Here is a 41694-nt window from a genome sequence, read left to right as displayed (position 1 = left end):
ACACGGCATTTCATACTTTCCGACGGTAAGTCGCCCTTCCGAAACTTCCTGTCGCTTTGTCGTCAGAAGCTGTCGCCCCACTGTAAATTTATCCGTAACGTCGTTAGAATCGATCCCTTTCCGTACAACCCCGTGGAGTGATGGCATGGCGGACGTAAAAAAGGTCGTACTGGCGTATTCCGGCGGCCTTGATACTTCGGTGATTCTCAAGTGGCTGCAGGATACCTACAACTGCGAAGTGGTGACCTTCACCGCTGACCTGGGGCAGGGCGAAGAGGTCGAGCCTGCTCGTGCCAAGGCCCAGGCAATGGGCGTTAAAGAGATCTACATCGATGACCTGCGCGAAGAGTTCGTGCGTGATTTCGTGTTCCCGATGTTCCGCGCCAACACCGTCTACGAGGGCGAGTACCTGCTGGGTACTTCCATCGCCCGTCCGCTGATCGCCAAGCGCCTGATCGAGATCGCCAACGAAACCGGCGCCGACGCCATTTCCCACGGCGCCACCGGCAAAGGCAACGACCAGGTGCGCTTCGAGCTGGGTGCCTATGCCCTGAAGCCAGGCGTCAAGGTCATCGCCCCATGGCGCGAGTGGGACCTGCTGTCCCGCGAGAAGCTGATGGACTACGCCGAGAAGCACGGCATCCCGATCGAGCGCCACGGCAAGAAGAAGTCGCCGTACTCGATGGACGCCAACCTGCTGCACATTTCCTACGAAGGCGGTGTCCTGGAAGATACCTGGACCGAGCACGAAGAAGACATGTGGCGCTGGAGCGTCTCGCCCGAGAACGCCCCGGACCAGGCTACCTACATCGAGTTGACCTACCGCAACGGTGACATCGTTGCCATCGACGGCGTCGAGAAGACCCCGGCCACCGTACTGGCCGACCTGAACCGTATCGGTGGTGCCAATGGCATCGGCCGTCTGGACATCGTCGAGAACCGTTACGTTGGCATGAAGTCGCGTGGCTGCTACGAGACCCCTGGCGGTACCATCATGCTCAAGGCCCACCGTGCCATCGAGTCGATCACCCTGGACCGCGAAGTCGCTCACCTGAAGGATGAGCTGATGCCGAAGTACGCCAGCCTGATCTACACCGGCTACTGGTGGAGCCCGGAGCGTCTGATGCTGCAGCAGATGATCGACGCTTCGCAGGTTAACGTGAACGGTGTGGTTCGCCTGAAACTGTACAAGGGCAACGTCACCGTTGTCGGCCGCAAGTCGGACGACTCGCTGTTCGATGCCAACATCGCTACCTTCGAGGAAGATGGCGGCGCCTACAACCAGGCGGACGCAGCGGGCTTCATCAAGCTCAACGCGCTGCGTATGCGCATTGCTGCCAACAAGGGCCGCTCGCTGCTCTGATAGCGGCCACGTGCATCAAGGACCCCGGCCCAGGCCGGGGTTTTTTTGGCCTGTGGAAAACCTGAGGCATTCAACGGCCGTCGTTCGCCACCTGTCCATCAAGCGTGCTGATCGATAGTTGTGCACACTGACGCCTATCCAGATTGCAAAAACGCCAGGTGCGCGCTTGCTGAGGCGGTTGGGCAAGGGCGGATAGCAATTGCTGCTCCATCATGCGATAGGCATCGGGGCCGGAAAACATGAATGTGACAGGCTCGCCCTGCAGCGCTTCGCTGGTGTTGCCGGGCATTGCATGTTTCGCCACATCGCTCTGTGTCGACTTGTTGTCATTTGCCGTCCTGTTTGACGAGGGATCATAGAACGACTTGTAATTGAAGTTGAGCGTGAGGAAGAACAGTGCCGTCAGGAAGAATGGGAAGCCCACCAGGAACCAAGTATAGAGCTTCTGGCTGGACTCGCTGAGAAACGGCAATGTGGCAAGGGCGGAGGCTTCGATAATCCCTGCGAAGATGGCAATGATCGTCAGCGGGGCGACAGGTTGTACTTGGTGCATATGGGTCGTCTCCAGCGATTTTGCACATCTTTACCTTACGGCGTTGCTCAACTAAAGACTGGACTGTTTCCCGGGTGAGAATAATCGCTCGAAATCCTGATGGCCGCGTCTGTTCAGCGTATTTGAATCGAATATTTCCCGAAGTGTCGGCCGGTTTTCAACTGGTGCACTTTTACAGGCCGGTGATACCGTTTATTTGGTAACAAGGAATTTGATTGTTACAAGCACATCGGTTGAGTGTAGGAAATTTCTGTAAGTGTTGTAGGTTCCATCTGTTCATATATTTCGCCGGTAAATCACCGCGCCAGCCAAGCGTTGTGTAGGTTATCTTGGCGGGCCAAAGCAAAAGCAATGAATGGATATCGCATGAATAAAGTGCTTATCGTGGATGATCATCCGGTCATACGCCTGGCCGTACGCATGCTGATGGAGCGGCATGGGTATGACGTCGTGGCGGAAACCGACAACGGGGTGGCTGCGCTGCAACTGACACGGCAACACCTGCCGGATATCGTGGTGCTTGATATCGGTATCCCCAAGCTGGATGGCCTGGAGGTGATCGGCCGCATGACAACCTTCAGTCCGGGTAGCAAGGTACTGGTGCTGACATCGCAGGCACCCGGCAACTTCTCGATGCGCTGCATGCAGGCGGGGGCGGCGGGGTATGTGTGCAAGCAGCAGGAACTCACCGAACTGCTGAGCGCCATCAAGGCCGTACTGTCGGGCTACAGCTACTTCCCCAACCAGGCGTTGCATGTGTCACGTGGGAGGGGAGGAAGCGAGGCGGATATGGTCAACCGCCTCTCGGCGCGCGAGATGACCGTCTTGCAACAGCTGGCGCGAGGGCGTTCCAACAAGGAGATTGCCGACAGCATGTTCCTCAGCAACAAGACGGTCAGTACCTACAAGTCGCGCCTGCTGCTCAAGCTCAATGCGCGGTCGCTGGTGGACCTGATCGAGCTGGCGCAGCGGCAAGGGTTGAACTGACCGCCAGGGCCGTAAAGCCTCCAGTCAGGAGGCTTTGCCAAGGTTACAGATCGTAGTCGAAGTCGGCCAGCTGCTTCTGCAGGCGCCTTTCTTCCAGCATATTGTCGATGGTGCGGCGCTTGCTCAGGTTGGTCTTTGCGGTTTCCACCTGGGGTTCCGCTTCGTCGTCCGCGGCAACAAAATCATCTTCGATCGACAGGTCGTCTTTATCGCTACTCATGAGTCGCTCCAAGCCAAGGGGCCATTGGCCGTCCTTATAACCAGAAAGCAGACGCCGGTAAAAAAGATTTTTTCAATCGAAACAGGTGGTTTCCAACTATCGACTCAATCGTCGGAGGTCTTGTGCTTGTACTCGCACAAGTCTTCGATCCTGCAACTGCCGCAGCGTGGCTTGCGTGCCTGGCACACATAGCGCCCATGCAGGATCAGCCAGTGGTGGGCGTCCAGCAGGTAATCCTTTGGTACGAACTTGATCAGCTTTTTCTCCACTTCCAGCACTGTCTTGCCTGGTGCAATCCCGGTACGGTTGCTGACCCGGAAGATATGGGTATCCACAGCCATGGTCGGCTGGCGGAACGCCGTATTGAGCACTACGTTGGCGGTCTTGCGGCCCACGCCTGGTAGCGCCTCCAAGGCTTCGCGGGTTTGCGGTACCTGGCTGCCATGGCGCTCGATCAGCAGCCGGCAGGCTTCGATGACGTTCTTGGCCTTGCTGTTGTACAAGCCAATGGTCTTGATGTACTCGCTCAGGCCTTCGACGCCCAGCGCATAGATGGCCTCGGGGGTGTTGGCGACCGGGAACAGGCGTGCGGTGGCCTTGTTGACGCCGACATCGGTGGACTGCGCAGACAGGGTTACGGCGACCAGCAGTTCGAACGGGGTGGTGTAGGCCAGTTCGGTCTTCGGGTCGGGGTTGTCTTCGTGCAGCCTGCGAAAGATCTCCAGGCGTTTGGCGGCATTCATGAAATCAGAGCTTTCCTTGACGACGTGGTTGGGCGGTGCCCGGACGCAGGCGATTGTACAAGGCCAACAGCAGTCCGAGCAGTAGCAAGGCGCCCGGGGCCAGGCTGGCCAGGTGCAGGCCGGTACCGTCGGCCAACCATTGGCGGCTGGCGCCGAGCAGCAGGCATGTGGCAAGCAGTGCGCAAAGGTGGCCGGCGAGCAGGCGCCAGCGCCCTTGATCGGGCAGCAGGTGGTCAGTGGCCAGGCATTGCAGGCACAGCAGTGCGGGATAGTGGCCGAGGGCAAGTGCCACTGGCAGCAGCCAGGCACGCAGTGCCAGTTGCAGGCAACTGGCCAGGGCCGCCAACAGCAGCAGGCTGGCCAGCACATAGGTCCAGGTGGCAAGCCGCTGGCGCAGGGGCGCCAGCAACAGCTGGTGAAGGCTGCTCATCAGCACTGCACACACGCCGATGGTGGCCCCTTCGCTCAGTGTTCGGGTGGCGCCCAGCAGGGGCACCAGGCTTGCGCCGAGCAAGTAGAACCTATTCATGCATGGCGCCCTCCAGCAACGCGCTGCGCTGCTCATCGAAGTATCTCAGCGCCTCTTGCAGCGCGCCGATTACTGCTCGTGAGGTCACGGTTGCGCCAGCCAACTGGTCAAAGTCGCCCTGGTCGCGCTTCAGCGCCCAGCGATCGCCCAACTGGCGGTTGGCAAATTGCTCCAGCCAGTTCAGTTGCGGATCTCCCAGGCGTGCACCTAATCCGGGGCTTTCCTGTTGTTCGACCACCTGGCTGCCGATCAGCCGGCCGTCCGCGCTAATGGCCACGCTGAGCACGATCGGCCCGGCATAGCCCTGGGTCTGGGTGACCAGGATGATGGCGGCCGGCTTGCCCGCCAGCGTCGCCCGGTAAGCTGCCAGGATCCGGCTGTTTGGCCGCTGGGCGGCGGGCCTGGGCAGCGGGTTGTCCAGGGGGTGGTTGTCGTAACTGCCTTCTGGCAGCACCGCCAGCCGCTGGCGGCTATTCAGTTGTTTCTCTGCGTCGGCGATGGCCGCGCTGGTCCAGTGACGCCAGGCCAGGGTTGCCGACAGTGCCAGTGCCCCGGTCAGTACCAGCAGGCCGACATCACGTACCAGACGCTTCATCGTGCAACCTGCTTGCGCTGCACAGCCAGGCGTTCGAGGCTCGGCGCCATGAGGTTCATCAGCAGGATGGCGAACGCCGTGCCGTCCGGGTAGCTGCCCCAAGTGCGGATCAAGTAGATCAGCAGGCCCGCCCCCAGGCCGAACCCCAGCTTCGCCCACTCCTGCCGCGGGCCGGACACCGGCTCGGTGGCAATGAAGAACGCCGCCATCATGGTCGAGCCGGAGAACAGGTGCAGCAGGGGGGAGCCGTTGGAGTCCGAACCCGAGCCATTCCAGCCCAGCAGGCTGAACAGAAGCAACCCTGCCAGCAGGCCAACCGGCGCATGCCAGCTGATCACCTTGCGTTGCAGCAAAAACAGGCCGCCCAGCAGGAACGCAAGGTTGACCCATTCGCTGCCCCACCCTCCGATGCTGCCGAATCCCGGGTGGCTGGCGAACAGTTCATCGATGGTCAGGCTGCGATTGTGGCGCAGGCCGTCGAGCAGTGTCGGCCGGGCCCAGGCATCGATCTGCTCGCCGCCGGCGAACACCAGCTGCAGGCTATCGAGCAGGCCAGGTGCCGGCCCCGGCCAATGGTTCATCTGCAACGGGAAGCTCAGCAGCACGAAGGCATAGCCGACCATGGCCGGGTTGAACAGGTTGCGCCCGACCCCGCCAAAGGCCTGCTTGCCGATGCCTATTGCAACGCTGGCTGCGACTACCGGCAACCACCACGGCGTCAGGGTCGGCAGGGCGGCGGCCAGCAGCACGGCAGTCACCAGCGCGCTGCCGTCGTTCAGCGCCGTGCTCAGCGGTTGTGCTCGCAACTTGAGCGACAACATCTCGCACAGCAGCGCGGCACTGGCGCATAGCAACAGGTTGATTAGCATGCTCCAGCCATGCAGCCAGAACAGCGCCAACAGGCCAGGTACGCAAGCCAGCAACACCAGCCCCATGCTGGTGCTTAGCCGCGGGTCGGGCTTGGCAGTCATTGGGTGAGCAGCCCGTTGAAGCCGGAAAACGCCATCGCCATTACACTGGCACCGAGCAATTCGATGGGCAGGCCGCGCATTGCCCCGGGGACGTCGGCATGATTGCTACGCTGGCGCAGGTCGGCGAACAACACCAACGCCAGCCAGAAGCCGCCGCCGGCCAGCAGGCCTTGCAGCACGGTAGCGAGCCATGTGCTGTCGTCGCTTGTCTGTTGCAGGGCCAACCCCAGTACTACCGCGTTGCTCAACAGCAGCGCGGGCAGTTGCGTCACCGGCCAGCTCGGGCGCCACCTTGTCAGCAGCAATGGCGCGCCCCAGGCAAGCACGGCCAGCCAAGGCAACAACAGGAACAGGGCAAGGTCCTGGGCTTGCAGCGGGGCAAGCACCCCGCGCACCAGTATTCGTGCGCCGATCATGCCCAAGGCAATGCACAGTGCGCAGGCGAGGCCGTGCACGTGGAGGTGCAGCCTGGGAAATGGCTGTTGTTGCAGGCACAGGTGATTGACCAGCGCAGCGCTGATCAGGACCAGGATGTAGTCGCTCATGAGATGACGATAGCCGGGAATCGGGGCGATTGTCCGGGTTGGCGTCAAGGTGCCGGAATCATTGTGGGAGCGGGCAGGCCCGCTCCCACAAGTTCAAGCAGTTTTGTTACTTGATGCGCTGGCCCGGCTTGGCACCGCTGTCCGGGCTAAGCAGGTAGATCTCTTCGCCGCCAGGCCCGGCCGCCATGACCATGCCTTCGGACACGCCAAAGCGCATCTTGCGTGGCTTGAGGTTGGCCACCATCATGGTCAGGCGACCTTCCAGCTGGGACGGGTCGGGGTAGGCCGACTTGATGCCGGAGAACACGTTGCGGCGCTCATCACCAATGTCCAAGGTCAGTTGCAGCAGCTTGTCGGCACCCGGTACGGCCTCGGCCTTGACGATCAGCGCCACGCGCAGGTCGACGGCAGCAAAGGTGTCGAACTCGATTTCCGCCGACAGCGGGTCCTTGGCCAGCTCGCCGTTGCCGGCTGGGGCCTTGGCTTCGGAGGCCAGCAGGTCTTCCTTGCTGGCGGCGACCATGGCTTCGACCTTGGCCGGTTCGATGCGGCTCATCAGCGCCTTGAACGGGTTCAGCTGGTGGTTTTCCAGGCGTGACAGGTGGTCGTTCCAGGTCAGCGGTGCCACGTTGAGGAAGGCCTCTGCGTCGGCGGCCAGCACCGGCAGCACCGGCTTGAGGAAGATCACCAGTTGGCGGAACAGGTTGATGCCTTGGGCGCAGATGGCCTGCACTTCATCCTGTTTGCCTTCCTGTTTGGCCAGCGACCATGGGGCCTTGTCGGCGATCCAGGCGTTGGCGCGGTCGGCCAGCGCCATGATTTCGCGCATGGCACGGCCGAAATCGCGGCCTTCGTAAGCGTCGGCGATCGACGGAGCTGCCGCCAGGAAGGCTTCGGTCAGCTCCGGTGCGGCATCGCCAGCCACCATCACGCCTTCGTTGCCCTTGTGGATGAAACCGGCGCAGCGGCTGGCGATGTTTACCACCTTGCCGACCAGGTCGGAGTTGACCTTCTGCACGAAGTCTTCCAGGTTCAGGTCCAGGTCATCGACGCCACGGCCCAGCTTGGCGGCGTAGTAGTAGCGCAGGTATTCCGGCTGCAGGTGGTCGAGGTAGGTGCGGGCCTTGATGAAGGTACCGCGCGACTTGGACATCTTGGCGCCGTTCACCGTCAGATAGCCGTGCACGTTGACCGCGCTTGGCTTGCGGAAGCCTGCACCTTCGAGCATGGCTGGCCAGAACAGGGCGTGGAAGTTGACGATGTCCTTGCCGATGAAATGGTACAGCTCGGCCTTGGAGCCCTCGTTCCAGAACGCGTCGAAATCCAGCTCCGGGCGGCGTGCACAGAGGTTCTTGAAGCTGGCCATGTAGCCGATCGGTGCATCCAGCCACACATAGAAGTACTTGCCTGGCTCGCCCGGGATCTCGAAGCCGAAATACGGCGCGTCGCGAGAGATGTCCCATTCCTGCAGGCCCGAGTCCAACCATTCGGCCAGTTTGTTGGCTACAGCGTCCTGCAGCGTGCCGCTGCGGGTCCACTGCTGCAGCATGGCCTGGAAGTCCGGCAGCTTGAAGAAGAAGTGCTGGGAATCGCGCAGTACCGGAGTGGCACCAGAAATGGCCGACTTGGGGTTCTTCAGCTCGGTGGGCGCGTAGGTGGCGCCGCATTTCTCGCAGTTGTCGCCGTACTGGTCTTCGGCCGCGCACTTGGGGCAGGTGCCCTTGATGAAGCGGTCGGCGAGGAACATGCCCTTTTCCGGGTCGAAGTACTGGGTCACCGAACGGGTGGCGATGTGCCCGGCGTCACGCAGGCGTGCGTAGATCAGGCCCGAGAGCTCGCGGTTCTCTTCGCTGTGGGTGGAGTGGAAGTTGTCGAAGTCCACGAGGAAGTCGGCAAAGTCGCTGCTGTGTTCGGCCTGGACGTTGGCGATCAGTTGCTCCGGGGTGATGCCTTCCTTCTCGGCGCGCAGCATGATGGCCGAACCGTGGGCGTCGTCGGCGCAGACGTAGATGCACTGGTTGCCGCGCAGCTTCTGGAAGCGGACCCACATGTCTGTCTGGATGTACTCGAGCATATGGCCCAGGTGGATCGAACCGTTGGCATAGGGCAAGGCGCTGGTGACGAGAATCTGACGTGGCTCGGACATGGTGGCTTGGCTACTTATCTGGCGACGGGGTAAAAATGAGGTTGATCGGCCACTATAAAGGGCTGGCGAAGATATTTCACCCCGCATGCGCATCTGCTGACGATTGACGGGTTAGGATAGGCGTCTGTTTTACATTCAGTTTGCCATTGGGAGTCTCCATGAGTGCCGTCACCCGTGCCGCCGTCGAGGGCGTGCTTCGCCAGTACACCGACCCCTATCTGAACCAGGACCCGGTCAGCGCCGGCTGCGTGCGCGCCATCGATATCCAGGGCGGGCAGGTCAGCGTGCAGTTGCAGCTGGGTTATGCCGCAGGGCTGTTCAAGAACGGCTGGGCCCAGGTGCTGCAGACCGCCATCGGCAACCTCGAGGGTGTCAGCAGTGCCCAGGTGTCGATCGACTGCGTGGTGGCCGCGCACAAGGCCCAGGCTCAGGTGCCGGCCATGGCCAACGTCAAGAACATCATCGCAGTGGCCTCGGGCAAGGGCGGTGTGGGCAAGTCGACCACCGCGGCCAACCTGGCCTTGGCGCTGGCCCGCGAGGGTGCGCGGGTGGGTATTCTCGATGCCGATATCTATGGCCCCAGCCAAGGCGTGATGTTCGGCATCGCCGAAGGCACCCGCCCACAGATTCGCGAGCAGAAGTGGTTCGTGCCGATCAAGGCCCATGGCGTGGAAGTCATGTCCATGGCGTTTCTTACCGACGACAACACGCCGATGGTATGGCGTGGCCCGATGGTTTCCGGCGCGCTGCTGCAGCTGGTGACCCAGACCGCCTGGGACGACCTGGATTACCTGGTGATCGACATGCCGCCGGGCACCGGTGACATCCAGCTTACCCTGGCACAGAAGGTGCCGGTGGCCGGTTCGGTGATCGTCACCACCCCGCAGGACCTGGCCCTGCTGGATGCCAAGAAGGGCGTGGAAATGTTCCGCAAGGTCAACATCCCGGTGCTGGGCGTGGTGGAGAACATGGCCGTGCACATTTGCTCGAACTGCGGCCATGCCGAGCACCTGTTCGGCGAAGGCGGTGGCGAGAAGCTGGCGAGCCAGTACGGCGTCGACCTGCTGGCGTCGTTGCCTTTGTCGATGCTGATTCGCGAGCAGGCCGATAGCGGCAAGCCGACGGCTATCGCCGAGCCGGAAAGCCAGATTGCCATGGTCTATCAGGAACTGGCCCGCCAGGTGGGCGCACGGATCGTGCTACAGGAAGCTGCGGCGCCGGCGATGCCGAGCATTACCATCAGCGAAGATTGACTGGCAGACCGAGTCGCCTGCTTCGCGGGGACAGCGCAGCCTTCAAGCACCGCGCTGTCCCTGTGGGAGCGGGTTTACCCGCGAAGCAAGCGACTCGGTCTTTCGGCCAGGCATAAAAAAACCCGCCGGAAGGCGGGTTTTTTTGAAAGCTAGGAAGCTTCGATCGACTTAGGCGATCTGAACTTCTTCAGCCTGCATGCCTTTCTGGCCGCGGGTAGCGACGAAAGTAACAGCCTGGCCTTCTTTCAGGGTTTTGAAGCCGTCAGCTTGGATGGCTTTGAAGTGCACGAACAGGTCGTCGCCCGACTGAGGGGTGATGAAGCCGTAGCCTTTTTCATCGTTGAACCACTTAACAACACCGGATTGACGGTTGGACATTTTTCTGTCTCCTTGGACAATTTGATAACGGTCAGGAAAAACCCTGGCCGGGACTGAGCGCAAAGAGAGCAGAAAATTCAGCGATGGGCCGATCAGGATCGTGCATCAAACTAGAGATTCTCGGTGTCACGTGCAGCACAGTGGCGCCACCTTACCCCACTTTCCGCAACCTGCCAATGGTCAGAAGGCGCTTTACGCAAATTCGGATCGACGGCGGCTGCAGCCCCCGCCCGGCGCGGGGTGAGGCATGGAACTTTAACCTGGGCGCCGGGACCGGTAAGATGCGCGTCTCGAATTTTCACTTCGCAACTCTTCAGGACACTCCGCCATGAGCATCAAATCGGACAAGTGGATTCGCCGCATGGCGCAGGAACACGGCATGATCGAACCGTTCGTCGAGCGCCAGGTGCGCGGCGAACAGGACAGCCGGGTGATCTCCTTCGGCGTTTCCAGCTACGGCTATGACGTGCGCTGCGCCGACGAATTCAAGGTGTTTACCAACATCAATTCGGCCACCGTCGACCCGAAGAACTTCGATGCCGGCAGCTTCGTCGACATCAAGAGCGACGTATGCATCATCCCGCCGAACTCCTTCGCCCTGGCGCGCACCGTCGAGTATTTCCGCATTCCGCGCGACGTGCTGACCATCTGCCTGGGCAAGAGCACCTACGCCCGTTGCGGCATCATCGTCAACGTCACCCCGCTCGAGCCCGAGTGGGAAGGCCATGTGACGCTGGAGTTTTCGAATACCACCACGCTGCCGGCGAAGATCTACGCCAACGAAGGTGTGGCCCAGATGCTGTTCCTGCAGTCCGACGAAGAATGCGACGTGTCGTACAAGGACCGTGGCGGCAAGTACCAGGGCCAACGCGGCGTCACCCTGCCGCGTACCTGAGCCGACGAGCGCGGGGAATTCCCCGCGCCTTTGGCACTCCAACTGGATAACGCCGGTGCGCATGATGCGCAGCGGCCTTGTCAGGAGCAGCCAATGAAACTCCACCCCGCAATCAGTGCCAAGCTGGCAGTTCTGCAGCCCAACCACGTCGGGTTGCTGCCATGGTCACTGCTGGCACACCCGCTGCCCATGCAGACGGGCGGCGTGCCCCACCAGCCTGACCCGGATACCCCGCAACCGCCGGAGCCCGGTGAAACACCACCCATGGAACCGGGCGAGCCAACCTTGCCTGATGAGCCTCCTCCGGCGCCTGTAGCCTGAATGACCTGGGCTAGAGTGCCCAGACACGGTTTGCTCCGGCGAGATACAACCGGCTGGTGCTCGTGGGCGCGATTTCCCAACCCCCGGTGAATTCACCGAACGCCGGCAGCAGGCTGACTTGGCCGTCGATCAGGAAGCAAGGTAGCCGCAGGCGTTGCCGAGCCTTGCCACGCAGTACGAATACCGGATGTACATGCCCTGCCAGTACCGGGTGGCTCGGGTGTGGATCGGGTTCGTGCTGTAGCGCGAAGGGTTCCAGCAGCCAGGGTTCGCTCAAGACTTCTATTTCGAGCGACACGGGTGGATCACCGGCGTTCCTATCATGATTGCCGCGTATCAGCACAATTTTCAGGGCCTTGTGCCGTTCTCGCCACGTCTGCAGCTTGGCGAGCGTTGCCGGCGCACGCGCTGCTCGTGCATGCAGGAAATCGCCAAGAATGATCAGTTGCTCGCAATCATGTGCGGCCAGCAATGCATCCAGGCGGTCGAGTGTCGCGTCGGTGGTGCCGCGTGGTACCGGTTGGTGCAGGGCACGATAACTCGCTGCCTTGCCGATGTGCACGTCGGCCACCAGCAGGGCACGGCGGGCTGGCCAGTAGATCGCCTTGTCCGAAAGCAGCCAGAGCACTTGGCCATGGTGTTCGATGGATAGAAAGTTGGTCATACCGTAGCGTCCGCCACACTGTTCAGCTCAGCGACCATCCTGGCAATCCGGTCCGCCAGCTTCTCGGTGCTCAATGTCTCGCGCATGCCTTCCACCAGCAAGGCAAAGGCCAATGGCCCAGGCCGCTCAAGCTGTCGCAGCTCCAGCCGCAACTGCCCCATTTTCAGCAATTGCCGGTGCAGCCGCTCGATCTCCAGTTCCTCGTTCAACACTTCGTCCCGTGCCTGGGTCAGTAGCAGGTTGCCAGCGTCGTGCTTGCGAAATACCTCGTAGAACAACCCGCTGGAGGCCTGGATCTGCCTCAGGCTTTTCTGCGCCGCCGGATACCCGCCAAACACCAGCCCGGCAATTTGCGCGATCTCGCGAAAGCGGCGCAATGCCATTTCTCCTGCATTGAGGCTGGCCAGCACATCGTCCAGCAGGTGTTCGGTACCGAGTGCCTGCGGCAGGTGCGTTGCCCAGTCCACGTTGCCAGGGCTGAGCAGTTCGAACCCGTAGTCATTGACGGCAATCGAAACCGAAAGCGGCTGCACGCGGCTCACTCGCCAGGCAATCAGGTTGGCCAGGCCAAGGTTTGCCATACGCCCGGCGAACGGATACAGGAACAGGTGCCAACCCTGGCGCGACTTGAAGGTTTCGGCCAGCAGCGTGGTGGGAGTGGGCAGCGCCGACCACTGCGCCTGCAAGGCAAGCAAGGGGCGCACTGCGCGCATCTCCGGGCCTTGGAAACACCCCTGAGATGCTGCGCCGAACTGCTCGACCAGTGCGTTGGCCAGTTCGCTGGAGAGCGGCATGCGGCCACCATTCCAGCGTGCAACCGCCGCCTTGCGCGCGGTGCTGCGGCGTACGTAAGCGGTCATGTTTTCCACGCGCACCAGCTCCAGCACTCGCCCGGCGAACACCAAGGTATCGCCAGGGCGCAAACGGGCAATAAATGCCTCTTCAACGCTGCCCAGCGCCTTGCCCCCACCACCCTTGCTCCAGTACTTGAGCTGCAGGCTGGCGTCGCTGACGATGGTACCGATACTCATGCGATGGCGGCGTGCCAGACGTTCGCTGGCAACCCGGTAAGCGCCGTCGGCCTGGCGCTCGACGCGCTGGTAGTCCGGGTAGGCGCTCAGAGAACTGCCGCCATGACAGACGAAGTCCAGCGCCCATTGCCACTGGCTGTCGCGCAACTGGCGAAAGGCCCAGGTGCTACGCACTTCGTCCAGTAACTGCTCCGGATGAAAGCCACTGCCCAAGGCCATGCTGACCAGGTGTTGCACCAGCACGTCCATGCACAAGCGCGGCGAATGACGGGCCTCGATGTGCCCGGCTGCCAGGGCCTGCCTGGCGGCGGCTGCTTCCACCAGTTCCAGGCTGTGGGTGGGCACCAGAGTAACCCGGGAGCGCCGCCCCGGCGCATGGCCGGAGCGCCCGGCCCGTTGCACGAGGCGGGCAATGCCCTTGGCAGAACCGATCTGCAGTACTCGCTCCACGGGCAGGAAGTCTACTCCCAGGTCCAGGCTGGAGGTGCAGACCACTGCCTTCAGCCTGCCTTGCTTGAGGCTGCGCTCCACCCAGTCACGGGTATCGCGGGCCAGCGAGGCATGGTGCAAGGCAATCAGTCCGGCCCAGTCGGGGCGTACTTCGAGCAGGGCCTGGTACCAGAGTTCGGCCTGCGCACGAGTGTTGGTGAATACCAGGCAACTGCTGCTGGCGTCGATTTCCCGACTGACCTGGTCGAGCATCTTCAAGCCCATGTGCCCAGCCCAGGGGAAGCGCTCGATGGCCGTTGGCAGCAGGGTATCGACCTGTAGCGGCTTGTCTTGTCGGCCTTGTACCAGCAAGCCGCCTTGTGGCAGCAATACGTCCAGCGCATGTTGAAGATTGCCGAGGGTGGCAGACAGGCCCCAGGTCGGCAGGGTCGGGTGCCAATGGCGCAGGTGGGCCAGAGCCAGTTGCAGTTGTACCCCACGCTTGTTGCCCAGCAGTTCGTGCCATTCGTCCACCACTACCAGGCGCAGCGTGGCGAAGTCGTCGCGGGCTTGTGCCCGGGTCAACAGCAGCGTAAGGCTTTCAGGGGTAGTGACCAGTACGCTGGGCAGGCGCCGTGCTTGCCGGGCACGTTCGGCACTGCCGGTGTCGCTGCTGCGAACGCCCACGTTCCAGGGCAGGCCCAGGTCGTCCAGCGGCAGCTGCAGCGCGCGGGCGGTGTCGGCGGCCAAGGCTCGCATGGGGGTGACCCACACCACCTGCAAGGGGGCAGCATGACGTCCCTGGGCTTGGGCCTTGAAGGCCCGCAGCGCGGCGAGCCATATCGCGTAGGTCTTGCCGGCACCGGTACTGGCATGCAGCAAGCCGGATTCGCCTCGTTCCACGGCAGCCCAGACACGGCGCTGGAAAGCGAAAGGCTTCCAGCCACGCTTGGCGAACCAGGCCTTGGCGAGGTCGGTGGCGGCGGGCATGGGGCATAGGGTCCTTCGATGGCTGTGTTGCTACAGACAACCAGGCTGGTGCAATGGTTTTACCGGATCAGTTGGCAAGCAGGTAGCCGCTGCGGCACACCTGCTCGCCTGCGACATGGGCGATGACCATGCCTGCGGTAGCCATGCGCCGTACGTTTCGTGCATAAAGCAGGCCGGGCTGGCTGTTGCGGATGGCAGTGACTCGGTCGCTGAGCGGGTCGATTACTTCAGCGATCAGCTGGCCCGCCTCCAGGTGCTGGCCTGGCCGGGCGTGGTACACCAGCAGCCCGCCCAGTGGCGTTATCACCGGTTCGACGGCGGCCAGCGGCGTGGCCGGGCAGCGCAAGGCGGGCAGGGCGGCTGCGGCTCCTTCGATGACCCCCGCATGGGTCAGGAAGTCGAGGATCGCCTGACAGTCCTTGCTGGCCAGGTCGTGGCTTACATCGGCCTGGCCGCGCAGCTCGACGGTGACCGAGCAGCAGCCCAGCGGAATCGGGAACCGTTTGCCAAAGCGTTGCTGCAACTGCCACCAGACCAGGCTGAAGCACTCATCGAACGACTGCCCGCCTGAGTCGGTAGCCAGCAGGCTGGCCTGGGCACCCAGGTAGCGGGCCAGCGGCTCGATCTGCGGCCAGGCGTCTGGCGTGGTGTACAGGTGCTCGACCGCCTCGAAGTCGCAGTGCAGGTCCAGCACCATGTCGGCATCGCAGGCAAGGCGCTGCAGTATCAGGCGTTGGGCTTGCAGCGGTGTGCGCGCCGGGTGTGCGTCCAGCCCGCGGCGCAGGTATTCGCGGATCAGCGCAAGGTTGTGCGCCGGGTCTTCGGTAAGGTGCTCTTCGATCTGGTCGCCGATGCTGTCCGAAAGGTCGACGAAGTTACGGTTGAAGTTCTCGCCACTTTGCAGTTCGAAGCGCCCCAGCGGCGCATCCAGCAGCACTTGTTCCAGACCGACCGGGTTGGCCACCGGTACCAGGATGATTTCGCGTTGCAGGCGGCCTTGCTGTTCCAGTTCACCCAGGCGGCGCTTGAGGTGCCAGGCCACCAGCATGCCGGGCAGCTCGTCGGCATGCAGCGAGGCCTGGATATAGACTTTGCCGCCACCGCGAGGTCCGAAGTGGAAGCTGTGCAACTGGCGGGTGATACCCGGAACGGGCGAGAGCAGGTCGTGAGTTGAATGGTGCATGGTGGTCCTGGGTGCGTGGCGAAAACGGTCTGCGACACGGGGCGGCACACAGATAGAAGCACAGTTTTTGGCCTTGCGCCTGCATCGGTGCCCTCCTGGTCACCGCGCTGGCTTCTTTGCGGGTTTAGCCGCGAAGAAGCCAGCACGGTCCAGAAATGTTTTCAGGCCAACAGCGCCTGCAATGTGGCCAGGTCATCCGCTTCTTCCACTGGCTTGTCCAGCCGCCAGCGCAGCATCCGCGGAAAACGCACGGCAATGCCGCTCTTGTGCCTCCTGGACAGGGCGATGCCCTCGAACCCAAGCTCGAACACCAGCGTCGGCGTCACGCTGCGTACCGGCCCGAAAGTTTCAACCGTGGTCTTGCGGATGATGGCGTCGACCTTGCGCATTTCTTCGTCACTGAGCCCTGAATAGGCCTTGGCAAAGGGAACCAATGCCCGCCCCGGCGTACCGGCTGGCGCGTCCCACACGGCGAAGGTGTAGTCGCTGTACAAGCTGGCCCGCCGGCCATGACCGCGCTGGGCATAGATCAGCACGGCATCGACGCTGAACGGGTCGATCTTCCACTTCCACCAGGTGCCCATGTCCTTGGTGCGCCCCACGCCATACAAGGCCTCGCGCTGCTTAAGCATCAGCCCTTCCACCCCCAGGCTGCGGGATTGTTCGCGCTGGCGGGCAAGGTCGGCCCAGTCCTGGCCTTCGAGCAGAGGCGAGAGCAACACCGGGGCCAATGGATGCTGCTCAAGCACGTGTTCCAGCTGTTGGCGGCGTGCATGCTGCGGCCGGCTGCGCCAGTCCTCGCCTTGCCATTCCAGCAGGTCGTAGGCCTGCAGCACGACCGGTGCGTCGCTCAACAGCTTTTTGCCCAAGGTCTTGCGCCCCAGGCGCTGCTGCAACATGGCAAAGGGTTGTACAGCCAGTTCATCTGCTGAACCACCGGGTTTCCATACCAGGATCTCGCCATCGAGCACGACACCGTCGGGTAGCGTCTGTGCCAGGCTGTGCAATTCGGGGAAGCGTTCGGTGACCAGTTCCTCACCGCGCGACCAGACCCACAGCTGGCCTTCGCGCTTGACCACCTGGGCGCGAATGCCGTCCCATTTCCATTCGATCTGCCATTCGCTCGGCGGCCCGAGCAGTGCATCGAGCTGGTCGGTTGGTACCTGAAGGGGGTGGGCCAGAAAAAACGGGTAGGGCTGGCCGCCACGCTGGCTATGTTCATCGTCTGATTCCGGGGCTATCAGCCGTTGATAGCTGGCTGGCGTCGGGCGGTGGCTGATGTCGGTGTAGCCAACCAGGCGCTGGGCCACGCGTTTGGCATCCAGCCCGGCCAGTTGTGCGAGGGCACGAGTGACCAGCAGCTTCGATACGCCCACGCGAAAGCTGCCAGTGATGAGTTTCAGGCAGAGCATCAGGCTGGGTCGGTCCAGTTGGGCCCAAAGAGGCGGCAGGCGTTCCTGGATCTCCTCTACCGGCAACCCGCGCAATGGCAGTAGATGGGCTTCGACCCAGCGGGCGAGGCCGTCGTCGCCAGGGTGATGGCTTTCCGGCATCAGCAGGGAAATGGTTTCGGCCAGGTCGCCAACGGCCTGGTAGCATTCCTCGAACAGCCAGTCAGGCAGCCCCGCCAACCTGCCGGCCAGCTCCCGCAGCACGCGTGTAGGTACCAGTTGACGAGGGCGGCCGCCTGCCAGGAAGTACACCGCCCAGGCGGCATCCCCAGCCGGGGCGGTGCTGAAGTAGTCGCGCAGCGCCGTGAGCTTGGCAGTGCTGGAGGTGGTCGCATCCAGCCTCAGGTACAGCTCGGCGAATGCTTTCATGCGTCTGGCTCCGCGGCTACCACGTCATCTTCCTCGCCATACTCGGTCACGAAGGCGCGGGCATCGAGGCCTTGTTCGATGAGGTAGCGCACCAGCACATTGACCGAGCCGTGGGTGACCATCACGCGTTCTGCGCCAGTCTGGCCGATGGCCCAGAGCAACCCCGGCCAATCGGCATGGTCCGAGAGCACGAAACCTCGGTCTACCCCGCGCCGGCGACGGGTGCCGCGCAACAGCATCCAGCCACTGGCAAAGGCATCGCTGTAGTCGCCGAAACGGCGCATCCAGCTGCTGCCACCCGCCGAAGGCGGTGCCAGGACCAGTGCCTGGCGCAGCAGCGGGTCGTTGCGTGGGATATCGCCGACATAGCGGGTTTGCGGAAGGTAGACGCCAGCGTCCCGGTACACCCGGTTGAGTGGTTCGACAGCGCCATGCACGAGGACAGGACCAATGTCGGCGTCCAGCCCGTGGAGGATTCTCTGGGCCTTGCCGAAGGCGTAGCAGAACAGCACGCTGGCTTTCCCCTGTTCGCTATTGGCGCGCCACCAGGTATTGATGCTGGTGAAGATCTCGCCCTGGCTGGGCCAACGGTAGATGGGCAGGCCAAAGGTCGATTCAGTGATGAACGTGTGGCAGCGCACCGGTTCGAACGGCGTGCAGGTGCCGTCGGGTTCCACCTTGTAGTCGCCGGACGCGACCCAGACCTCACCCTGATATTCCAGGCGCACTTGCGCCGAGCCCAGTACATGCCCGGCTGGGTGCAGGCTCAGGGTTACGCCATGGTGCAGCAGGCGTTCGCCGTAAGGCAGGGTTTGCAGGTCGATGTCCTGGCCCAGGCGGCTGCGCAGGATGCCGGCGCCTGGGGCGGCGGTGAGGTAGTGGCGGTTGCCGACGCGGGCATGGTCGCCGTGGCCGTGGGTGATGACGGCACGTTCCACTGGCCGCCAGGGATCGATGTAAAAATCACCTGGCGGACAGTACAGGCCTTCGGGGCGGGCGATGACGAGGTCCATGGCATGGGTGCTGGCTTGGAGTTACCAGTTAGGAACCATGGTAGGGGCGGGAAGTTCGACTGGGAATGGTTGGGGCACAAGTTGGCCCCAACACAGATGCTACTGCTTACTTCCCGGGTACCAACGTCAAACGCTGGTTGCCATATGCCCGCGCGAAGTTCTGCTGTTGCAGTGGCAGGCTCATGAAGCGCCCTTTGAACCAGGCGTCCAGCCCATCGCTGTAATGCTTGCTGGCCGGGTTGCCGGACTGCCCGCTGCTGGTCAGCACCTGCAATGGCTCGGCCTGGCCGAAGTCGACGATCATCCGCGCCGAGGCCGGCAGGCGGGTGTCGAAATCCCTGCCCCAGGCGTATGGCGTCAAGGCCAGGGTGGTGAAGTCTCCACCGGCAGCCAGCGGCGAGCGGCCGAGGGCGTCGCCCAGGCCATGGTAGGCCGGTGCAGGCCAGCGGTACTGGTGCAGCTTGCCCCACTGCCAGGTGCGGCGGTCGGCGCCCAGTTGCGCGGTGCCAGCATCCACCGCGCCCGCCAGGCTGCGCGCTAGAATGGCCGGCTTGTCTTCTTTCTGCGGGGTGCTGCGGTCATCCCAGAATGGGCTGTCGTCGCGGCCCAGCAGGTGGTCGGCCTGTGCCGAGAACGACAACCGTGCATTGCTGACGAAAGCCTGCCATGCCGGGCCGGATTCCGGGCCCAGGTCGTCGAGGAAGGTTTGCCGGGCGACTTCCTGGAGGAACAGTTCGTACAGCGCGGCATCGGCCGATACAGGGCTCAGACGGCCATCAAAGGCCTTGAGTCGGGCCAGAGCGTCGCTGGCCTTGTCGCGCTGTGCGGCGGGCAGCGCATCGATCGCCTGCTTGAGCGGCTGGGCCATGCCTGGGGCATCAAACATCTGCTTGAGCTTGTCGGCCAGCAGGGTGGTGTGATCGTTCTGCAGGGCCATCAGGCTGCGGCTGTCGTGGCGGCCATTGCCGGCCAGCTGGGCCAGGCGTTCGGCGCGTTCGGGGTAGTACCAGGTGCTGGACAGCTGCATGCCATAGCCACGCGGAAGGCTGCGCTGGTTGGCGTGGCCGATCCAGCCGGCGGGCGGGTCCTGGTCGTAAGGGTGCAGCATCGGGTCGGCATAGCCGTCCCAGTCGTAGCGCCCGTCCCAGCCCGGCGAGGGCAGAAGGCCCTGGCCTTCACGGCGGTTGGGGTAGCGGCCACTGACTTGCCAGCCGATGTGTTCGGGTTCGGCGAAGACGAAGTTGAGCGCGGCGGCGGTCACCTCACGGGTGCTGTCGAAGGCACGTTCCACGCTCTTGGCGCGGGTCAGGTCGAACAAAGCATCCAGGCTGCGGTCGCCCTTGAACTGTGGCAGGTTCAGCGCCAGGCCCAGGCTGGCATTGCCTGGCTGGGCCAGCAGGGTGCCGTGACGGGTGTCGTACATCACCTCGCGCAGCGGGCGCTGGCCGCGGACGAAGAAGGTTTCGCTGCGGGCGCGGGCCGGCAGCCATTTGCCGTCGGCCAGATAGCTCAGCTGGCTGCCCTGGTGGCGCAGTTGCTCCAGGTACAGGTCCTGGTTATCGGCCATGACCGCGCTGCTGCTCCAGGCCAGCTTGCCGTTGTAGCCGGCCAGCACGATCGGCAAACCAGGCAGCGACAGGCCGGCGACCTGGTACTTGCCGGTGTGGATCTGCACCGGGCTAAGGGCCCAGGCGGCTCGGCTGTCGCTGGCCAGCAGGCTCTTGCCGCTGCGGCTGCGCTGCGGCGCCAGGGCCAGGTTGGCCGAGCCCGGGCTGCCCAGAAGGTCGAGGTCGGCCAGCTTCTGGCTGGCAGCCGCCAGGGCCGGCAGCCCCGGCAACTGGTTGGCCAGGTTCAGGCCCTTGAGCTTGTCCACTTCGGCTTCGGCCAACGGCTCGTCCGGGGCACCAGGCAGCAGCCAGGCCAGCTTGTCGCTGCCGGCTTTCTGCGCCAGGGTCAGGGCGCTCAGTTCTTCCTGAAGGTTCACCGACTGGCTGAAGGCATACAGGCTGAAGATCAGCGCCGAGTCTTCGGGCTTCCAGTATTCGGGGTGGTAGCCACTGCTGGCCAGGCCGGCGGGCAGCTTGTCGCGGTAGCGGAACAGGTAGGCGTTGACGCCGCGCGCATACACTTCGAAGAAGCGCTTGAGCCGTGGCGAGGCGTCAGCATACTGCTGGGCGGCGCTCTGCTTGAGGTTGGCCGCACGCATCAGGCGGTCGATGTCCAGCGCGTCGCTGCCGGCCAGTTCTGCCAGGCGGCCCTGGGCCAGCAGGCGCATGGCGACCATCTGCTCGATGCGGTCGCCGGCATGCACATAGCCCAAGCTGAACAGAGCGTCATGGAAGCTGCTGCTTTCGATCAATGGTGCGCCCATTGCGTTGCGCCGAACCGACACGTTCTGCGCCAGACCCTTGAGCGGCTGCACACCGCTGGCCGGTGGCACGCTGTCCTGATAGCCGCCCGTCTGGCAGCCTGCCAGCCCGAGCATGCCGAGCAGCGTGGCAGCGGTTGCGAACCGCGGGCGGAATGGAGGGAAGGCGGAGGCGGCCATGACGAGGGCTCCTGCAAGGCGTGGCGGGTTTCGAAAGGCGCTAAGGTAGTGAGCGCGCAGGCGCCATGCAAGGTCCCTGGGCGGTTTATTTTTTGTGCTTGGCGTGGGGTGTGTGGTGCCTGTGAGATCGAGCGCCACCTCAAGAATCAAGACATGCACTCAAACCTTGAAATGTTCGGCCACGGCGTCGGAAAAGTGCGTGCAATTGATGCGTGCATGGCGTTGAAAGTCGCGGCTGACAGCGAAGGCCGAGCCTGGCATCAATAGCACCTGTTGCTGTTCCAGGCGACGCATGAAAGGCTGCAGGTCGGCCAGTTCGGGGTGGTAGACCCACAGGAACATGCCACCTTGGGGCGTTATGTCGAACTGCCAGCCACGCGCCCGCAACAACTGCTGCGTCTGTGCCTGCTGCCGGATCAGGCGCTGCTGCAGGTCTTGCATGTGCCGGGCATAGGTGCCGTCGGACAAGATGGTGTTGACGAAGCGTTCGCAAAACGCCGGCACCGCCACGCAGGTCAGCAGCTTCAGGCGCGTCAGCGGCTCCATCAGCTCTGCCGAGCAGGCGATGTAACCCACGCGCAATGAAGCGGACAGGCATTTCGAGAAGCTGCCGATGTAGATGACCCGCTCAAGGTTGTCCAGTTCGGCAAAGGTCTGGCGTACACCCGGGCTGAAGTCGCCGTAGACATCGTCCTCGACCACGAAGAAGTCGTGTTCCACCGCCAGTCGCAGGACGCTGAAGGCATTGTGCGGGCTGATGTTGCCACCGGTCGGGTTGTGGAAGGTGCTGTTGCAGAAGAATGCCTTCACCTTGTGCCTGGCCAGGTGCTCCTTCATGTCTTGCACGTTTGGTCCGTCCTGGGTTCGGCGCACCCCGACCACGTGGCCGCCGGCCAATTGGATCAGCTTGATCAGGTTGCCGTTGCCGGGCTCGTCGACGAACACGTGATCCCCTGGCTTGATCAACAACCGCGCCACCAGGTCCAGCGCTTGTGTGGCGCCCAGCGTAGTCAGCAACTGGCTTGGCCGGGCATCGACACGGGTCAGGCGTTGCAGGTGCACGCACAACTGCTTGCGCATGGGCAGGTAGCCCTGGATATCGCCATATTCCGCGAGCGAACTCTGCTCCAACCGCGCCGTGCGGCGAATCGCCTTGGCCAGCAGCTCGGTGTCACGCCAGGCGGGTGGCAGCCAGCCGCTGCCCAGTTTGATGTTGTGCTGGCCCCCCTGCAGCAGCTTGAACAGCGGGTCGCCGGCCATGCCTGCGGGCGCATCCAATGCGCCGGTTTGCCGTGAGTGGCTGGCGACGAAGTAGCCGCGCCCAGGAATGGCGGTCAACACACCTTCGCTGACCAGCCGGGCATAGCTGGAGACGACATCGTGGTAGCTGCAGCCAACCGCCGCCGTCAGCTTGCGGATGGAGGGCATGCGCTGGCCGGGCAGCCATTCGCCGGCTTCGAGGCGCTGTTTCAACTGGTCATGAAGGCTGTGCGGGCGCATGGCGGGTCCAGCAGCTGTTAGAAAAAACAGCCTAACAGTTAACCGGAAAACGAGTCGACTGTGCGAATTTCAGGGCGCGGCAGATGCGACCATGGACCTGTCGGCATCTTTCCCAATTCCGAAATCGACCCGTCCACCAACCGTGAGCACACGCTATGTCGAGCACACTCCCGCGGCGCACGTACCTGTATTTCACCGCGCAATCGATCAACCTGACGACTGCGGTCATGTCCGTGACCATGGCGGCCATTGTCGGGGCGGCGCTGGCGCCTGCCGCCACGTGGTCCACCGTGCCCTATGGTTTCCAGTTCCTCTGCCTGATGCTGGCCACCTATCCGGTCTCCAGGCTGATGAGCCGTATCGGCCGCAAGCGCGCCTTCATGCTGGGCTCGATCCCTTTGGCGGTGTCTGGCATCAGTGGCTACCTGGCGGTGCAGTACCAGCACTTCCCGACGCTGGTGATCAGCCATTCGGCATTGGGCATCTACATTGCGTTTGCCAACTTCAATCGCTTCGCGGCCACCGACAACCTGGCCCAGAACCTGAAACCCAAGGCGCTTTCCCTGGTAGTGGCCGGTGGGGTAATCGCTGCCGTGGTCGGGCCGGCGTTCACCGAGTGGCTGAGGGATGTTCGCGGGTATCCGCTGTTTTCTCTCTGCTACGCCGCTTTTGTCGTCCTGGCGGTGATGTCGTTGCTGACAGCGGCCTGCCTGCCCGGCGATACCGGCACCGCCAGTAAAGACCGTGCAGCGAAACCGGCTGATACGACCGCCGAGCCACTGAGCCCGGTGGTTGCCGTGGCCATGGCAGTGGCCGCGCTGGGCTACGGGATCATGAATTTGCTGATGATCCAGGCATCCATGCACATGAAACACATGCATGAGGACTTTTCCGACGTTCGCCTGGCGATTCAATGGCATGTGATTGCCATGTTTGCGCCATCGTTCTTCACTGGCGCCATCATCCACAAGCTCGGTATCAGGGCCACCATCTGTCTCGGCCTGGGCCTGCTGATCGGTTGCACGGCCATGAACATGTGGTCGCACAGCTACGCGATGATGACCTTGTCACTGATAGCCCTGGGCCTGGGCTGGAACCTGACTTACGTGGGCGGTGGGGCGCTGTTGGCGCAGACGTTGCAAAACAGCCCGGCAGCGATGCAGATGCAGGGGAAGAACGATCTGGCCATCGCGGTGTTCGCGACCATTGGCGCATTCAGCCCGTCGCTGTTGCTGGGCACGGTCGGTTGGGATGGTACCAATGCCATTTGCATGGCCCTGTGCATCGTGCTGCTGATGGCCACCTCAGTGGTGCTGCAGCGCAATGTTTCAGGGCCTGCCAGGGTCAGCTAGGCCCCGGCTACCCACTGCGCGGCCCGCGGCTGGGACGCGCAAGTGCTGTTCAGGTCAGGCGCCGTGGCACTTCTTGAACTTTTTCTGGCTACCGCACGGGCACGGGTCGTTACGGCCAACGTCCTTCAGGGCGTTGCGTACCGGCTCCTGGTGGCCGTGGTTGCAGTGCGGGCCGTGTACATGGCCATGATCGTGGTGGTGATCATGATCGTGGTTGCAGTCAGGGCCATGAACGTGGGGTTGCTGGGACATTGCAGGGTTACTCCGGGTTGTAGTCGCCGGGGATTATCTCACCACTGCGCGACAAGTGCAGGTCCCGATGGATGAGCAACCCGGTCGCCAGCTCGCCCTGCAGGCTGTAGTGCAGCGGTTGTTCGCTTTTCAGCAGCTTGGCCAGTGGTTTCAGGTGCTGCCACAGGTTGGTTCGCGCGGTGATCTTGAAAGTACGCTGGGCGTGCCCGCCGACACTGCGCCACACGCTGGTTTCATCCTGCACCAGCAACAGGTCGTTGAGGCGTATGGCATACGACAGGTTGCGGATGAACAGTCGGCTGTCATTGGGGTTGTCGACTCGCAGGTGCAGCACGAACTCCTGCTCCAGCAACCTGGCCTTGACTGTCTCCACCTCGACCAGTTGCACCTCGGGTTCGCGCCACTCGTCACCGCCCCAACTGGCGCAGCCCGCCAGCAGTGCCAGCCATGCCATCAGGGGGGCGAGCAGCAGCGGGCGGGTGCGGGCGACCATGTTCAGCTACCCACGTAACTGGCGCAGCATTTCTTGAACTTCTGCCCGCTGGCGCAGGGGCAGGGGTCGTTACGCCCGGCCTTGAGCCCGACCGTGGGGTCGATGAAGTACCAGCGCCCGGCATGCTGGACGAATGCCGAGCGCTCGCGGTGCTGATGGTCACCCTCCTGGTCGTGCCAGCGTGCAGTGAAGGTGACAAAACCGTGTTCTGGCTGGCCGCCGAGCACCTCCGCACTTTCTACCTCCAGGCCCAACCAGGTGCTCTGGGCGCTCCAGGCAGCCATGGCAGCGCGATCCAGGCCAGCTTGCTGGGCTGGCAGAGTGGTGGCCACCAGATAGTCGACCAGGCCCAGCACGTAGGCACTGTAGCGTGAGCGCATCAGCGCCTGGGCATCCGGTGCCGGGGTGCCAGCATGGTAATGCCCGCAGCAGGCGTCGAGCAGGTTGCCACTGCCACAAGGGCAGACCGAGACACTCATCATCACCACCAGTACTTGCCGAAGTTTTCAGGGTTGGCCCAGAACTTGGCATTCAGCCAGTCCGGTACCTGCTTGTAGTCATGTAGATCATAGGTGAACAGGCTCAATACCTGCTGGTCACGGCGGAATTTCTCGCTGGCCGACAGGGCCAGGGCAAAGAAATCGGTGTCTTGCCAGCCACAGGCGCCCAGGTCGGCAAGCACCGCGACCCGGCTGGCATTGAGGTTGCGAATGCCGCCGAGCAACTCCAGGCCGGTGCGTTTGGGTAGGTGCTCCAGGCAGTCCACCAGTACCGCCAGGTCAAAGCGCTGGGCTGCCAGTTCGGCCGGCAGCGGGCCTGGGGCGGCTGTGGCGATGGTTACCTGTGGGTGCGCCTGGGCGAAGGCGTCCAGCGCCGGGAAACGCGTGCCCACCAGCAGCAGGCGTTGCGGGGTGAAGCGCTCGAGCAGGGCCGCCAGGGCCTGCTGCGGGGTGCGCTGGGAAAAACCGTCGGTCATTGGCAATCCTCGTTGAAGTCGTCCAAGACTAGCGGGCCGCAGCGTGCGGGCAAAGAGGCATGTGGCTGTGTCGTGGCTTATTGGTGGCAGGGATCAGATGCTCGGTCTTTACTCCCTGAAATCGGCCTTATGCCGATTCCCCCTAGGAGAAGCAATGAAATGAGCATAGTACGCACAGCGATACCCCTGGTTCTGCTCACCAGTGTGTTGACTGGTTGTGCAGGTTTGCAAAAGACCGACTGGCCGAAATGTGCCGCCGTCGGGGGTGTAAGCGGCGCTGCCCTGGGCGCCATCGAGAGCTCCAGCTGGGCTGGTTGGGGCGCGTTGCTGGGTGGTGGCCTGGCGGCAGGCTATTGCTGGGCCCATGGCGATGGCGACGAGGATGGCGACGGTGTGCCGGACAGCCGTGACAAGTGCCCAGGTACCCCGCGCGGTGTGCAGGTCGATGCCAACGGCTGCCCACCGGAGCCGGCCGCAGTGGTCGAGGAAGTGGTGGTGCAGAAGGAAGAAGTCATCGTCATCCGCGATGTGCACTTCGAGTTCGACTCTGCGCGCCTGACCGCCAGCGACAAGGAGCGCCTCAACACCATTGCCACGCGCCTGAAACAGGAAGCGCCGTCCGCCCGCCTGAGCGTCAGCGGCCATACCGACAGCGTCGGCTCCGACAGCTACAACCAGAAACTGTCCGAGCGCCGCGCCCACTCGGTGACCGACTACCTGGTCGAGAGCGGAGTACCGCGCAGCAGCTTCGTGTCGGTGGTAGGGGCTGGTGAAACCCAGCCGGTGGCAGACAACGCCACGGCCGAGGGGCGCGCCATGAACCGCCGTACCGAGATCAAGATCCAGCGGTAGAGCGACTTGCGCCCGTGCCTTGAGCAGTGGCACGGGCGTGTCTTCAACGGCAGTCAGCCGTCCGTGGCCAATGACACAGGAGCATTCAGCATGAGTGTGACGTCGAAAGCGGCGCTGCCGCTGTTGGTGGCTGCCAGCCTGCTCGCGGGCTGCGCCACCCAAAGCGATGGTAGCGCGCCGCTCAACCAGAAGACCTGGCCCATCTGCAGCCTGCTCGGCGGCCTGGTCGGTGGTGGCCTGGGCGCCATCGAAAGCTCGAGTTGGGCGGCTGGTGGCGGTGCCCTTGGTGCCATTGCCGGGGGGCTGATCTGTTACGTCCAGGATGGTGACGAAGATGGCGATGGCATTTTCGACCGCCGCGATCGTTGCCCCGATACCCCGGCAAACACTGCGGTCGACCATATGGGGTGCCCGTTGAAGGTGTACCCCGTATCGCCGCCTGCCACTGAACCCGAACCCTCGCCGGAGGTGATCATCTTGGATGACAACGGCGCGGTGATGTTCGCCTTCGATTCCGCCGAGCTGACCCCGGCGGCCCAGCAGCGCCTGCAAGGCCTGGTGGCAAAACTCGATTCACCGACGGTGGCCAAAGTCAGCGTGATCGGACATACCGATAACGTAGGCTCCGACAGCTACAACCAGGCACTTTCCGAACGCCGCGCCAGCAGCGTGGCCGTTTACCTGATCAGCCAGGGGCTGGAGGCGGGCAAGGTCACCAGCCAGGGGCGCGGTGAGAGTGAGCCGCTCAGCGACAACGAAAGCGAGGAGGGCCGCGCCCGCAACCGACGGGTGGAACTGCACCTCAACTGAGTGGTGCTGGCGCCTGTCTTGACATTGCGGTTAATGTTGGCCGCACGGCCCGCTCGAACGGGCCGGCTCGACATAACAACAATCCATGGGGGCGGGATATGAAGTTCATCCTGGGCTTGGGCAAGGTCCTGACTGTCGCTTTCTGGGGGGTGGTGCTGTTCAATCAGTTGATGCCACAACCCTTGCCCTTCAACCTGCTGATCAACGCCGCCGGCATCACCTTGCTCGGCCTGCACCTGCTCGAAGTGTTGTTCTTCAATGGCAGCCTGCGCGGGCGCAGCCACCGTTGGTTCGATCGTCTGCAGATCCTGTTGACGGGTATCTTCCATGTCATGTCCATTCCCCGTGTGCAGGAGGCGCCGCGAAATGCGTAATTTGATGTTGCTGGCCATGATGGCCGCTCCCCTGGCCCAGGCCGAAAGCCTGGAGGTCGCTGCCAATTCCATGCTTCGCCTGCCCGACAAGTCGGCTAGCGTGCACCTGGCACAGTTGCGTGTCGCCGATGCTGCAACCCTGCTGCTGCCTGCCACGCTCGCGGAATTGAAGGTCGACCAGCTGGAACTGGGGCGCGATGCGCGTATCGCCATTGCTCCGTCCGATAGCCCGTTGCTGATCGAGGCGCGCAGCGCACGGCTGGGTGAGGGTAGTGAATTCAGTGCGCCGGGGGCAGCGGGCACCTACCAGCGGGGAGCCCGGTCCGGCCGCAGCCTGGACCTGAAACTGGCTGAAGTGGATGCCGAGCGCCTGGCTATCGATGCCCGTGGCGGTGCCGGTGCGCCAGGGTACGTGGGACTCGATGGCGCTAACGGCCAGGCCGGTGGCTGCACCTGGGGCCAGGCCAGCCGCGGTGCCAATGGCGATGACGGCGGCAACGGGCACGATGGTGCGCCGGGTGGGCGCATCCGCTTGAGCGTGCCGCAGGGCTTCCCGCAGGAGCGCATCGTGGTGCGCCTGGACGGCGGCGCACCGGGCAAGGCCGGGGCTGCAGGCAAGGCCGGCAAGGGCGGGGCTAGCAAGGGGTGCCTGGTGTACCGCACAGACGCCGGCGCAAATGGCCGACCGGGGCAGCCGGGCCAGCCTGGGTTGGCGGGGGCCGCGGGCGAACTGATCCTGCAGCGCTTGTGAAAACCTGTACTGGCCCTGTCGCCGGCAAGCCTGCTTCCACTGCGACCGCATCGGCTGCAAGCCATGTGCAGTACCTGTGGGAGCTGGCTTGCCGGCGATAGGGCAGGTGCAAGCGATATCAGAGCATCAGCCGCGAACTGGCCACGGCTACCACCGCCAGGCCCAGCAGCAGGTTGATCCCTACCATCCGCCGAATCCGCCCCAGCACTGCCGCACCCGCCGGCCAGTCCTCGGCCTGCACCGCCGCCCTCAGCTCCGGCAGCAGCAACGCCTGGATGCGCATGAACAGGGCAAACATGGCGATGCCCCCACCGATCATCACCTGCACATACTTCGGTGCAGTCTCGAAGCTGCTGAAGCGCATGTGCAACATGCCGATACCACTTATCGCCAAAATCGCCACGGCCAGCCAGACCCAACCGAAGAAGCGTCGGAAAACTTCTACCCACAAGCGCAGCCGGGCAGGCCCCTCAAGGGCTGCAACCGTTGCCGGGCGCAGCACCAGCCAGGCGAAGAACATGCCGCCGACCCACACCAGGGCGGCAATGACATGCAGTGTGTAGGGCAAGGCAAAGGCAAGCATCTGGATCTCCATGCGGCATAAAGGGCAATAGCGGGGTATGATAGCCGCCCCATGCGAAACACTGAAAATATATCCAGCCCTCCGGGCGCCTGCAGACCATGATCAGCAACGAACTCAAAGCCACCATCCAGGGCGCCTATACGCGTTTTCTCGAAGCCAAGAGCCTCAAGCCGCGCTATGGCCAGCGCCTGATGATCGCCGAAGTGGCCAAGGTGCTCGGCGACATCGCCTGCGACGAGGAAGGCCGCCGTGCCGGCGAGCCTGCCGTGGTGGCAGTGGAGGCGGGTACTGGTACCGGCAAGACCGTGGCCTACAGCCTGGCTGCCATTCCGGCCGCCAAGGCCGCCGGCAAGCGCCTGGTGATCGCCACCGCCACCGTGGCGCTGCAGGAGCAGATCGTCTTCAAGGACCTGCCCGACCTCATGCGCAGCAGCGGGCTGAACTTCAGCTTCGCCCTGGCCAAGGGCCGTGGCCGCTACCTGTGCCTGTCCAAGCTCGACATCCTGCTGCAGGAAGGCCACGCCCAATCGGCTACCGCCCAGCTGTTCGAGGAAGAAGGCTTCCACATCGAAGTCGACGAGCGCAGCCAGAAGCTGTTCAACAGCATGATCGAGAAGCTTGCCGGCAACCGCTGGGACGGTGACCGCGACAGCTGGCCAGAAGCCCTGGAAGACCAGGACTGGGCACGCCTGACCACCGACCACAGCCAGTGTACCGGCCGTCATTGCCCGAACTTCCAGCAGTGCGTGTTCTACAAGGCCCGCGAAGGCATGGGCAAGGTCGACGTGATCGTCACCAACCACGATATGGTGCTGGCCGACCTGGCCCTGGGCGGCGGCGCGGTATTGCCCGACCCGCGCGACACCATGTACGTGTTCGACGAAGGCCACCACCTGCCGGACAAGGCCATCGGCCATTTCGCCCACTATTCGCGCCTGCGCTCCACTGCCGACTGGCTGGAACAGACCGCCAAGAACCTGACCAAGCTGCTGGCCCAGCACCCGCTGCCCGGTGACCTTGGCAAGTACATCGAGCAGGTGCCAGAGCTTGCGCGGGAAGTGCGCACCCAGCAGCAGTTCATGTTCACCCTGTGCGAGCAGGTTGCCGACTTCCGCCCCAGCGAGGACAACGAAGGCCGTGAGCGCCCGCGCTACCGCTTCGAAGGTGGTGTGGTGCCGGAGCAGATTCGCGAAGTGGGCATCGAGCTGAAAAAGGGCTTTGCTCGCCTCAACGACCTGTTCACTCGCCTGGCCGACCTGCTCAAGGAAGGCATGGACGGTGAGGTCAACATCGGCATCGCCAGCCACCAGGCCGAGGAGTGGTACCCGCTGTTCGGAAGCCTGGTCACCCGTGCCCAGGGCAACTGGGAGCTGTGGACGGCCTTTACCGCCGAAGACCCGGAAGACAGCCCGCCCATGGCCCGCTGGCTGACCCTGGCCGAGAGCGGTGCGCTGTTCGATATCGAAGTCAACGCCAGCCCCATCCTGGCCGCCGAAATGCTCCGCCGCAGTCTGTGGAGCGTGGCCCATGGCGCGCTGGTGACCTCGGCGACGCTGACCGCGCTCGGCAAGTTCGACCGTTTCCGCATGCGCTCGGGGTTGCCGCGTGACGCGGTCACCTGCGTGGTGCCCAGTCCGTTCGTGCATGGCGATGCCGGCCTGCTGCGGGTCCCCGACCTCAAGGCCGACCCGCGCGATGCAGCGGCGCATACCGCGGCAATCATCCGCGAACTGCCGAGTATCGTGGAAGAGGCCCGTGGCGCGCTGGTGCTGTTCTCCTCGCGCAAGCAGATGCAGGACGTGTTCGATGGCCTGGACCGTGACTGGCGCAAGCTGGTGCTGATCCAGGGCAACCTGTCCAAACAGGAAACCCTGAACAAGCACAAGGCGCGGGTAGATGATGGCCAGCACAGCGTGCTGTTCGGCCTGGCCAGCTTTGCCGAGGGTGTCGACCTGCCGGGTGCCTACTGCGAGCACGTGGTGATCGCCAAGATTCCCTTTGCCGTGCCAGACGACCCGGTCGAAGCGGCGCTGGCCGAGTGGATCGAGGCTCGCGGCGGCAACCCGTTCATGGAAATTGCCGTGCCCGACGCGTCGCTTCGGCTGATCCAGGCCTGCGGCCGCCTGCTGCGAACCGAGCAGGACCGCGGTGTCATCACCTTGCTTGACCGGCGTCTGGTCACCCAACGCTATGGCAAGGCTATTCTCAATGCGCTGCCGCCGTTCCGGCGGGAGATTTCCTGACCGCCGGAGCACTTGCTCTGGCGCGTTGTCCATACTCAGTCGTGGGCCATGAGGGCCCTGAAGGAGAGCCCCAGCCTTATGGTCCGCCGTACCCTGCCCGCCGTTTTCGCCCTGTTGTTCAGCTCGCCTTTGCTGGCTGGGCAGCAGACGCTGTTCAGCTTCGTGCGCCCGGCCTCGGTGGTCAACGTGGTGACCGAGGATGCCGGTATGCCGCAGTACAACGCGGAGCAGACGGCCGAAGGCGAAGTGTTGCGGCGCGTGGTGTTCAACCCTGCCCAGCGGCCGACCCTGCGCCTGAGCCCGCAAAGCGGTGTGTGGGACTGGTCCGGCGGTCAGTTCCTGACCTTGCGACTGCAAAGCGCGATGGATTGGGCGCTGACCGTGGACGTCATGGTACAGAGCAGTGATGGTCGCACGTTGACCAGCCGCATCGACCTACCGGCCGGGCCTGCACAAACCGTGATGGTACCGCTGACGGCCAGTTCGCCGCTGAGCCAGGGCATGCGCGCCGGCCCGCCCATGCCCTGGAACCATGGCGGCCAGCGCCTGCTGCTGACCAGCAGCGCCGGCGCGCTCGACCTCAAGCAGGTGGTGTCGGTCAGCCTGAGTATCCCCAACCCCAAGGTGGCGCAGAACCTGTTGATCGAGCGGGTCGGCATCCAGGATGACGACCAGGCCTACAAGGCGGCCTACCAGGAGCTGATCGATGCCTATGGCCAGTCCACCCGCGGCCATTGGCCTGAAAAGGTTGCCAATGACGAGCAGCTCAAGGCGGCCGATATGCGCGAGCAGCAACAGCTCAAAGGCTGGTTGGCAGAGCGTGGCAAGCAGCCGTTGGACGCGTACGGTGGCCTGCTGGCCGGGCCGGCGTTCGAGGCCAAAGGCTTTTTCCGCACCGAAAAGCGTGACGGCCGCTGGTACCTGGTAACGCCCGAGGGGCATCCGTTCTACTCCCTGGGGGTGAATGCCGTGGCCGCGGATGGCGGGCGTACCTACATCGCCGGGCGTGAGGGAATGTTCAAGGCGTTGCCGGGCGAGGGGGATGCACTGGCCGCATTCTATGGCGACGGCAACAACGACGACGGCAACCCCTCGTCGCAGGGGCGCAACTTCAAACAGGGGCGCTGGTTCGATTTTTATGCCGCCAACCTGCAGCGCACCTATGGCAAACCCTGTTCGCCCGCGGTAGAAGGGCAGCCGGCCAACTGCCCTCCATTGGCGCTGGATACCGCCCGTTGGCAGGTGCATGCGCTCGATCGCCTGCAGGCCTGGGGTTTCAACACGGTCGGCAACTGGAGCGAACCGGCCCTGGGCCAGGCCAGGCGCATGCCGTACACCTTGCCGCTATCGATCGTCGGGGATTACGCCAGCATCAGCACTGGCATGGACTGGTGGGGCCGCATGCCCGACCCGTTCGACCCGCGTTTTGCCATGGCCACCGAACGCGCCGTGGCCATTGCCGCCCGCGATCACCGTGACGACCCCTGGCTGATCGGCTATTTCGCCGACAACGAACTGGCCTGGGCCGCCCCCGGTAGTGACGCGAAGGCGCGTTACGGCCTGGCCTACGGAACCTTGCGCCTGACCACCGATGTACCAGCCAAGCGCGCTTTCCTCAAGCAGCTGCGTGACAAATACCGCAACCAGGAAGGCTTGTCCAAGGCATGGGGCATCGAGCTGACCGCCTGGGAACTGATGGAAGACCCAGGCTTCGAGGCACCGTTACCCAACCCGGAGCATCCGGAAATCGAGCGTGACTACCAGCACTTCCAGCAGGTATTCGCCGAAACCTACTTCAAGACCATTGCCGACTCGTTGAAGTGGCATGCGCCCAATCACCTGCTGCTGGGTGGCCGCTATGCCGTCAGCACGCCGGAGGCGGTCAAGGCCTGCGCCGAGTTCTGCGATGTGCTCAGCTTCAACTTCTATACCCTCAAACCGCAGGACGGCTACGACTTTGCCCGCCTGGCCGAGCTGGACAAGCCGGTACTGGTGTCCGAGTTCCAGTTCGGCTCGCGCGATCGCGGGCCGTTCTGGCCGGGGCCGCTGGAAGTAGCGCGGGAAGAAGACCGCGGCCCGGCCTACGGCAACTTCCTAAAGGCAGCCCTGGCGCAGCCGATGATCGTTGGCGCGCACTGGTTCCAGTACCTTGACCAGCCGGCCAGCGGCCGCCTGCTCGATGGCGAGAACGGCCACCTTGGGTTGGTGGCGATCACCGATGTGCCTTACCCGGGGTTTGTCGATGCCGTGCGCAAGAGCAACTTGCAGGCAATGAGCCAGCTGCGAGCCCAACTGGAAAAACCGGCGCCCTAGCCCAGGTCGACGCGGTCTTTTTGTGGGAGCGGCCTTGCGTCGCGAAAGGACTGCGGAGCAGTCCCCTCATTTCAGCGGCGCTGTATAAATTGCCGGGGCTGCTGCGCAGCCCATCGCGACACAAGGCCGCTCCCACAGTGACCACCCAGCCCAAGCCAGTTTGCAAAACGCCAAACTACTGAAACAATGCACACCATTTTCGGAATTGGTCGTACGGAGAACAGCGGGTGCAGATCCAGGGTCACTATGAGCTGAAGTTCGAAGCAGTGCGCGAAGCCTTTGCCGCGCTGTTCGATGATCCCCAGGAGCGTGGCGCCGCGCTGTGCATCCAGGTCGGTGGCGAAACCGTGGTCGACCTGTGGGCTGGCTGTGCCGACAAGGACGGCCAGCAGGCCTGGCACAGCGATACCATCGCCAACCTGTTCTCCTGCACCAAGACCTTCACCGCTGTCACCGCCCTGCAACTGGTCGGCGAGGGCAAGCTGGCGCTCGATGCGCCAGTGGCCAACTATTGGCCCGAGTTCGCCCAGGCAGGCAAACAGGCGATCACCCTGCGCCAGTTGCTCAGCCACCGTGCCGGTCTGCCGGCCATCCGTGAGCTGCTGCCGGCCAAGGCGCTGTATGACTGGCAGGCCATGGTCGATGCGCTGGCAGCCGAAACGCCCTGGTGGAAACCCGGCACCGAGCACGGCTACGCCGCCATTACTTATGGCTGGCTGATCGGCGAGCTGATCCGCCGTGCCGACGGCCGTGGCCCCGGCGACTCGATCGTGGCCCGTACCGCTCGGCCGTTGGGGCTGGATTTTCATGTCGGCCTGGCGGACGATGAGTTCCATCGCGTAGCGCATATCGCCCGTGGCAAGGGCAACGCCGGGGACGCCGCGGCGCAGCGCCTGCTGCAGGTGACCATGCGCGAGCCCGAGGCCCTGTCGACCCGTGCCTTCACCAACCCGCCGGCGATACTGACCAGTACCAACAAGCCTGAGTGGCGGCGCATGCAGCAGCCAGCGGCCAATGGTCATGGGAATGCGCGTAGCCTGGCGGGTTTCTATGCCGGGTTGCTGGACGGTAGCCTGCTCGAATCCGAACTGCTCGACGAACTGACCCGTGAGCACAGCATCGGGCAGGATCGCACCCTGCTCACCCAGACGCGTTTTGGCCTGGGCTGCATGCTCGACCAGCCCGATGTGGCCAATGCCACCTTCGGCCTCGGGGCCCGCGCCTTCGGCCATCCAGGCGCCGGCGGCTCGGTCGGTTTCGCTGACCCGGAACACGATGTGGCCTTCGGTTTCGTGGTCAATACCCTCGGCCCTTATGTGCTCATGGACCCGCGAGCCCAGAAACTGGTACGTGTCCTTGCCAGTTGCCTTTGATCGGGTAATGCGGGTGTTGCCCCACCCCTTTGACTATCCTCAATGCCAACGCCTGAAGCGTGTAGGCAAAATTTCTTTCTATTTCATGGTGTATCGCTGATGTCTTCACACAAAACCTTAGCACTCGCCCTGTGCCTGACCGCCGTTACAGGCTGCGCCAGTCACCCCCAGGACGGCTCGAAGGACAGCGCCTCGAGCTGGTGGCCCTTTGGTTCGGAAAAGGTTGCCGAGCAGGAAGTGAAGGAAGCCGTCACTGAAAACGTGGCCAAGGCCGACGCCAAGTCCGACAACGCCAGCCGTTGGTGGTGGCCGTTTGGCGGTGAAGAAAAGCAGGCAAAGGGGCCGGTGGTACCGAAGATCGACCAGAAGGCCACCCAGGCCTGGCTGGACGAGTACGAGCCCAAGCTGCGTGAGGCGATCAAGGGCAGCAAGCTGGAGCTGGAGCGCCGTGACAACGTGCTGGCCGTAACCATCCCGGTGGACAGCTCGTACAACCCCGATCGTCCGAACATGCTGCTGCCGATGACCCTGGGCCCGATCACCCGTGTGGCCAAGACCGTCGAAGGCGATGCCAAGACCGCCGTGCTGGTGCTTGGCCATGCCGACAGCAGCGGTGTCGCTGCTGCCAATCAGAAGCTCAGCCTGGAGCGCGCCGCTTCGGTGTCGGCCATTTTCCGCCTCAGCGGCCTGCAGCGTGATCGCCTGAACCTCAAGGGCATGGGCTCGGAAATGCCGCGCGCCGCCAACGACAGCGCCGAGGGCCGTGCCCTGAACCGCCGTGTGGAAATGCTGTTGACCCCGCAGAACACCATGGTCGCCCTGCTGGCCAAGTACCAGCAAGCCGCTCCGGCGCGGGCCCCGATGGTGGCGGTGCAGGACGTCAAGGCGCCTGCTGCCAAGCCTGCCGACAGCAAGCCGGCCACCAAGGCTGCGGCGAAGAAATCTGTCACCAAAGCCAAGGCCAAGGCGCCTGCCAAGACAACGGCCAAGAAAAAAGCCGCGCCGGCCAAGCCCGTCGCCAAGAAAGCTACCGCTGACAAGAAAGTAGCTGCAAACAGCCCTGCGAAGACCAACTGATCGTCAAGGAACGCAGCAATGACCCAATCCCTGGCTGATATGCGCCGCGACTACACCCGCGATGGCCTGGCTGAAGCCCAGGCCCCGGGGGAGCCGTTCGCCCTGTTCCACCAGTGGTTCGCCGACGCGGTGAAAACCGAGCAGGTACCGGTGGAAGCCAACGCCATGACCCTGGCCACTGTCGATGGTGAAGGCCGTCCTCACTGTCGTATCTTGTTGCTGAAGGGGCTCGATGAGCGTGGTTTCACCTTCTTCACGAACTACGATAGCGCCAAGGGCCAGCAACTGCTGTTCAACCCTTTCGCCGCCATGACCTTCTTCTGGCCTGCACTGGAGCGCCAGGTGCGCATCGAAGGGCGTGTGGAAAAGGTCACGCCTGAGGAATCTGACGCCTACTACCAGGTGCGCCCGCTGGGCAGCCGCCTGGGGGCATGGGCTTCGCCGCAGAGCCAGGTAATCGCCAGCCGTGAGGAGCTGGAGCTGCTGGTCAAGGCCACCGAGGCGCGCTTCTGCGACACTCAGCCGCATTGTCCGGAACATTGGGGTGGGTATCGTTTGCTGCCTGAACGCATCGAATTCTGGCAGGGGCGGGCCAGTCGCCTGCATGACCGACTGAACTACCGGCTGGTGGATGGGCAATGGCTGCGGGAGCGGTTGGCGCCCTGAAATTGTGGGGCCGCTTTGCGGCCCTTTCGCGACACAAGGCTATCCCGGAAACCCGGCAGCCTCCCGCTCCAACCACCCCGCCAACTGCTTGCGCCCCACCTTCTCCACGCGCGCCTGCTCCAGCCGTTGCAGCATATACGCGCGCTTTTCTGGGGCCGACCCAGCCAGCGACAATGCCAGGTCACGGTCCATCCAGCGGCGCATGCGCACATACAGCCACCAGTGGAAGTAAAGCCCCGCGACGGTGGTGACCACGACGATGAAGTAATCCATGGCTATCCTTGGTCTCACTTGAAATGGCCTCGACACAGCCATGCAGGCTGTACCCTGGCTGAATGAAAACAATTTTATTACGTTTGTACCGTGACAGCGGTCAACCTGCAGCGTCTAATGGACACCTGACTTATGGAGACTTTACCCATGCGTAAATCCGCTTTGCTGGTGGCGACCTTTACCACCATGTCGTTGTTGCTGGGTGGCTGTGCCTCGAGCCTGACCGGTGACAGCTACTCCCGTGATGAGGCCCGCCGCGTGCAAACCGTGCGCATGGGCACCATCGAGTCCCTGCGTCCGGTCAAGATCGAGGGCACCAAGACCCCGATCGGTGGTGGTGCTGGCGCCATCGTCGGTGGTGTGGCCGGCAGCGCCGTGGGTGGTGGTCGTGGCAGCATCGTTGCCGCCGTGATCGGTGCCGTAGCCGGTGGTCTGGCCGGTTCCGCCGCCGAAGAAGGCCTGACTCGTACCCAGGGTGTCGAAATCACCGTGCGTGAGGACGATGGCAGCATGCGGGCCTATGTGCAGGCCGTACAGCAGAACGAGATCTTCCGCGTTGGCGACCGCGTACGCATCATGACCGTCGACGGCACCAGCCGCGTTACGCACTGACCGTAGCCCAACAAGAAAAACCCCGACATGGCGCTCGCCAGTCGGGGTTTTTTCATGCTGCGACCAGGTCAGCCGACGCTGGGCTTGCGGCTGGCCATGGCGGTTACCGCATAGCCGATCACGGCGGCGAAGAACGAGCCGGTGAGAATACCCATGCGGTCCATACCGGCGTAATCACTGCTGCCAGGTACAAAGGCGAGCGAGCCGACGAACAGGCTCATGGTGAAGCCGATGCCGCAAAGTATCGCCACACCCAGCAATTGCCCCCAACTGGCGCCGACAGGCAGCGCGGCCAGGCGCAGCTTGACCGCGACCCAGGTCAGCCCGAAGACCCCCACGGTCTTGCCCAGCAGCAGCCCGACGGCGATGCCCAGTGGCACCGGGTGGGTGAAACTGTCTACGGTCATGCCTGCCAGCGATACACCGGCATTGGCGAAAGCGAACAGTGGCAGGATGGCGTATGCGACCCACGGGTGCAGGGCGTGTTCCAGGGCGAGCAGTGGCGAGCGTTCGGCATGGCGCGTGCGCAGCGGGATGCACAGGGCCAGGGCTACCCCGGCCAGGGTGGCATGCACACCGCTCTTGAGCACGCAGACCCACAGGATCAGGCCAACGATCATGTATGGCCCAAGCTTGACCACGCCAAGCCGGTTCATGGCCACCAGCACTATCAGGCAAGCGGCGGCCAGCAGCAACGACACGCTTGACAGGGTGCCCGAGTAGAACAGGGCAATGACGATGATCGCACCCAGATCGTCGATGATCGCCAGGGTCATCAGGAACAGTTTCAGCGACACCGGCACGCGCTTGCCCAACAGGGCCAGTACGCCGAGGGCGAAGGCGATGTCGGTGGCGGTAGGGATCGCCCAACCGGCCACGGCGGCAGGGTTGTCACGGTTGATGAACCAGTAGATCAGTGCCGGAATCACCATGCCGCCCACGGCGGCGGTGGCAGGCAGGATCACCTGGGAGGGCTTGGACAGGTGGCCGTCGACCACCTCGCGCTTGACCTCCAGGCCGATGAGCAGGAAGAACAGGGCCATCAGGCCGTCGTTGATCCACAGCAGCAACGGTTTGGCGATATGCAGCGCGCCGACCTGGACGGCGACGGGAACGTCGAGCAGGCCGCTATACAGATAGGACAGCGGTGAGTTGTTGATGACCAGGGCCAGAATGGCCGCGGCGATCAGCAAAAGGCCGCTGGCGGCTTCGAGCTGGAAGAAGCGGGTGAACAGGCTACGCACGGGCTATAGGCTCTCCATGAGCAGTTGACGATGGAACGGGCATACACCCTAGCCTGTGACGATATGCTTTCAAACAAAAACTATATTCGTTTTTGTTATATGGTGTTACTGGCTGGGCTGAGGGAAGACTAGATGCAGATGGGGAAGGAGTGGGGAGGGGAATTCTGATGTTTGCTGTGGATTGTTCTGATGTCGGCAGTGGCCCTTTCGCGGGTGAACCCGCTCCCACAGGTACTTCACAGTTTTCAATACCTGTGCAGTACCTGTGGGAGCGGTTTTACCCGCGAAGAGGCCCTGGCATGTAAAAAAGGATCAGAGGCCGAGCATATCCCGCGCCACCGCCTCGGCGATGCGAATGCCATCGACACCCGCCGACAGGATCCCGCCCGCATACCCGGCCCCTTCACCCGCCGGGAACAGCCCCTTCAGGTTCAGGCTCTGGAAGTCCTCACCGCGGGTAATGCGAAGCGGCGACGAGGTGCGGGTCTCGATCCCGGTCAGCACTGCGTCATGCAGGTTGTAGCCCTTGATCTGCCGGTCGAACGCCGGCAGGGCCTCGCGAATGGCCTCGATGGCGAAGTCCGGCAGGCTCGGGGCCAGGTCGCCCAGGGTGACACCTGGTTTGTAGGACGGCTCGACACTGCCCAGCGCTGTCGACGGCCGGCCGGCGACGAAGTCACCCACCAGCTGCGCCGGAGCCTGATAGTTGCTGCCACCCATCACATAGGCGTGGGCTTCCAGGCGCTCCTGCAGCTCGATGCCGGCCAGCGGGCCACCTGGGTAGTCGCGCTCGGGGTCGATACCGACGACGATGCCGGAGTTGGCGTTGCGCTCGTTACGCGAGTACTGGCTCATGCCGTTGGTAACCACCCGGCCCGGCTCGCTGGTGGCGGCAACCACGGTGCCGCCCGGGCACATGCAGAAGCTGTATACCGAACGGCCATTCTTGGCGTGGTACACCAGCTTGTAGTCGGCGGCACCAAGTTTCGGATGGCCGGCGTATTTGCCCAGGCGTGCCTTGTCGATCAGCGTTTGCGGGTGTTCGATGCGGAAGCCCACCGAGAACGGCTTGGCTTCCATGTACACGCCCTTGGCATGCAGCATGCGGAAGGTGTCGCGGGCACTGTGGCCCAGGGCCAGCACCACATGGCGCGAGTGGAGCTGTTCGCCGCTCTCCAGCACCACGCCGGTCAGTTGCCCATCCTCGATCAGCAGGTCGGTGACCTTCTGCTGGAAGCGCACTTCGGCCCCCAGGGCGATCATGTCCTGGCGCATCTGCTCGACCATGCCGGTGAGGCGGAAGGTACCGATGTGCGGCTTGTTGATGTACAGGATCTCGTCCGGCGCGCCGGCCTTGACGAACTCTTCCAGTACTTTGCGGCCGTGGTGCTGCGGGTCCTTGATCTGGCTGTACAGCTTGCCGTCGGAGAAGGTACCGGCGCCGCCTTCGCCGAACTGCACGTTGGACTCGGGGTTGAGCACGCTCTTTCGCCACAGGCCCCAGGTGTCCTTGGTGCGCTGGCGCACTTCCTTGCCGCGCTCGAGGATGATCGGCTTGAAGCCCATCTGTGCCAGCAACAGGCCGGCGAAGATGCCGCACGGGCCGAAGCCGACCACGATCGGGCGCTCCTGCAGATCGGCAGGGGCCTGGCCGACGAACTTGTAGGTCACGTCTGGCGCCGGGCCGATGTTGCGATCGTCGGCGAACTTGCTGAGCAGCTCGGCTTCGTTGCTGGCTTCCAGATCGATGGTGTAGATGAACAGCAGTTCGCTGTTCTTCTTGCGCGCATCGTAGCTGCGCTTGAACAGGTTGAAGCTGAGCAGTTGCTCGTCACGGATGCCCAGGCGCTGGACGATGGCTTCACGCAGGGCTTCGTCGGGATGGTCCAGGGGCAGCTTCAGTTCGGTGATTCGTAGCATGGCAGGGTCCAGTATCCCGGCCATGGGCGGCCGGCGGCTTTACACAAACCGCCAAGTATAAGCTGTTCGCCGCCCTGACTGGCAGGATAAAAGCGCCCGGCGATCAGTTGTCGCGGGCACCGCCATAGTAACCGCAGCCTTGCAGGGTCTTGCCGTCGATGCGCAATTCGGCGCGCAGGTGGTGGATGGCACCGGTGGCGCTGTCTACGCAGCGTTGTGGCGCGACCCACAGCTCCACGTGCTGGCCGTTGGCTTCGCTGGTCAGGGTCAGGCCACCGCCGGGCACTTCTTCCTCCAGGAAGGGGAGAGGCAGGGGTTGCTGGCCGACGCGGTTGAGCACCATGCCTTTGCCGCTGGCCTTGATGTCCCATTCCGGTTCGTGGCCGTTGGCGCGCAGGGTCAGCTGCTTGAAGTTGGGGTCTTCACAGGCGCGCGTGGAAGGCTCCAGACGGTACAGGCGGCGTACTTCCAGCTGGCCGTCGTTGTTGGCCTGCCTGCTGCCGGTGAGGCGGCCACGGACGTCGGCGAACAGCTTGTCGTTGGCGTCCTTGGCTAGGTTGGCGGCCTCCTGCAGGATGCCCGTGGCGGCGACGTCGTTGATCACGAAGGTGCGGTTTTCGCTGCACGGCTTGAACAGCAACTGGCCACCGGCGGCACGCAATTCGCCCTGCATGCGCGTGGTGCCGATGTTCGGGTCGCTGGGGGCGTCAGCCATGAGCTGGCAGCCGGCGAACAGGGGCAGCAGGGCGGTGAGCAGCAGGGTGGGGTTGAGGCGCATGGGGCGGGCTCCGGGGGTCTTTGCCGTGAAAGCAGGCCACGTTACTCAGGCTGGCGCTGGATCACAAGTTAATGG

The 41694-nt window shown here is 63.5% G+C and carries 41 protein-coding genes; 16 read left to right on the top strand and 25 right to left on the bottom strand.

Annotation, left to right across the window (positions count from 1 at the left end):
- The first annotated feature begins 145 nt into the window (after positions 1 to 145).
- On the top strand, positions 146 to 1363 hold the full coding sequence (locus tag ACK1U9_RS20055) for an argininosuccinate synthase (protein WP_013973956.1): 1218 nt from the start codon (positions 146 to 148) through the stop codon (positions 1361 to 1363).
- A gap of 70 nt (positions 1364 to 1433) precedes the next feature.
- On the opposite strand, the gene ACK1U9_RS20050 is transcribed toward ACK1U9_RS20055, so the two are convergent.
- Complete coding sequence (locus ACK1U9_RS20050; RefSeq protein WP_046614751.1) at positions 1434 to 1916, bottom strand: hypothetical protein; 483 nt, start codon at positions 1914 to 1916, stop codon at positions 1434 to 1436.
- Positions 1917 to 2282: 366 nt separating this feature from the next.
- Between ACK1U9_RS20050 and ACK1U9_RS20045 the strand changes: the two genes are divergently transcribed.
- A complete protein-coding gene (locus ACK1U9_RS20045; protein ID WP_046614750.1) occupies positions 2283 to 2903 on the top strand; it encodes a response regulator transcription factor in 621 nt (206 codons plus the stop codon).
- A 43-nt stretch (positions 2904 to 2946) separates the two neighbouring features.
- Here the strand turns inward: ACK1U9_RS20045 and ACK1U9_RS20040 are convergent, their stop codons facing one another.
- The 7 genes from ACK1U9_RS20040 to metG form a co-directional block, all read right to left on the bottom strand.
- Entirely contained in the window at positions 2947 to 3123 is a 177-nt protein-coding gene (locus ACK1U9_RS20040; protein ID WP_003258006.1) for a PA3496 family putative envelope integrity protein, read from the bottom strand.
- 104 nt (positions 3124 to 3227) lie between these two features.
- On the bottom strand, positions 3228 to 3866 hold the full coding sequence (gene nth / locus ACK1U9_RS20035) for an endonuclease III (RefSeq protein WP_025340388.1): 639 nt from the start codon (positions 3864 to 3866) through the stop codon (positions 3228 to 3230).
- A gap of 4 nt (positions 3867 to 3870) precedes the next feature.
- Positions 3871 to 4395, bottom strand: a complete 525-nt coding sequence (locus ACK1U9_RS20030; RefSeq protein ID WP_449110134.1) for an Rnf-Nqr domain containing protein — start codon at positions 4393 to 4395, stop codon at positions 3871 to 3873.
- Positions 4388 to 4990, bottom strand: a complete 603-nt coding sequence (locus tag ACK1U9_RS20025; protein ID WP_085601558.1) for an RnfABCDGE type electron transport complex subunit G — start codon at positions 4988 to 4990, stop codon at positions 4388 to 4390. The genes ACK1U9_RS20030 and ACK1U9_RS20025 overlap by 8 nt, the downstream gene beginning before the upstream one ends.
- Positions 4987 to 5961 carry an RnfABCDGE type electron transport complex subunit D gene (locus ACK1U9_RS20020; protein ID WP_449110133.1) on the bottom strand — a complete coding sequence of 325 codons (975 nt, stop codon included), beginning with the start codon at positions 5959 to 5961 and terminating at the stop codon, positions 4987 to 4989. Before ACK1U9_RS20020 ends, ACK1U9_RS20025 begins: the two co-directional genes overlap by 4 nt.
- On the bottom strand, positions 5958 to 6506 hold the full coding sequence (locus ACK1U9_RS20015; RefSeq protein WP_196182539.1) for an Rnf-Nqr domain containing protein: 549 nt from the start codon (positions 6504 to 6506) through the stop codon (positions 5958 to 5960). Before ACK1U9_RS20015 ends, ACK1U9_RS20020 begins: the two co-directional genes overlap by 4 nt.
- A gap of 106 nt (positions 6507 to 6612) precedes the next feature.
- Positions 6613 to 8652 (bottom strand): methionine--tRNA ligase, encoded by a 2040-nt coding sequence (gene metG, locus ACK1U9_RS20010; RefSeq protein WP_108481807.1) that lies wholly within the window; start codon positions 8650 to 8652, stop codon positions 6613 to 6615.
- Between the two features lie 158 nt (positions 8653 to 8810).
- Here metG and apbC point away from each other — a divergent pair, with 158 nt between their 5' ends.
- Positions 8811 to 9905 carry an iron-sulfur cluster carrier protein ApbC gene (gene apbC / locus ACK1U9_RS20005; RefSeq protein WP_016713757.1) on the top strand — a complete coding sequence of 365 codons (1095 nt, stop codon included), beginning with the start codon at positions 8811 to 8813 and terminating at the stop codon, positions 9903 to 9905.
- Between the two features lie 168 nt (positions 9906 to 10073).
- On the opposite strand, the gene ACK1U9_RS20000 is transcribed toward apbC, so the two are convergent.
- Positions 10074 to 10283 (bottom strand): cold-shock protein, encoded by a 210-nt coding sequence (locus ACK1U9_RS20000; protein WP_003254922.1) that lies wholly within the window; start codon positions 10281 to 10283, stop codon positions 10074 to 10076.
- Between the two features lie 328 nt (positions 10284 to 10611).
- Between ACK1U9_RS20000 and dcd the strand changes: the two genes are divergently transcribed.
- Both dcd and ACK1U9_RS19990 read left to right on the top strand, forming a co-directional pair.
- A complete protein-coding gene (gene dcd / locus ACK1U9_RS19995) occupies positions 10612 to 11178 on the top strand; it encodes a dCTP deaminase (protein WP_046614743.1) in 567 nt (188 codons plus the stop codon).
- Positions 11179 to 11271: 93 nt separating this feature from the next.
- Positions 11272 to 11499: a hypothetical protein gene (locus ACK1U9_RS19990; RefSeq protein WP_449110132.1), complete on the top strand. Its 228-nt coding sequence runs from the start codon at positions 11272 to 11274 to the stop codon at positions 11497 to 11499.
- 10 nt (positions 11500 to 11509) lie between these two features.
- On the opposite strand, the gene pdeM is transcribed toward ACK1U9_RS19990, so the two are convergent.
- From pdeM to ACK1U9_RS19955, 7 genes are all read right to left on the bottom strand, one after another.
- On the bottom strand, positions 11510 to 12163 hold the full coding sequence (gene pdeM / locus ACK1U9_RS19985) for a ligase-associated DNA damage response endonuclease PdeM (protein WP_449110131.1): 654 nt from the start codon (positions 12161 to 12163) through the stop codon (positions 11510 to 11512).
- A complete protein-coding gene (locus ACK1U9_RS19980) occupies positions 12160 to 14613 on the bottom strand; it encodes a ligase-associated DNA damage response DEXH box helicase (protein WP_085601553.1) in 2454 nt (817 codons plus the stop codon). The genes pdeM and ACK1U9_RS19980 overlap by 4 nt, the downstream gene beginning before the upstream one ends.
- 67 nt (positions 14614 to 14680) lie before the next feature.
- Positions 14681 to 15796, bottom strand: a complete 1116-nt coding sequence (locus ACK1U9_RS19975) for a succinylglutamate desuccinylase/aspartoacylase family protein (RefSeq protein WP_135001630.1) — start codon at positions 15794 to 15796, stop codon at positions 14681 to 14683.
- A 161-nt stretch (positions 15797 to 15957) separates the two neighbouring features.
- Positions 15958 to 17616, bottom strand: a complete 1659-nt coding sequence (locus ACK1U9_RS19970) for an ATP-dependent DNA ligase (protein ID WP_085601551.1) — start codon at positions 17614 to 17616, stop codon at positions 15958 to 15960.
- On the bottom strand, positions 17613 to 18629 hold the full coding sequence (locus ACK1U9_RS19965) for a ligase-associated DNA damage response exonuclease (RefSeq protein WP_108481811.1): 1017 nt from the start codon (positions 18627 to 18629) through the stop codon (positions 17613 to 17615). The genes ACK1U9_RS19970 and ACK1U9_RS19965 overlap by 4 nt, the downstream gene beginning before the upstream one ends.
- Positions 18630 to 18735: 106 nt before the next feature.
- Positions 18736 to 21177 (bottom strand): penicillin acylase family protein, encoded by a 2442-nt coding sequence (locus tag ACK1U9_RS19960; RefSeq protein ID WP_449110130.1) that lies wholly within the window; start codon positions 21175 to 21177, stop codon positions 18736 to 18738.
- 159 nt (positions 21178 to 21336) lie between these two features.
- Positions 21337 to 22677: an aminotransferase-like domain-containing protein gene (locus ACK1U9_RS19955; protein ID WP_196182534.1), complete on the bottom strand. Its 1341-nt coding sequence runs from the start codon at positions 22675 to 22677 to the stop codon at positions 21337 to 21339.
- Between the two features lie 155 nt (positions 22678 to 22832).
- On the opposite strand from ACK1U9_RS19955, the gene ACK1U9_RS19950 reads away from it, so the two are divergent.
- Positions 22833 to 24029 (top strand): MFS transporter, encoded by a 1197-nt coding sequence (locus ACK1U9_RS19950; RefSeq protein ID WP_196182533.1) that lies wholly within the window; start codon positions 22833 to 22835, stop codon positions 24027 to 24029.
- A gap of 54 nt (positions 24030 to 24083) precedes the next feature.
- Here ACK1U9_RS19950 and ACK1U9_RS19945 read toward each other — a convergent pair whose 3' ends face one another.
- The 4 genes from ACK1U9_RS19945 to ACK1U9_RS19930 are packed head-to-tail and all read right to left on the bottom strand — an operon-like array spanning position 24084 to position 25750.
- On the bottom strand, positions 24084 to 24281 hold the full coding sequence (locus ACK1U9_RS19945) for an SEC-C metal-binding domain-containing protein (RefSeq protein ID WP_003258907.1): 198 nt from the start codon (positions 24279 to 24281) through the stop codon (positions 24084 to 24086).
- A gap of 7 nt (positions 24282 to 24288) precedes the next feature.
- On the bottom strand, positions 24289 to 24774 hold the full coding sequence (locus ACK1U9_RS19940) for an LEA type 2 family protein (protein ID WP_108481815.1): 486 nt from the start codon (positions 24772 to 24774) through the stop codon (positions 24289 to 24291).
- Between the two features lie 2 nt (positions 24775 to 24776).
- On the bottom strand, positions 24777 to 25253 hold the full coding sequence (locus tag ACK1U9_RS19935) for a YchJ family protein (protein ID WP_015271542.1): 477 nt from the start codon (positions 25251 to 25253) through the stop codon (positions 24777 to 24779).
- Between the two features lie 2 nt (positions 25254 to 25255).
- The gene (locus ACK1U9_RS19930; protein WP_046614732.1) at positions 25256 to 25750 is read right to left on the bottom strand and encodes a DUF6231 family protein; all 495 of its coding nucleotides are present in this window, start codon (positions 25748 to 25750) and stop codon (positions 25256 to 25258) included.
- Between the two features lie 159 nt (positions 25751 to 25909).
- Between ACK1U9_RS19930 and ACK1U9_RS19925 the strand changes: the two genes are divergently transcribed.
- The 4 genes from ACK1U9_RS19925 (at position 25910) to ACK1U9_RS19910 (ending at position 28537) form a co-directional block, all read left to right on the top strand.
- Positions 25910 to 26602: an OmpA family protein gene (locus tag ACK1U9_RS19925; protein WP_003258902.1), complete on the top strand. Its 693-nt coding sequence runs from the start codon at positions 25910 to 25912 to the stop codon at positions 26600 to 26602.
- Between the two features lie 90 nt (positions 26603 to 26692).
- Positions 26693 to 27412, top strand: coding sequence for an OmpA family protein (locus ACK1U9_RS19920; RefSeq protein ID WP_046614731.1), 720 nt, complete (start codon positions 26693 to 26695; stop codon positions 27410 to 27412).
- A 98-nt stretch (positions 27413 to 27510) separates the two neighbouring features.
- Positions 27511 to 27786 carry a DUF1145 domain-containing protein gene (locus ACK1U9_RS19915; protein WP_025340369.1) on the top strand — a complete coding sequence of 92 codons (276 nt, stop codon included), beginning with the start codon at positions 27511 to 27513 and terminating at the stop codon, positions 27784 to 27786.
- Complete coding sequence (locus ACK1U9_RS19910) at positions 27779 to 28537, top strand: collagen-like protein (protein WP_153671562.1); 759 nt, start codon at positions 27779 to 27781, stop codon at positions 28535 to 28537. The genes ACK1U9_RS19915 and ACK1U9_RS19910 overlap by 8 nt, the downstream gene beginning before the upstream one ends.
- A 118-nt stretch (positions 28538 to 28655) precedes the next feature.
- On the opposite strand, the gene ACK1U9_RS19905 is transcribed toward ACK1U9_RS19910, so the two are convergent.
- Entirely contained in the window at positions 28656 to 29120 is a 465-nt protein-coding gene (locus tag ACK1U9_RS19905) for a CopD family protein (RefSeq protein ID WP_108481817.1), read from the bottom strand.
- Positions 29121 to 29218: 98 nt separating this feature from the next.
- Between ACK1U9_RS19905 and dinG the strand changes: the two genes are divergently transcribed.
- The 5 genes from dinG (at position 29219) to pdxH (ending at position 36792) form a co-directional block, all read left to right on the top strand.
- A complete protein-coding gene (gene dinG, locus ACK1U9_RS19900) occupies positions 29219 to 31363 on the top strand; it encodes an ATP-dependent DNA helicase DinG (protein WP_046614728.1) in 2145 nt (714 codons plus the stop codon).
- 78 nt (positions 31364 to 31441) lie between these two features.
- The gene (locus ACK1U9_RS19895) at positions 31442 to 33676 is read left to right on the top strand and encodes a beta-galactosidase (RefSeq protein ID WP_108481818.1); all 2235 of its coding nucleotides are present in this window, start codon (positions 31442 to 31444) and stop codon (positions 33674 to 33676) included.
- Positions 33677 to 33903: 227 nt separating this feature from the next.
- On the top strand, positions 33904 to 35049 hold the full coding sequence (locus ACK1U9_RS19890) for a serine hydrolase domain-containing protein (protein ID WP_449110129.1): 1146 nt from the start codon (positions 33904 to 33906) through the stop codon (positions 35047 to 35049).
- Between the two features lie 99 nt (positions 35050 to 35148).
- Positions 35149 to 36126 (top strand): OmpA family protein, encoded by a 978-nt coding sequence (locus ACK1U9_RS19885; protein WP_322492472.1) that lies wholly within the window; start codon positions 35149 to 35151, stop codon positions 36124 to 36126.
- A gap of 18 nt (positions 36127 to 36144) precedes the next feature.
- Positions 36145 to 36792: a pyridoxamine 5'-phosphate oxidase gene (pdxH, locus tag ACK1U9_RS19880; protein WP_046614724.1), complete on the top strand. Its 648-nt coding sequence runs from the start codon at positions 36145 to 36147 to the stop codon at positions 36790 to 36792.
- Between the two features lie 39 nt (positions 36793 to 36831).
- Here pdxH and ACK1U9_RS19875 read toward each other — a convergent pair whose 3' ends face one another.
- A complete protein-coding gene (locus ACK1U9_RS19875) occupies positions 36832 to 37065 on the bottom strand; it encodes a hypothetical protein (protein WP_085601540.1) in 234 nt (77 codons plus the stop codon).
- Between the two features lie 147 nt (positions 37066 to 37212).
- Here ACK1U9_RS19875 and ACK1U9_RS19870 point away from each other — a divergent pair, with 147 nt between their 5' ends.
- Positions 37213 to 37677, top strand: a complete 465-nt coding sequence (locus tag ACK1U9_RS19870) for an outer membrane lipoprotein (RefSeq protein WP_013973925.1) — start codon at positions 37213 to 37215, stop codon at positions 37675 to 37677.
- 68 nt (positions 37678 to 37745) lie between these two features.
- Here the strand turns inward: ACK1U9_RS19870 and nhaA are convergent, their stop codons facing one another.
- From nhaA to ACK1U9_RS19855, 3 genes are all read right to left on the bottom strand, one after another.
- Positions 37746 to 38921, bottom strand: coding sequence for a Na+/H+ antiporter NhaA (gene nhaA, locus ACK1U9_RS19865; protein WP_135001624.1), 1176 nt, complete (start codon positions 38919 to 38921; stop codon positions 37746 to 37748).
- Positions 38922 to 39233: 312 nt separating this feature from the next.
- Entirely contained in the window at positions 39234 to 40841 is a 1608-nt protein-coding gene (locus tag ACK1U9_RS19860) for an NAD(P)/FAD-dependent oxidoreductase (protein ID WP_046614721.1), read from the bottom strand.
- 103 nt (positions 40842 to 40944) lie between these two features.
- The gene (locus ACK1U9_RS19855) at positions 40945 to 41619 is read right to left on the bottom strand and encodes a COG3650 family protein (RefSeq protein ID WP_046614720.1); all 675 of its coding nucleotides are present in this window, start codon (positions 41617 to 41619) and stop codon (positions 40945 to 40947) included.
- Positions 41620 to 41694 lie beyond the last annotated feature (75 nt).

The sequence above is a fragment of the Pseudomonas sp. XP1 genome, from assembly GCF_053557675.1.
This window is presented reverse-complemented; position numbering and strand designations above follow the sequence as displayed.

Bases quoted from the DNA above. Each gene is read 5' to 3' on its own strand.
- dinG (WP_046614728.1), top strand. From the start codon at position 29,219: ATGATCAGCAACGAACTCAAAGCCACCATCCAGGGCGCCTATACGCGT.
- ACK1U9_RS19935 (WP_015271542.1), bottom strand. From the start codon at position 25,253: ATGAGTGTCTCGGTCTGCCCTTGTGGCAGTGGCAACCTGCTCGACGCC.
- ACK1U9_RS20040 (WP_003258006.1), bottom strand. From the start codon at position 3,123: ATGAGTAGCGATAAAGACGACCTGTCGATCGAAGATGATTTTGTTGCC.
- ACK1U9_RS20045 (WP_046614750.1), top strand. From the start codon at position 2,283: ATGAATAAAGTGCTTATCGTGGATGATCATCCGGTCATACGCCTGGCC.
- ACK1U9_RS19870 (WP_013973925.1), top strand. From the start codon at position 37,213: ATGCGTAAATCCGCTTTGCTGGTGGCGACCTTTACCACCATGTCGTTG.
- ACK1U9_RS19875 (WP_085601540.1), bottom strand. From the start codon at position 37,065: ATGGATTACTTCATCGTCGTGGTCACCACCGTCGCGGGGCTTTACTTC.
- ACK1U9_RS19980 (WP_085601553.1), bottom strand. From the start codon at position 14,613: ATGCCCGCCGCCACCGACCTCGCCAAGGCCTGGTTCGCCAAGCGTGGC.
- ACK1U9_RS19910 (WP_153671562.1), top strand. From the start codon at position 27,779: ATGCGTAATTTGATGTTGCTGGCCATGATGGCCGCTCCCCTGGCCCAG.
- ACK1U9_RS19940 (WP_108481815.1), bottom strand. From the start codon at position 24,774: ATGGTCGCCCGCACCCGCCCGCTGCTGCTCGCCCCCCTGATGGCATGG.
- ACK1U9_RS19990 (WP_449110132.1), top strand. From the start codon at position 11,272: ATGAAACTCCACCCCGCAATCAGTGCCAAGCTGGCAGTTCTGCAGCCC.
- ACK1U9_RS19950 (WP_196182533.1), top strand. From the start codon at position 22,833: ATGTCGAGCACACTCCCGCGGCGCACGTACCTGTATTTCACCGCGCAA.
- ACK1U9_RS19895 (WP_108481818.1), top strand. From the start codon at position 31,442: ATGGTCCGCCGTACCCTGCCCGCCGTTTTCGCCCTGTTGTTCAGCTCG.
- ACK1U9_RS20025 (WP_085601558.1), bottom strand. From the start codon at position 4,990: ATGAAGCGTCTGGTACGTGATGTCGGCCTGCTGGTACTGACCGGGGCA.
- ACK1U9_RS19970 (WP_085601551.1), bottom strand. From the start codon at position 17,616: ATGAAAGCATTCGCCGAGCTGTACCTGAGGCTGGATGCGACCACCTCC.
- ACK1U9_RS19965 (WP_108481811.1), bottom strand. From the start codon at position 18,629: ATGGACCTCGTCATCGCCCGCCCCGAAGGCCTGTACTGTCCGCCAGGT.
- ACK1U9_RS19860 (WP_046614721.1), bottom strand. From the start codon at position 40,841: ATGCTACGAATCACCGAACTGAAGCTGCCCCTGGACCATCCCGACGAA.
- ACK1U9_RS19920 (WP_046614731.1), top strand. From the start codon at position 26,693: ATGAGTGTGACGTCGAAAGCGGCGCTGCCGCTGTTGGTGGCTGCCAGC.
- ACK1U9_RS19905 (WP_108481817.1), bottom strand. From the start codon at position 29,120: ATGCTTGCCTTTGCCTTGCCCTACACACTGCATGTCATTGCCGCCCTG.
- ACK1U9_RS19945 (WP_003258907.1), bottom strand. From the start codon at position 24,281: ATGTCCCAGCAACCCCACGTTCATGGCCCTGACTGCAACCACGATCAT.
- ACK1U9_RS19915 (WP_025340369.1), top strand. From the start codon at position 27,511: ATGAAGTTCATCCTGGGCTTGGGCAAGGTCCTGACTGTCGCTTTCTGG.
- pdxH (WP_046614724.1), top strand. From the start codon at position 36,145: ATGACCCAATCCCTGGCTGATATGCGCCGCGACTACACCCGCGATGGC.
- ACK1U9_RS20020 (WP_449110133.1), bottom strand. From the start codon at position 5,961: ATGACTGCCAAGCCCGACCCGCGGCTAAGCACCAGCATGGGGCTGGTG.
- ACK1U9_RS20055 (WP_013973956.1), top strand. From the start codon at position 146: ATGGCGGACGTAAAAAAGGTCGTACTGGCGTATTCCGGCGGCCTTGAT.
- apbC (WP_016713757.1), top strand. From the start codon at position 8,811: ATGAGTGCCGTCACCCGTGCCGCCGTCGAGGGCGTGCTTCGCCAGTAC.
- ACK1U9_RS20000 (WP_003254922.1), bottom strand. From the start codon at position 10,283: ATGTCCAACCGTCAATCCGGTGTTGTTAAGTGGTTCAACGATGAAAAA.
- ACK1U9_RS19975 (WP_135001630.1), bottom strand. From the start codon at position 15,796: ATGCACCATTCAACTCACGACCTGCTCTCGCCCGTTCCGGGTATCACC.
- ACK1U9_RS19955 (WP_196182534.1), bottom strand. From the start codon at position 22,677: ATGCGCCCGCACAGCCTTCATGACCAGTTGAAACAGCGCCTCGAAGCC.
- ACK1U9_RS19925 (WP_003258902.1), top strand. From the start codon at position 25,910: ATGAGCATAGTACGCACAGCGATACCCCTGGTTCTGCTCACCAGTGTG.
- ACK1U9_RS19930 (WP_046614732.1), bottom strand. From the start codon at position 25,750: ATGACCGACGGTTTTTCCCAGCGCACCCCGCAGCAGGCCCTGGCGGCC.
- ACK1U9_RS20030 (WP_449110134.1), bottom strand. From the start codon at position 4,395: ATGAATAGGTTCTACTTGCTCGGCGCAAGCCTGGTGCCCCTGCTGGGC.
- metG (WP_108481807.1), bottom strand. From the start codon at position 8,652: ATGTCCGAGCCACGTCAGATTCTCGTCACCAGCGCCTTGCCCTATGCC.
- nth (WP_025340388.1), bottom strand. From the start codon at position 3,866: ATGAATGCCGCCAAACGCCTGGAGATCTTTCGCAGGCTGCACGAAGAC.
- ACK1U9_RS20015 (WP_196182539.1), bottom strand. From the start codon at position 6,506: ATGAGCGACTACATCCTGGTCCTGATCAGCGCTGCGCTGGTCAATCAC.
- ACK1U9_RS19885 (WP_322492472.1), top strand. From the start codon at position 35,149: ATGTCTTCACACAAAACCTTAGCACTCGCCCTGTGCCTGACCGCCGTT.
- dcd (WP_046614743.1), top strand. From the start codon at position 10,612: ATGAGCATCAAATCGGACAAGTGGATTCGCCGCATGGCGCAGGAACAC.
- ACK1U9_RS19960 (WP_449110130.1), bottom strand. From the start codon at position 21,177: ATGGCCGCCTCCGCCTTCCCTCCATTCCGCCCGCGGTTCGCAACCGCT.
- pdeM (WP_449110131.1), bottom strand. From the start codon at position 12,163: ATGACCAACTTTCTATCCATCGAACACCATGGCCAAGTGCTCTGGCTG.
- ACK1U9_RS19855 (WP_046614720.1), bottom strand. From the start codon at position 41,619: ATGCGCCTCAACCCCACCCTGCTGCTCACCGCCCTGCTGCCCCTGTTC.
- ACK1U9_RS20050 (WP_046614751.1), bottom strand. From the start codon at position 1,916: ATGCACCAAGTACAACCTGTCGCCCCGCTGACGATCATTGCCATCTTC.